Source organism: Levilactobacillus cerevisiae (assembly GCF_003946245.1).
Lineage (GTDB): Bacteria > Bacillota > Bacilli > Lactobacillales > Lactobacillaceae > Levilactobacillus > Levilactobacillus cerevisiae.
On the sequence record NZ_RHNN01000012.1, the window covers coordinates 1 to 57,671 of the forward strand.

At 48.0% G+C, this 57,671-nt stretch carries 61 protein-coding genes, 8 tRNA genes and 1 riboswitch (1 of these 70 running past the window's edge); of the genes, 64 read left to right on the forward strand and 5 right to left on the reverse strand.

Features of this window, described 5'->3' with window-relative positions; genetic code table 11:
* Positions 1–81: 81 nt before the first annotated feature.
* Complete coding sequence (locus EKM99_RS07200) at positions 82–876, reverse strand: alpha/beta hydrolase (RefSeq protein WP_125582342.1); 795 nt, start codon at positions 874–876, stop codon at positions 82–84.
* A gap of 679 nt (positions 877–1,555) precedes the next feature.
* On the opposite strand from EKM99_RS07200, the gene EKM99_RS07205 reads away from it, so the two are divergent.
* From EKM99_RS07205 to rpoC, 17 genes are all read left to right on the forward strand, one after another.
* Positions 1,556–2,101: a GNAT family N-acetyltransferase gene (locus tag EKM99_RS07205; RefSeq protein WP_125582344.1), complete on the forward strand. Its 546-nt coding sequence runs from the start codon at positions 1,556–1,558 to the stop codon at positions 2,099–2,101.
* A gap of 59 nt (positions 2,102–2,160) precedes the next feature.
* Positions 2,161–2,343: riboswitch (Lysine riboswitch) on the forward strand.
* Between the two features lie 120 nt (positions 2,344–2,463).
* Positions 2,464–3,975, forward strand: coding sequence for an amino acid permease (locus EKM99_RS07210; RefSeq protein ID WP_191983306.1), 1,512 nt, complete (start codon positions 2,464–2,466; stop codon positions 3,973–3,975).
* A gap of 214 nt (positions 3,976–4,189) precedes the next feature.
* Positions 4,190–4,822 carry a deoxynucleoside kinase gene (locus EKM99_RS07215; protein WP_125582346.1) on the forward strand — a complete coding sequence of 211 codons (633 nt, stop codon included), beginning with the start codon at positions 4,190–4,192 and terminating at the stop codon, positions 4,820–4,822.
* Positions 4,823–5,738: 916 nt separating this feature from the next.
* Positions 5,739–7,010 carry a serine--tRNA ligase gene (gene serS, locus EKM99_RS07220; RefSeq protein WP_125582348.1) on the forward strand — a complete coding sequence of 424 codons (1,272 nt, stop codon included), beginning with the start codon at positions 5,739–5,741 and terminating at the stop codon, positions 7,008–7,010.
* Between the two features lie 547 nt (positions 7,011–7,557).
* Positions 7,558–7,630: transfer RNA gene (locus EKM99_RS07225), tRNA-Val, on the forward strand.
* A gap of 38 nt (positions 7,631–7,668) precedes the next feature.
* Positions 7,669–7,750: transfer RNA gene (locus tag EKM99_RS07230), tRNA-Leu, on the forward strand.
* Positions 7,751–7,787: 37 nt separating this feature from the next.
* Positions 7,788–7,860, forward strand: a tRNA-Thr gene (locus EKM99_RS07235).
* 27 nt (positions 7,861–7,887) lie between these two features.
* Positions 7,888–7,959: transfer RNA gene (locus EKM99_RS07240), tRNA-Gly, on the forward strand.
* Between the two features lie 11 nt (positions 7,960–7,970).
* A tRNA-Leu gene (locus tag EKM99_RS07245) sits at positions 7,971–8,056 on the forward strand.
* Between the two features lie 23 nt (positions 8,057–8,079).
* Positions 8,080–8,153: transfer RNA gene (locus tag EKM99_RS07250), tRNA-Arg, on the forward strand.
* Between the two features lie 36 nt (positions 8,154–8,189).
* Positions 8,190–8,263 (forward strand) — tRNA-Pro (locus EKM99_RS07255).
* A 31-nt stretch (positions 8,264–8,294) separates the two neighbouring features.
* Positions 8,295–8,368: transfer RNA gene (locus tag EKM99_RS07260), tRNA-Pro, on the forward strand.
* 199 nt (positions 8,369–8,567) lie between these two features.
* Positions 8,568–9,035, forward strand: coding sequence for a CtsR family transcriptional regulator (locus tag EKM99_RS07265; RefSeq protein WP_125582350.1), 468 nt, complete (start codon positions 8,568–8,570; stop codon positions 9,033–9,035).
* Positions 9,036–9,052: 17 nt separating this feature from the next.
* On the forward strand, positions 9,053–11,563 hold the full coding sequence (locus tag EKM99_RS07270; protein WP_125582352.1) for an ATP-dependent Clp protease ATP-binding subunit: 2,511 nt from the start codon (positions 9,053–9,055) through the stop codon (positions 11,561–11,563).
* Positions 11,564–11,908: 345 nt separating this feature from the next.
* Positions 11,909–12,511, forward strand: a complete 603-nt coding sequence (locus EKM99_RS07275) for a TetR/AcrR family transcriptional regulator (RefSeq protein WP_125582354.1) — start codon at positions 11,909–11,911, stop codon at positions 12,509–12,511.
* Between the two features lie 241 nt (positions 12,512–12,752).
* Positions 12,753–16,364: a DNA-directed RNA polymerase subunit beta gene (rpoB, locus tag EKM99_RS07280; protein ID WP_125582356.1), complete on the forward strand. Its 3,612-nt coding sequence runs from the start codon at positions 12,753–12,755 to the stop codon at positions 16,362–16,364.
* 21 nt (positions 16,365–16,385) lie between these two features.
* On the forward strand, positions 16,386–20,033 hold the full coding sequence (gene rpoC, locus EKM99_RS07285; protein WP_125582358.1) for a DNA-directed RNA polymerase subunit beta': 3,648 nt from the start codon (positions 16,386–16,388) through the stop codon (positions 20,031–20,033).
* A 310-nt stretch (positions 20,034–20,343) separates the two neighbouring features.
* Here the strand turns inward: rpoC and EKM99_RS07290 are convergent, their stop codons facing one another.
* Positions 20,344–20,526 carry a hypothetical protein gene (locus tag EKM99_RS07290; protein ID WP_125582360.1) on the reverse strand — a complete coding sequence of 61 codons (183 nt, stop codon included), beginning with the start codon at positions 20,524–20,526 and terminating at the stop codon, positions 20,344–20,346.
* 150 nt (positions 20,527–20,676) lie between these two features.
* Positions 20,677–21,321 carry a prepilin peptidase gene (locus tag EKM99_RS07295; RefSeq protein WP_125582362.1) on the reverse strand — a complete coding sequence of 215 codons (645 nt, stop codon included), beginning with the start codon at positions 21,319–21,321 and terminating at the stop codon, positions 20,677–20,679.
* Between the two features lie 283 nt (positions 21,322–21,604).
* Here EKM99_RS07295 and rpsL point away from each other — a divergent pair, with 283 nt between their 5' ends.
* The 41 genes from rpsL (at position 21,605) to EKM99_RS07500 (ending at position 47,575) form a co-directional block, all read left to right on the forward strand.
* Positions 21,605–22,018, forward strand: coding sequence for a 30S ribosomal protein S12 (gene rpsL, locus EKM99_RS07300; protein WP_125582364.1), 414 nt, complete (start codon positions 21,605–21,607; stop codon positions 22,016–22,018).
* Between the two features lie 81 nt (positions 22,019–22,099).
* The gene (gene rpsG / locus EKM99_RS07305) at positions 22,100–22,570 is read left to right on the forward strand and encodes a 30S ribosomal protein S7 (protein WP_020090150.1); all 471 of its coding nucleotides are present in this window, start codon (positions 22,100–22,102) and stop codon (positions 22,568–22,570) included.
* 189 nt (positions 22,571–22,759) lie between these two features.
* On the forward strand, positions 22,760–24,859 hold the full coding sequence (gene fusA, locus EKM99_RS07310; protein ID WP_125582366.1) for an elongation factor G: 2,100 nt from the start codon (positions 22,760–22,762) through the stop codon (positions 24,857–24,859).
* Between the two features lie 178 nt (positions 24,860–25,037).
* On the forward strand, positions 25,038–26,366 hold the full coding sequence (locus tag EKM99_RS07315; RefSeq protein WP_125582368.1) for an MATE family efflux transporter: 1,329 nt from the start codon (positions 25,038–25,040) through the stop codon (positions 26,364–26,366).
* A 295-nt stretch (positions 26,367–26,661) separates the two neighbouring features.
* On the forward strand, positions 26,662–26,970 hold the full coding sequence (gene rpsJ / locus EKM99_RS07320) for a 30S ribosomal protein S10 (RefSeq protein WP_011668500.1): 309 nt from the start codon (positions 26,662–26,664) through the stop codon (positions 26,968–26,970).
* A 46-nt stretch (positions 26,971–27,016) separates the two neighbouring features.
* A complete protein-coding gene (rplC, locus tag EKM99_RS07325; RefSeq protein WP_125582370.1) occupies positions 27,017–27,667 on the forward strand; it encodes a 50S ribosomal protein L3 in 651 nt (216 codons plus the stop codon).
* A gap of 21 nt (positions 27,668–27,688) precedes the next feature.
* A complete protein-coding gene (gene rplD, locus EKM99_RS07330; protein WP_125582372.1) occupies positions 27,689–28,312 on the forward strand; it encodes a 50S ribosomal protein L4 in 624 nt (207 codons plus the stop codon).
* Positions 28,312–28,599, forward strand: a complete 288-nt coding sequence (gene rplW, locus EKM99_RS07335) for a 50S ribosomal protein L23 (protein WP_125574885.1) — start codon at positions 28,312–28,314, stop codon at positions 28,597–28,599. The genes rplD and rplW overlap by 1 nt, the downstream gene beginning before the upstream one ends.
* Positions 28,600–28,625: 26 nt before the next feature.
* Positions 28,626–29,474 (forward strand): 50S ribosomal protein L2, encoded by an 849-nt coding sequence (gene rplB, locus EKM99_RS07340; protein WP_125582374.1) that lies wholly within the window; start codon positions 28,626–28,628, stop codon positions 29,472–29,474.
* A gap of 78 nt (positions 29,475–29,552) precedes the next feature.
* Positions 29,553–29,828 (forward strand): 30S ribosomal protein S19, encoded by a 276-nt coding sequence (gene rpsS / locus EKM99_RS07345; protein WP_048735499.1) that lies wholly within the window; start codon positions 29,553–29,555, stop codon positions 29,826–29,828.
* 16 nt (positions 29,829–29,844) lie between these two features.
* Positions 29,845–30,201 carry a 50S ribosomal protein L22 gene (rplV, locus tag EKM99_RS07350; RefSeq protein WP_125582376.1) on the forward strand — a complete coding sequence of 119 codons (357 nt, stop codon included), beginning with the start codon at positions 29,845–29,847 and terminating at the stop codon, positions 30,199–30,201.
* A 3-nt stretch (positions 30,202–30,204) separates the two neighbouring features.
* On the forward strand, positions 30,205–30,864 hold the full coding sequence (gene rpsC, locus EKM99_RS07355) for a 30S ribosomal protein S3 (RefSeq protein WP_125582378.1): 660 nt from the start codon (positions 30,205–30,207) through the stop codon (positions 30,862–30,864).
* Positions 30,865–30,866: 2 nt separating this feature from the next.
* Positions 30,867–31,301 (forward strand): 50S ribosomal protein L16, encoded by a 435-nt coding sequence (gene rplP, locus EKM99_RS07360; RefSeq protein WP_125582380.1) that lies wholly within the window; start codon positions 30,867–30,869, stop codon positions 31,299–31,301.
* On the forward strand, positions 31,291–31,485 hold the full coding sequence (rpmC, locus tag EKM99_RS07365) for a 50S ribosomal protein L29 (protein ID WP_125582382.1): 195 nt from the start codon (positions 31,291–31,293) through the stop codon (positions 31,483–31,485). The genes rplP and rpmC overlap by 11 nt, the downstream gene beginning before the upstream one ends.
* A gap of 28 nt (positions 31,486–31,513) precedes the next feature.
* A complete protein-coding gene (gene rpsQ, locus EKM99_RS07370; protein WP_048735510.1) occupies positions 31,514–31,780 on the forward strand; it encodes a 30S ribosomal protein S17 in 267 nt (88 codons plus the stop codon).
* Between the two features lie 50 nt (positions 31,781–31,830).
* The gene (gene rplN / locus EKM99_RS07375; protein WP_048735513.1) at positions 31,831–32,199 is read left to right on the forward strand and encodes a 50S ribosomal protein L14; all 369 of its coding nucleotides are present in this window, start codon (positions 31,831–31,833) and stop codon (positions 32,197–32,199) included.
* Positions 32,200–32,233: 34 nt separating this feature from the next.
* Positions 32,234–32,545 (forward strand): 50S ribosomal protein L24, encoded by a 312-nt coding sequence (gene rplX, locus EKM99_RS07380; protein ID WP_125582384.1) that lies wholly within the window; start codon positions 32,234–32,236, stop codon positions 32,543–32,545.
* Positions 32,546–32,570: 25 nt separating this feature from the next.
* Entirely contained in the window at positions 32,571–33,113 is a 543-nt protein-coding gene (gene rplE / locus EKM99_RS07385; RefSeq protein ID WP_125582386.1) for a 50S ribosomal protein L5, read from the forward strand.
* A gap of 20 nt (positions 33,114–33,133) precedes the next feature.
* A complete protein-coding gene (locus EKM99_RS07390) occupies positions 33,134–33,319 on the forward strand; it encodes a type Z 30S ribosomal protein S14 (protein WP_082153261.1) in 186 nt (61 codons plus the stop codon).
* 34 nt (positions 33,320–33,353) lie between these two features.
* Positions 33,354–33,752, forward strand: coding sequence for a 30S ribosomal protein S8 (gene rpsH, locus EKM99_RS07395; RefSeq protein WP_125582388.1), 399 nt, complete (start codon positions 33,354–33,356; stop codon positions 33,750–33,752).
* Positions 33,753–33,782: 30 nt separating this feature from the next.
* Positions 33,783–34,319 carry a 50S ribosomal protein L6 gene (gene rplF / locus EKM99_RS07400; protein ID WP_125582390.1) on the forward strand — a complete coding sequence of 179 codons (537 nt, stop codon included), beginning with the start codon at positions 33,783–33,785 and terminating at the stop codon, positions 34,317–34,319.
* Between the two features lie 37 nt (positions 34,320–34,356).
* Positions 34,357–34,722 (forward strand): 50S ribosomal protein L18, encoded by a 366-nt coding sequence (gene rplR, locus EKM99_RS07405; RefSeq protein ID WP_275404329.1) that lies wholly within the window; start codon positions 34,357–34,359, stop codon positions 34,720–34,722.
* Positions 34,723–34,744: 22 nt separating this feature from the next.
* The gene (rpsE, locus tag EKM99_RS07410) at positions 34,745–35,248 is read left to right on the forward strand and encodes a 30S ribosomal protein S5 (RefSeq protein ID WP_125582394.1); all 504 of its coding nucleotides are present in this window, start codon (positions 34,745–34,747) and stop codon (positions 35,246–35,248) included.
* Between the two features lie 14 nt (positions 35,249–35,262).
* A complete protein-coding gene (gene rpmD / locus EKM99_RS07415) occupies positions 35,263–35,445 on the forward strand; it encodes a 50S ribosomal protein L30 (RefSeq protein ID WP_125582396.1) in 183 nt (60 codons plus the stop codon).
* A 35-nt stretch (positions 35,446–35,480) separates the two neighbouring features.
* Positions 35,481–35,915 carry a 50S ribosomal protein L15 gene (rplO, locus tag EKM99_RS07420; protein WP_125582398.1) on the forward strand — a complete coding sequence of 145 codons (435 nt, stop codon included), beginning with the start codon at positions 35,481–35,483 and terminating at the stop codon, positions 35,913–35,915.
* Positions 35,915–37,225 carry a preprotein translocase subunit SecY gene (gene secY / locus EKM99_RS07425; RefSeq protein WP_125582400.1) on the forward strand — a complete coding sequence of 437 codons (1,311 nt, stop codon included), beginning with the start codon at positions 35,915–35,917 and terminating at the stop codon, positions 37,223–37,225. Before rplO ends, secY begins: the two co-directional genes overlap by 1 nt.
* A gap of 89 nt (positions 37,226–37,314) precedes the next feature.
* Positions 37,315–37,965 carry an adenylate kinase gene (locus tag EKM99_RS07430; RefSeq protein ID WP_318531060.1) on the forward strand — a complete coding sequence of 217 codons (651 nt, stop codon included), beginning with the start codon at positions 37,315–37,317 and terminating at the stop codon, positions 37,963–37,965.
* A 163-nt stretch (positions 37,966–38,128) separates the two neighbouring features.
* Complete coding sequence (gene infA / locus EKM99_RS07435; protein ID WP_011668477.1) at positions 38,129–38,347, forward strand: translation initiation factor IF-1; 219 nt, start codon at positions 38,129–38,131, stop codon at positions 38,345–38,347.
* Between the two features lie 29 nt (positions 38,348–38,376).
* Positions 38,377–38,496: a 50S ribosomal protein L36 gene (gene rpmJ, locus EKM99_RS07440; protein ID WP_011668476.1), complete on the forward strand. Its 120-nt coding sequence runs from the start codon at positions 38,377–38,379 to the stop codon at positions 38,494–38,496.
* Between the two features lie 26 nt (positions 38,497–38,522).
* A complete protein-coding gene (gene rpsM / locus EKM99_RS07445; protein WP_125582404.1) occupies positions 38,523–38,888 on the forward strand; it encodes a 30S ribosomal protein S13 in 366 nt (121 codons plus the stop codon).
* A gap of 17 nt (positions 38,889–38,905) precedes the next feature.
* Positions 38,906–39,295 carry a 30S ribosomal protein S11 gene (rpsK, locus tag EKM99_RS07450; RefSeq protein ID WP_125582405.1) on the forward strand — a complete coding sequence of 130 codons (390 nt, stop codon included), beginning with the start codon at positions 38,906–38,908 and terminating at the stop codon, positions 39,293–39,295.
* Positions 39,296–39,380: 85 nt separating this feature from the next.
* Positions 39,381–40,331, forward strand: a complete 951-nt coding sequence (locus EKM99_RS07455) for a DNA-directed RNA polymerase subunit alpha (protein WP_125582406.1) — start codon at positions 39,381–39,383, stop codon at positions 40,329–40,331.
* Between the two features lie 30 nt (positions 40,332–40,361).
* Positions 40,362–40,745 (forward strand): 50S ribosomal protein L17, encoded by a 384-nt coding sequence (rplQ, locus tag EKM99_RS07460; protein ID WP_125582407.1) that lies wholly within the window; start codon positions 40,362–40,364, stop codon positions 40,743–40,745.
* Positions 40,746–41,034: 289 nt separating this feature from the next.
* On the forward strand, positions 41,035–41,871 hold the full coding sequence (locus EKM99_RS07465; RefSeq protein WP_125582408.1) for an energy-coupling factor ABC transporter ATP-binding protein: 837 nt from the start codon (positions 41,035–41,037) through the stop codon (positions 41,869–41,871).
* Positions 41,847–42,719: an energy-coupling factor ABC transporter ATP-binding protein gene (locus EKM99_RS07470; protein ID WP_125582409.1), complete on the forward strand. Its 873-nt coding sequence runs from the start codon at positions 41,847–41,849 to the stop codon at positions 42,717–42,719. Before EKM99_RS07465 ends, EKM99_RS07470 begins: the two co-directional genes overlap by 25 nt.
* Positions 42,712–43,515, forward strand: a complete 804-nt coding sequence (locus tag EKM99_RS07475) for an energy-coupling factor transporter transmembrane component T family protein (protein WP_125582410.1) — start codon at positions 42,712–42,714, stop codon at positions 43,513–43,515. Before EKM99_RS07470 ends, EKM99_RS07475 begins: the two co-directional genes overlap by 8 nt.
* A 9-nt stretch (positions 43,516–43,524) precedes the next feature.
* Positions 43,525–44,322 (forward strand): tRNA pseudouridine(38-40) synthase TruA, encoded by a 798-nt coding sequence (gene truA / locus EKM99_RS07480; RefSeq protein WP_125582411.1) that lies wholly within the window; start codon positions 43,525–43,527, stop codon positions 44,320–44,322.
* A gap of 139 nt (positions 44,323–44,461) precedes the next feature.
* The gene (rplM, locus tag EKM99_RS07485; protein WP_125582412.1) at positions 44,462–44,905 is read left to right on the forward strand and encodes a 50S ribosomal protein L13; all 444 of its coding nucleotides are present in this window, start codon (positions 44,462–44,464) and stop codon (positions 44,903–44,905) included.
* A 14-nt stretch (positions 44,906–44,919) separates the two neighbouring features.
* Positions 44,920–45,312, forward strand: a complete 393-nt coding sequence (gene rpsI / locus EKM99_RS07490; RefSeq protein WP_048735562.1) for a 30S ribosomal protein S9 — start codon at positions 44,920–44,922, stop codon at positions 45,310–45,312.
* Positions 45,313–45,544: 232 nt separating this feature from the next.
* Positions 45,545–46,897, forward strand: coding sequence for a TrkH family potassium uptake protein (locus EKM99_RS07495; RefSeq protein ID WP_125582494.1), 1,353 nt, complete (start codon positions 45,545–45,547; stop codon positions 46,895–46,897).
* A gap of 12 nt (positions 46,898–46,909) precedes the next feature.
* On the forward strand, positions 46,910–47,575 hold the full coding sequence (locus tag EKM99_RS07500; protein ID WP_125582413.1) for a potassium channel family protein: 666 nt from the start codon (positions 46,910–46,912) through the stop codon (positions 47,573–47,575).
* Positions 47,576–47,908: 333 nt separating this feature from the next.
* On the opposite strand, the gene asnA is transcribed toward EKM99_RS07500, so the two are convergent.
* Entirely contained in the window at positions 47,909–48,916 is a 1,008-nt protein-coding gene (gene asnA / locus EKM99_RS07505; RefSeq protein ID WP_125582415.1) for an aspartate--ammonia ligase, read from the reverse strand.
* Positions 48,917–49,638: 722 nt separating this feature from the next.
* On the opposite strand from asnA, the gene EKM99_RS07510 reads away from it, so the two are divergent.
* The 5 genes from EKM99_RS07510 (at position 49,639) to rfbB (ending at position 55,094) form a co-directional block, all read left to right on the forward strand.
* Entirely contained in the window at positions 49,639–50,112 is a 474-nt protein-coding gene (locus tag EKM99_RS07510; protein ID WP_125582417.1) for a hypothetical protein, read from the forward strand.
* A gap of 153 nt (positions 50,113–50,265) precedes the next feature.
* The gene (locus tag EKM99_RS07515; protein WP_125582419.1) at positions 50,266–51,681 is read left to right on the forward strand and encodes an APC family permease; all 1,416 of its coding nucleotides are present in this window, start codon (positions 50,266–50,268) and stop codon (positions 51,679–51,681) included.
* Between the two features lie 54 nt (positions 51,682–51,735).
* The gene (locus tag EKM99_RS07520) at positions 51,736–52,755 is read left to right on the forward strand and encodes a lipoate--protein ligase (RefSeq protein ID WP_125582421.1); all 1,020 of its coding nucleotides are present in this window, start codon (positions 51,736–51,738) and stop codon (positions 52,753–52,755) included.
* Positions 52,756–52,935: 180 nt separating this feature from the next.
* Positions 52,936–54,000 (forward strand): LCP family protein, encoded by a 1,065-nt coding sequence (locus EKM99_RS07525; protein ID WP_125582423.1) that lies wholly within the window; start codon positions 52,936–52,938, stop codon positions 53,998–54,000.
* 80 nt (positions 54,001–54,080) lie between these two features.
* Positions 54,081–55,094, forward strand: a complete 1,014-nt coding sequence (rfbB, locus tag EKM99_RS07530) for a dTDP-glucose 4,6-dehydratase (RefSeq protein WP_125582425.1) — start codon at positions 54,081–54,083, stop codon at positions 55,092–55,094.
* Positions 55,095–55,385: 291 nt separating this feature from the next.
* Here rfbB and EKM99_RS07535 read toward each other — a convergent pair whose 3' ends face one another.
* Positions 55,386–56,330, reverse strand: coding sequence for an NAD(P)-dependent oxidoreductase (locus EKM99_RS07535; RefSeq protein WP_125582427.1), 945 nt, complete (start codon positions 56,328–56,330; stop codon positions 55,386–55,388).
* A 284-nt stretch (positions 56,331–56,614) separates the two neighbouring features.
* Here EKM99_RS07535 and EKM99_RS07540 point away from each other — a divergent pair, with 284 nt between their 5' ends.
* Positions 56,615–57,671, forward strand: partial view of a cytochrome ubiquinol oxidase subunit I gene (locus tag EKM99_RS07540; protein ID WP_125582429.1) — the 5' portion only. 395 nt of this gene lie beyond the right edge of the window; the window shows 1,057 of its 1,452 coding nt (coding positions 1–1,057); it begins with the start codon at positions 56,615–56,617; its stop codon lies beyond the right edge, outside the window.

A 57,671-nucleotide genomic window follows, 5' to 3' on the forward strand; every position in this document is an offset into this window, starting at 1 on the left:
CTCAAAAAAAATTGCCTAATCTCAAAGGATTAGACAATTTTATAAATGGAATTACCAACAACAGTTGACATAGAACCGTTATTAGTCCAGTTCGTGGAGCCATTCTTCGGCGAGATTGAGCCAGTGAGCCACGTGTGGTAGCGCCGTTCCCGGTTTCCAGGCCGTTACCTGGTTGGCAAGCGCCAATCCGTGAGGGCCTTGATGGAAGATATGGAGCTCCGTGTCGACGTGGTTGGCAATAGATGCTTGCGCGTAGTCCAAGGCGTTTTGAACGGGCACCAGGGGATCTTCAGCCGTTGCCCAAATAAAGGTCGCCACGTTGCGGCTGTTGACTAATTTGTCGGCCGCAATCTTAGCAGGGTCATCCGTCCAACTGGCAAGTATAGCCGCATCCGTGGGATAGCCATCTGCGGGCGTGATAACGGGGTAACTGAGGATGACGGCCCGTGGCTTAATTTCGTAAGGTGTGGTCCCAGCTAATTTATTGAAGGTTTCGTCGTGCCAGAGATCGTTGAATAGCGCCGTGATGTGACCGCCCACGGAAAAACCGGCGACGAAGATGTGCTCCGTGTCGATTTGCCAGTTGTCCGCATTGCGCCGGAGTAGGGCAACCCCCTTGGCGAGTTCAACGACAGGTGCGGGTAACAGGGGCGTCTGCTCGTCAACGAAGCTGTAACGAAGGAAGAAGGCCTGGTAGCCGCGGGCAGACCAGGCGAGTGCTAAGTCCTCGGCCTGCTGTTCGGGGATGTGGGTGTAGTTGCCACCGGGCACGATAATGATGGCGGGATAGGTACCGGTGTCCTCAGCGGGATCGCGAAGATAGCCCTGTAGGTAAGCCTTTGAGTCGGGTGCGAGTGGCAAAGTGATTGTTTTCAATTGCGTAACCTCCCAAAATAAGTCATGATAAGGATTAAAGTAGACGACATCGTGATGATGTCTGGCTGAATACTGATGCGTCACTTTAAAGTATACCGCATTCAGTACGGATGGCGGTAGTGACGTTGCAGTTCAGAAGTTAACTAAAGGTTGAAAGCTAGCGTGTCGGGATAGCCCGTTACTAAGCGGATAGCATTAGAAAATTGGCAACACGGAAGCGGAGCCGACTGCCATATGACAGTTGTTTTGGCAATGTAAAGTCGAAGAACTAAATTCCACAGTTGAGCCTGAATTGGACTCACTCACGCCTACTTAGACTGTGCCAATTGAGGGAGACAAACGTTGTCAGTCCAGTGATTTTAGCGGCAATGTCCTGTTAAAAACCAATCATAACCGGAGGAGGACAGAGATGGAGGCAGTTGTGGCGACGGTGTAAGCTGGGAACCAGCTTACACCGTGGGACGTGTTTGGAGACTGTCGTTTTTTTAACAGGCTTCAAACCGAGCCGGAGGACCGACCCTCAGGCCGCAGGCGCTCCCCATAGCAGCCGGAATCTCTGGCAGCCGCAGGTGGCAATTAACCACTAACTTTGTGGATTGAATCCCTGTTTGCTGGACTGTTTCAACCTTTAGAAATTAACCAGCAATTGCTGGCAGTGTCAGGAAAGAGTGGGTAAACGATGGAAAAAATCATAGAAACAGCGCGAGTGCGGTTACGGCCGCTGACGGAAAGCGATTTTGTGGGGTATCAACGGTTACTGACCTTACCGGCCGTGGCGGTGGCTAATGGGTCGCCGACCAACCCAACTCCAGCACAAGTCAAACGGTGGCTGGCAGCTGACCGTCGTAGTCCCTTTGCGTTTACAGTCGAGGATAAGAGCACCCGGCGGTTTATGGGCACCATTTTGTATTACCAACACACTACGGAGACGGGAGAGCCCAGTGAAACGGACTATGATCTAGGGTATTTCTTGGATCCCGTGGACTGGGGTCAGGGGATTATGCCGGAAGCCATTGTGGGGAGTCTTGCACTGGTCCAGCAGGCAAAACAACAGGAACAAAGCGTTTGGGCAACCTGCTACCTCAACAATCAGCGATCGTATCATGTGCTAGTAAAGCTGGGTTTTCAACTCATGTTGGACAGCTTTGTGGGTCCCACGGTTGGTGGCAAACCCGCGGCACCACAGGCGCTATTCCGGCTGATCTTACCGGCAACTGAAAAATAAAGCACTCTAATCAAAATTTCATCTTGCAATGTGAACCAAGGATGGTATACTACAAAGTATCGAATAGAAGAGGTGCGACCAACAAGAGTCGCTTTCCCGAGATGGGTCTACATCACGGACGGAAAGCAAAAGGGGCGGTCGCCGAAACCTGCGCGTGAGGGCATAGCGTGTAGGTTGGGTCCTGGTTGAATAAATCAGGGACTGTCGCAGCCGAATAGGGGTTGCGGGGCGCTTTCAACGATATTGACTTGGAATTATGAACTTTCCAATCTCTTTCGCGGGCTTTTATTGCGAAGGAGATTTTTTCGTTCACTGGGTCGTTTCGAGGAAGTCCTTCTAAAATCAGAAGGAGGAAACATGTTATGGAACAAAGTATGACCAATGCAACAACTAGTGGGTCGTCCGATCAAGTGAAGCGGGGGCTCAAGACACGTCACGTCTCAATGATTGCGTTGGGTGGCTGTATCGGAACGGGGTTATTCGTTGCGAGTGGCTCCGCAATCTCAACCGCCGGCCCTGGTGGCGCTTTAGCCGCTTACGTGGCGATGGGGTTGATGGTTTACTTCCTAATGACCAGTTTAGGAGAAATGGCAACGAACATGCCGATTTCAGGCTCATTCGCTGCGTATTCTGCGAAGTACGTTGACCCAGCCTTGGGATTTGCCATGGGCTGGAACTACTGGTTCAACTGGGCAATTACCGTTGCGGTTGATATTTCCACCGCTGCGCTGGTCATGAAGTTCTGGTTGCCAGGTGTGCCGAGTTGGATTTGGAGTGCCATCGCCTTAGCCATTGTGTTCATGATTAACGCTCTGGCCGTTCAGGCGTTTGGTGAAACCGAATTTTGGATGTCATTAATCAAGGTCGTCACCATCTTCGTCTTCTTGGCCGTTGGATTGATGACCATTGTCGGAATCATGGGTGGTCACGCGACCGGCCTGGAAAACTTTACTTACAAAAAGGCCCCATTCGTTGGTGGCTTTCCCGCAATCCTGAGTGTCTTCGTGGTTGCCGGGTTCTCGTTTCAGGGAACTGAATTGGTCGGGATTACCGCTGGTGAATCTGAAGATCCAGCGCACAGTGTTCCCAAGGCCATCAATTCTGTCTTCTGGCGGATCATCTTATTCTATATCTTAGCCATCTTTGTGATTGCCGCCGTCTTACCTTACACCAGTAAGGATCTGTTAGGTTCATCCGCTACCGACATTGCTATCAGTCCTTTCACGTTGGTCTTCCAACGGGCTGGACTGGCTGCCGCTGCGAGTGTCATGAACGCGGTTATCTTGACCTCTGTGATTTCTGCGGCTAACTCGGGGATGTACGCTTCCACACGGATGTTGTACTCTCTCTCCAAGGAAGGCTACGCACCACAATTGTTTGAACGGACCGGGAAGAACGGGATTCCTTATCCTGCCCTGTTTGCTACCACGATTGTTGCGGCCTTAACCTTTATCAGTAGTATCGCTGGACCACAGATTTACATGTGGCTGGTGGCTGCCAGTGGGTTGACTGGATTCATCGCTTGGTTTGGGATTGCGCTGTCACATTACCGGTTCCGGCGGGCATTCATCAAGCAAGGCCACAAGTTGGCTGAACTGAGTTATCATGCTAAGTGGTTCCCAATTGGGCCAATCCTGGCGCTGATTCTCTGTGTGGCTGTGATTGTTGGGCAAGACCCACAATCCTTCTTCTCAGGCAATTGGGAGCAGGTACTGGTCACTTACATTAGCGTGCCACTGGTCTTAGTGCTGTACTTTGGCTACAAGATCAAGAAGCACACCAAGTTGATTCCGTTGAGCGAAGTCGACGTTGCCCCGGTTCATAAGGAAGGCACGTTGAAGGCTGCGCAAACGAATGCTACGTCAAATGATTAAACTAGAAATTAGTGTGGGCACACGAATTTTTAAATAAATTGAAACGGCGGCTAGTCGGGGTATCTCCGGGCTAGACGCCGTTTTTAACTGTTACTGGTCTGAGAAAATGGCCACGACATATTGTCTTTTGCCGGTGAGGTTGGTACAATATGTGGTGTTGAAATTTTGGCCGGTGAGAAAATCCCGGCGCGTCGTTATTTAAAGGAGAGATTGCATGCTTGTATTATCGGGAACTATCGGAGCCGGCAAAACGAGTTTAACCACTTTGTTAGCCGAACACTTAAACAAACCAGCTTTTTACGAATCGGTGGATGACAACAAGATTTTGCCACTGTTCTACCAGAACCCCCAGAAGTATGCTTTCTTGCTGCAAATTTATTTCTTAAACAAGCGGTTAGACAACATCAAGGCTGCTAACGCGGATGATGAGAGTGTCTTGGATCGCTCAATTTTTGAGGATTCCCTGCTCTTTCATTTGAACGCTGACTTGGGCCGGGCCACCAGTACGGAAGTCGACATCTACGACTCCCTGTTGGCCAACATGATGCAGGAATTGCCAGATGCATCACAAAAGAAGAACCCAGACTTATTGATTCACATCAACATCTCCTTTGAAACGATGCTGGAACGGATCAAGAAGCGGGGCCGGTCATACGAACAGATTGACCACGACCCTAGCTTGTACAAGTACTACCAGGAGCTTGATCAACGGTACGTGGATTGGTACGACGCCTATGACAAGTCGCCAAAGATGCAAATCGACGGTGACAAGCTAGACTTCGTGGAAGATCCAGCTGCCCGCAAACAAGTTCTCCAACTCATTGATGACAAAGTGGCATCACTCTAAATTGACGTGATGTGTTCGAAGGTTACTCGCAGCTTGCGGGTAGCCTTTTTTCTTTGGCGGACTGAGATTGAAAGATGAAATGTTGGCATAACCTCTACACTACAAGGAGAGGGCCCTGGGTATTGGCAACGTTGTCTAAACCTGCCGCCTTGCCGTTCGCCAAATTTAGGCCGGAACGCTGTGGGTAGGGCGCAGGCAGCCTGGAAGGCGGTCTGTCAGCTCGCTTTGAACCGTCTGACCCGCGTTTCAAAGTCGCCATTTTCCAAGAAGAGCACATGGAAAATCCCACGGCTGAGCCTACGCAGACAGTGGCCAATTATTCTGGACAAATATCGTCAGTCCAGCGATTGTCACACGAATGCCACGTTGAAGAACAATCGTAACCGGAGGAGGCCAGAGGTGGAGGCAGCTGTGTCGACGGTGTTAGCTGGGAACCAGCTTACAGCGTGGGACGCGTTTGGAGACTGTCGTTTTTAGACAGGCTTCAAACCGAGCCGGAGGACCGCCCCTCAGGCCGCAGGCGGTCCCCATAGCAGTCGGAATCTCTGGCAGCCGCAGGTGGCAATCCTCAACTAATTTTGTGGATTGAACCTTTGTCAGCTAACTACCTCTGATATACGCGTTGTATTTTCCAATTGTCATTGTTGGGCAAATGCGGTATGATAAATGTATTCAAAAACACGAGGTGCCTTTCAAGTAGACGGCCAGAGAAGCGGGGGAAGCTGCAAACCGCGACGTCGAACATTCCAGCACTAACTAAAGTGGGCGGGTAATGCCGCACGGTGCAGACCGTTATCATGTTCAAGGGTGTAGCTGGCTGATTAGTTACGAACTTGGGTGGTACCGCGAAGGTCTTCGTCCCATGTGACGGAGGCTTTTTTTGTATCATCCGTGAAAAAGAGAGGAGCACAACACAATGTTAGATTTGAAATTAATTCGTCAAGAGCCAGATTTTATTAAAGAGAAATTAGCCACGCGGGGCGTTGACCCAGCCGATATTGACAGTCTGTTAGCCTTGGACGCCAAGCGTCGGGAACTGATCGTCAAGAGTGAAACTATGAAGGCCCAACGTAACACGGTGTCCGATGAGATTTCCCAATTAAAACGCAATAAAGAAGACGCGAACGATAAGATTACCGAAATGCGCCAGGTGAGCGCTGATATCAAGGATATTGATGCACAATTGGACACGCTCAAGGAGCAGGTTCACGATGCGGCTGCACATTTACCAAATATTCCGAATGACAACGTGCCCGTTGGCTTAACGGAAGATGGTAGCGTTGAGATTCGCCAATGGGGTGAGAAGCCTAACTTGGACTTCACGCCAAAGGCCCATTATGAATTGGGTGAAGACTTAGGCATTTTAGACTTTGAAGCCGGCGCTAAGGTTTCTGGTAGTCGTTATCTCTACTACTTGGGCTTGGGTGCGCGGTTGGAACGGGCCGTTTACAACTTCTTCTTGGACGAGAACACCAAAGCTGGCTTCAAGGAAGTTCTACCACCTTACATCGTGAACGACGATTCCATGTATGGGACTGGGCAATTTCCTAAGTTTAAGCAAGATGTTTACCAGTTACGTGATGAAGAAATGACGTTGATTCCAACGGCCGAGGTGCCACTGGTCAACTACTATCGCGATGAAGTGATTCCAGAAGAGGACTTGCCAGTTTGGTTCACAGCACTGACACCCGCTTTCCGGTCTGAAGCAGGGAGTGCTGGCCGCGATACCCGGGGCCTGATCCGGCTCCACCAATTTAACAAGGTTGAAATGGTGAAGTTCTGTAAGCCAGAAAACTCATGGGATGAACTGGAGGCCCTGACTAAGCACGCTGAGAGCCTCTTACAGAAGTTAGGCTTGGCTTACCATGTGATTACCCTGACGACCAGCGATATGAGCTTCACGGCCGCGATGACGCATGATTTGGAAGTCTGGTTTCCAGAACAGAACACCTATCGTGAAATCTCCAGCTGTTCCAACACGACCGACTTCCAAGCACGCCGGGCGCACATTCAATATCGTGACGACAACGGTAAGCTCCAATACGTTCACGCGTTGAATGGCTCTGGACTGGCTGTTGGCCGGGCCGTTGCCGCTATTTTGGAAAACTACCAAAATGCCGATGGTTCCGTGACCGTGCCAGATGTGTTGGTTCCTTACATGGGTGGCGTTACCAAGATTACCAAATAAAACATGAAGTTAATGAGGAATGCTCAGACTGGATTAGTCTGCAGTGTTCCTTTTATTTGTAACGAAAGGCTGAAAGGTAGTAACCTTCTATAAGGGCAGGCGGTCCCCATAGTAACCGGAATCCCTGGCAGCCGCAGGTGGCAATTCCAACTAGTCTTACGAATGCCGTCTGTGTTAGCTGGGCAAACAGGAGTGACTGAAAAAACAGTTTTCTGAATATTTTTGAATATATTTGTAAATTCTTATTGACGAGGTATGGCGTTTCGTATAAAATAGTTTTTGTTGGTTATTTAGTCCAATTGACCGAACGTTGATAGGCTAACTGCCAGGGAACAATGTAGCTTAAAGTTCTTAAAGTTTTTCAAGAAAAAGCTAGCTTTTTGTTTCTAAGTGAGCTAGAATGTTACTTGTCGTCAAGCGAGTAGTTATTCAACTAACGAATATTTATTCAAAATATTTCAAAAAAGTTGTTGACATCATTCGCTAGGCATGGTAAATTGTAATAGTTGTTTCGGACAAGGACAGTTGTTCTTGTTGCGGAAAATATGGAGGATTAGCTCAGTTGGGAGAGCGTCTGCCTTACAAGCAGAGGGTCACAGGTTCGAGCCCTGTATCCTCCATCGGAACTTTGGTTCCTGGCGGTTAGTTCGCCAACGTTGCAGGTGTGGCGGAACTGGCAGACGCGCTAGATTTAGGTTCTAGTGTCTTATGACGTGGGGGTTCGAGTCCCTTCACCTGCATTAACTAAATATTGCAAAATATTTTAAAAAATATTTTGCCGACTTAGCTCAGTTGGCAGAGCATCTCACTAGTAATGAGGAGGTCGGAGGTTCGAATCCTCTAGTCGGCATGGTTTCAATAACCAAATAGCCAATTTGCGGAAGTAGTTCAGTGGTAGAACATCACCTTGCCATGGTGGGGGTCGCGGGTTCGAATCCCGTCTTCCGCTTTTGCCCTTTTGCCGGGGTGGCGGAATTGGCAGACGCACAGGACTTAAAATCCTGCGGTCAGTGATGACCGTACCGGTTCGATCCCGGTCCTCGGCATTCAACAATTTAATATACATTTTGCACCCATAGCGCAACTGGATAGAGTGTCTGACTACGAATCAGAAGGTTGTAGGTTCGACTCCTACTGGGTGCATTTTTGTTGCTTATGTTTCCGACATAAGCATTTTTTCGGGAAGTAGCTCAGCTTGGTAGAGCACCTGGTTTGGGACCAGGGGGTCGCAGGTTCGAATCCTGTCTTCCCGATTCAAACTGACGTCAGGTCAGCGGGCTATTTCGGGAAGTAGCTCAGCTTGGTAGAGCACCACGTTCGGGACGTGGGGGTCGCAAGTTCAAATCTTGTCTTCCCGATTTTTTTATCCCGAAAATACATATTGCTTCATGATGGTCGCCATCCTTACTAATCGTTTGGATGTCGGCCATTTTTTTGGTATGCTTGTCTTCCAGAACTTCTTGGCCAAATGCAGTCTAATTCTTTGCATTTTCACGGGAAGTTCGTATAATATTAGTCAGCATTAGTCAGATAGACTGCACTGAAGGGGGGACGATAATGGAGAATCAAAATATTTCGGATATTATTGAGTCTTACCTCAAGCAGATTTTGGCTGAGTCTCAGCAGGTGGAAATCCGGCGTGCGGAAATTGCAGATCAGTTCAATGTGGTACCGTCCCAGATTAATTATGTGATTAAGACCCGTTTTACGATTCAGGACGGCTACGTCGTTCAGAGTAAACGCGGTGGTGGCGGCTACATTCGCATTGAAAAGGTCAAGTTACTCGACAACCTCGATTTTATCGACTCGTTGGTCAGCGCGGTGGGTGATCACATTACTCGTCACGATGGTCTGGCAGTGGTCCGTAGCCTGTTTGAGGCTGGGTCCATCAATCGACAAGAGGCGAACATCATCTTAGCAGCAATCAATAAGGATGCTGTTAACACGGGTGACCGGGCGCTGAACGAACGCGTCCGCGCACAGATTCTGATTTCAATTTTAAATCACCTACGTTACGAGAGTTAAGAAAGTGAGGAGTTGCAATGGATAACCTATTTACACCGAGTGCTAAGAGCGTCCTTGTATTGGCACAGGAACAAGCAAAATATTTCAAGCACCAAGCAGTCGGTACGGAACACTTGCTGTTAGCCCTCACCATTGAAAAGAACGGAATCGCTAACAAGGTCTTACAACAATTTTCCGTTGGCGATGACGATGTTCGCGAAGAAATCGAACGGTTTACGGGCTATGGCACCTTAGCTGATATGGATAAGGATAGCTATCTACCATATTCTCCTAAGGCTAAAGCGATGTTGGCCCTGGCTGGCGACGAAGCCAAGCGGCTGGGCGCAACTAAGATTGGGACGGAACACCTCCTATTAGCCTTGTTAAGTGATGAAACGATTCTGTCTTCACGGATCTTAAAGAATTTAAATGTGGAATTACCTGATGCTCGTAAAGTTGTTTTACGGAAGCTAGGAATTTCTGATACGCCGAAACGCCGCGGTGACAACCGTAACCGTCGGGGTGCCGCACCAACACAGGGTGGAACACCAACTCTGGATTCGTTGGCACGTAACTTAACGGAAGCTGCTAAGGAAGGCCGAATGGATCCGACTGTTGGCCGGAACAAAGAGGTTAAACGGGTCATTCAAATTCTGAGTCGGCGGACCAAGAACAACCCCGTGTTAATTGGGGAACCTGGTGTCGGGAAAACGGCGATTGCGGAAGGCTTAGCCCAACGCATCGTGGCCGGCAACGTGCCAGAAGACATGCAAAACAAGCGGTTGATGATGCTCGACATGGGCTCATTGGTTGCTGGGACCAAGTATCGTGGTGAATTTGAAGATCGCCTGAAGAAGGTTATCGAAGAAATTTACAACGATGGTCAAGTGATCCTGTTTATTGATGAACTGCATACCTTGATTGGTGCCGGTGGCGCTGAAGGGGCAATCGATGCCTCTAACATTTTGAAACCAGCACTGGCTCGGGGTGAACTCCAAACCATTGGGGCAACGACTCTAGACGAGTACCAAAAGTACATCGAGTCCGATGCCGCGCTTGAACGCCGGTTTGCAACGGTTCAGGTCAATGAGCCAACGCCGGCGGAAGCCAAAGAAATTTTGCAAGGGCTGCGGCCACGGTATGAGGATCATCACCACGTCAATATCACTGACGAAGCCATTGATCAGGCTGTGAAGCTGTCGACGCGTTACATTAGCGATCGTTTCCTGCCAGACAAGGCGATTGATTTGATGGATGAAGCTTCCGCTAAGGTCCGAATCGATCAAATGGACAAGCCAACGACTGCCAGCAAGCAGGCGCAAGAGTTGAAGAGCTTGGCTGATGAAAAAGAAGCCGCAATCGAACAACAAGACTTTGAACGCGCTGCTAAGTTACGGACAGAAGAAATGACTTTACGGGAAAAGGTTGATGCCCGGCAAGCCAAGGCTGAAGCCGCTGCAAGCGATGGCGATGAGAGTCGGCATTACTCACTGAACGTGACGGGCGAAGACATTGCCGATGTGGTTGCTGAGTGGACCGGCGTGCCGGTGACGCAGTTGAAGCAGACGGATGCCGACCGATTAGTGAACCTGGAAAAGATTTTGCATAACCGGGTAATTGGTCAAGAAGAAGCTGTATCAGCTGTTTCACGGGCCATCCGCCGAGCACGCTCCGGATTGAAGGATCCGAACCGGCCAATCGGGTCGTTCATGTTCTTAGGACCTACCGGTGTTGGAAAGACTGAATTAGCCAAGGCCTTGGCCGAAGCAATGTTCGGTTCTGAAGACAACATGATTCGGGTCGACATGAGTGAGTATATGGAAAAGTACTCAACGAGTCGGCTGATTGGGTCCGCACCTGGTTACGTGGGCTACGATGAAGGTGGGCAACTGACCGAAAAAGTTCGGCAGAAGCCATACTCCGTCGTCCTATTCGATGAAGTAGAAAAGGCCCACCCTGATGTCTTTAACATTCTGCTACAGGTCTTGGATGACGGGTACCTGACCGACTCTAAGGGACGGAAGGTTGATTTCCGGAACACAATTTTGATCATGACGTCTAACCTGGGGGCGACGAAGCTCCGGGATGAAAAGACCGTTGGGTTTGGTGCAGAAGATGTTGCTAACAATTACAAGGCAATGTCCGATACCATTCGGGCAACCTTGAAGCAGTCCTTCCGACCAGAATTCCTGAACCGAATTGACGAGACCGTTATCTTCCACTCACTGAAGAAGCCGGAACTCCACGAAATCGTGAAGCTGATGGCCAAGCACATTGTGGCACGGGTCGCTGAACAAGATATCAAGCTGAAGATTACGCCAGCTGCCATTGATGCAGTTGCTAAGGCGGGCTTTGATCCAGAGTACGGTGCACGGCCAATTCGGCGGGCATTGCAAACGCAGGTCGAAGATAAGCTGAGTGAATCCATGTTAAATGGTGAAATCAAGACGGGCGATGTCGTCACGATTGGTGCCACGAAGGGTGATGTCACGATTAACGTGAAGTCACCTAGCGAGAAGAAGACCCCTAAACCGGTCGCCAGTCATTAAGATAATCCGTAACACTTAAATTTAGTGATACACGCAGGAAGCGTCTCTGCCAGTTGTCACCGACCTAATCTTAGGCGGGGCACAACTGGTGTGGCGCTTTTTGTCTGCCAGCGGAACGTGGGCAGCGCCGTGATTACCGCAGACTAGTGAACTACGGATATTACGTTTTTCAAATGAAGCTACTTGGTCTAACAAGTGATAAGTGAGGTGTGGTAAACTGAATGTAAATAAGCCCATTACTGTGATGAGGGACTGGCAGGCAAATGTGAACAGATGACGACTGTGATTCAATGATTTGCCAGTCATTTTTTCAAACAACGTGGGAGTTACGAGAGGACGGAAGCCATGAAGAGAGAAGAGCAGCTGAATCATACACACGCGGCGATTTTACAAGCAGCCCGGGAACAGTTCTTGGCCCAGGGGTACCAAGCAACGTCGACACGGGAGATTGCTAAAGAGGTTGGCATCACGCAGCCGGCACTCTACCATCATTTCAGTGATAAGGAAGTCATCTTCCTGGAAGTGATCAAAAGCGTTGGTGAGGAGGTACAAGCGGGCATTCTGGCCGTCAACGATCGCCTGGCAACCGCGGATAAGCCGGATCCTGTGGAGGCTTTAGCTGAGGTGACGGAGGTCTTAACTGCTGTGCATCCCCGCGATGTCTTCACAGTGATTCACAGCAGTTTTCGTTTCCTGAAGCCAGAGAACAAGCGGCAACTGGGGATGGTCTTCATGCAGGATTATCTCGGGCCACTGCAAAAGTTCTTCGAGCTAGGCGTTGTCACCTTACAACCGAATTTGAGTGCGCAAGACGCTGCGTCGTTCTACCTGACGAGCCTGAGCCCACTGTTCAACACGTTCCATCACGTGGGACCGGCCGACGTGTCGCAACATGATCAAACGTTGACGTTAATCCGGCTGATTTTATTTGGCATTGCCGTCAAATAATGAGCGTTCTTTATTGACATTTAGCGTCAGATTTAGTAGTATATCATTTGTATGCAACTGTGAACTGAAATTGAACGCGCCGATCTATTGTCCGGTAGCGTCCATTATAAGAAACCAAAAGCAAGCAACCGTGTTTGTTTTTGGATTTTTTTTGCCCAAAATCCGGAGAAAAAGGCATTTGTAATCAAAATGTAATATTCCGGTTTGGCCAGTCACAGAATAAATAGGAGAGGTGAACAACTTGGCAGGACACTTAGTTAAATACGGGAAACACCGTACGCGCCGTAGCTATTCGCGAATCAAGGAAGTCCTTGATTTACCTAACTTGATTGAAATTCAAACCAATTCCTACAACTGGTTCCTCGACGAAGGCTTGCGCGATATGTTCGACGACATCATGCCAATCGAAGATTTTCAAGGAAACCTTTCGTTAGAGTTTGTTGATTATCAATTACTAGAACCCAAATATACCGTGGATGAAGCGCGGGAACACGATGCCAACTTCTCGGCACCACTTCACGTGACTTTACGATTAACCAACCACGAAACTGGCGAAATCAAATCACAAGATGTTTTCTTTGGCGACTTCCCATTAATGACAGCCCAAGGGACCTTCATTATCAACGGGGCAGAACGGGTTATTGTTTCTCAATTGGTCCGCTCACCAGGAGTTTACTTCAATGAAGACACCGACAAAAATGGCCGGACCGTCTTTGGTGCCACAGTCATTCCTAACCGGGGTGCCTGGCTAGAATTTGAAACCGACGCTAAAAACGTTTCTTACGTCCGGATTGACCGGACACGGAAGATCCCAATGACCGAATTAGTTCGGGCTTTAGGATTCGGTTCCGACGATGAAATCCTTGATATCTTAGGGGATAACGAAAGTCTTTCCCAAACCTTGGAAAAGGATATTCACAAAAATACCGACGATTCTCGTGTCGAAGAGTCCTTAAAGGACATCTACGAACGACTACGGCCAGGTGAACCTAAGACGGCTGACTCTTCACGGAGCTTGCTGACTGCCCGGTTCTTTGACCCGAAGCGTTACGACATGGCTCCCGTTGGTCGTTACAAGACCAACAAGAAGCTGAGCCTGAAGACCCGTTTATTGGGCCTGACCTTAGCTGAGACGCTGGCCGATCCAGATACTGGTGAAGTTATTGCGCAAAAGGGAACGGTCGTTGACAAGGACGTTATGAAGACGTTGGCCCCATACTTGGATCAAGAAGATTTCAAGATGGTGACCTTTCAACCTTCAGACGAAGCCGTTGTTACTGAACCACTTAAATTACAAATTATCAAGGTGCAATCACCTGACGATCCAGAACAAGAAGTGCCCGTTATCGGGAATGGCAACATTGACATCAAGCTGAAGCACATTCGCCCAGCCGATATCATTGCTTCCATGAACTACTTCTTTGACCTGCAAATTGGGATTGGCAACACCGATGACATTGACCACTTGGGTAACCGGCGGATTCGTTCCGTGGGTGAACTCCTGCAAAACCAATTCCGGATCGGGTTATCTCGGATGGAACGGGTTGTGCGTGAACGGATGTCCATTCAGGACGCTGCGACGGTAACGCCACAACAACTGATCAACATTCGCCCAGTAGTTGCGTCAATTAAAGAATTCTTTGGTTCTTCACAACTGTCTCAATTCATGGACCAAACCAACCCACTGGGTGAATTAACCCATAAGCGGCGTTTGTCCGCCCTTGGACCTGGTGGTTTGACCCGTGACCGTGCCGGTTATGAAGTCCGGGATGTGCACTATACCCACTACGGTCGGATGTGCCCAATTGAAACGCCTGAAGGCCCTAACATTGGTTTGATCAACAGTCTTTCCAGTTATGCGCGGGTTAACAAGTATGGGTTCATCGAAACGCCATACCGTCGTGTTTCATGGGATACGCATAAGGTTACCGACAAGATCGATTACCTGACCGCTGATGAAGAAGATAACTACGTCGTTGCCCAAGCCAACACGCCGTTGAACGATGATGGCTCATTCGACACGGAAACCATTATGGCCCGTGACGAAGATAACAACATCGAAACCAGTGCTGACCGGATTGACTACATGGACGTTTCGCCTAAGCAAGTTGTTGCCGTGGCCACTGCATGTATTCCTTTCTTGGAAAACGATGACTCCAACCGGGCCTTGATGGGTGCCAACATGCAACGGCAAGCTGTGCCATTGCTGGACCCTCATGCACCATTAGTTGGGACTGGTATTGAATACAAAGCTGCCCATGACTCCGGTGTTGCTTTAATTAGTCAACATGACGGAACCGTTGAATACGTTGATGCACGCGAAATTCGTGTTCGGCGTGAAGACGGTGCCTTGGACACTTACAAGCTGATGAAGTTCCGCCGGTCAAACGGTGGGAAGAACTACAACCAACGGCCAATCGTTAAAGTTGGCGATCACGTCGACAACGACGAAATCTTGGCTGATGGTCCTTCTATGGAAAATGGGGAATTGGCTTTAGGTCAAAACCCATTAGTTGCCTTCATGACTTGGCAAGGGTACAACTTCGAAGATGCCATCGGGATCAACGAACGTTTGGTTCGCGATGACGTTTACACGTCGATTCATATTGAAGAATACGAATCAGAAGCACGTGACACGAAGCTTGGACCTGAAGAAATGACACGTGAAATCCCTAACGTTGGGGAAGATGCCCTCAAGAACTTGGACGAAGACGGGATTATCCGGATTGGTGCCGAAGTTCAAGATGGTGATATCTTAGTTGGTAAGGTAACGCCTAAGGGTGTGACTGAATTATCAGCTGAAGAACGTTTACTCCATGCTATCTTTGGTGAAAAGGCCCGTGAAGTTCGGGATACTTCTCTGAAGGTGCCGCATGGTGGTGGCGGGATCATCCAGGACGTGAAGATCTTCACCCGTGAAAATGGGGATGAGCTTTCTCCTGGTGTCAACATGATGGTGCGGGTCTACATCGCGCAAAAGCGGAAGATCCAGGTTGGTGACAAGATGTCTGGTCGTCACGGTAACAAGGGGACGGTTTCCGTCGTTATCCCTGAAGAAGATATGCCGTACATGCCAGATGGTACCCCAATCGACATCATGCTGAGTCCCATGGGTGTGCCTTCCCGGATGAACATCGGGCAAGTGCTCGAATTGCATTTAGGAATGGCTGCTCGTAAATTAGGTATTCACGTTGCAACACCTGTTTTCGATGGTGCGCAGGATACTGATATTGCTGACGCTATCAAGGAAGCTGGGATGGCATCCGATGCCAAGACCGTCTTATACGATGGTCGTACCGGTGAACCATTTGACAAGCGGGTTGCCGTTGGTGTCATGAACTACCTGAAGTTGGCCCACATGGTCGACGACAAGATGCACGCCCGTTCTATCGGACCTTACTCCCTGGTTACGCAACAACCCCTTGGTGGGAAAGCGCAATTTGGTGGCCAACGGTTTGGTGAAATGGAAGTTTGGGCTTTGGAAGCTTACGGTGCCGCTTATACGTTGCAAGAAATCTTGACGTACAAGTCTGATGACGTGGTTGGTCGGGTTAAGACCTACGAAGCCATCGTCAAGGGCGATCCGATTCCTAAGCCTGGTGTGCCTGAATCATTCCGTGTTCTGGTCAAGGAATTACAATCCTTAGGGCTGGACATGAAGGTCTTAGATGGTAACGACGAGGAAATCGAACTCCGTGATATGGATGACGATGATGATGACGTTGTGAACGTTGATGCATTGAGTAAGTATGCCCAACAGCAAGAAGAACAACGTAAAGCCGCTACACAGACCGATGATAGCAAGGCAGCAACACCTACGAAAAATGAAAGTCAACCGAACACGCAAGACTAATTAATAAGGGAGGTCGCTTCTTTGGTCGATGTCAATAAGTTCGAAAGCATGCAAATCGGGCTGGCTTCACCTGATAAGATCCGTAGCTGGTCTTACGGGGAAGTTAAGAAACCCGAAACCATCAACTACCGGACATTAAAGCCTGAAAAAGACGGGCTATTCGACGAGCGGATTTTTGGCCCTACTAAGGACTGGGAATGTGCCTGTGGAAAATACAAGCGGATCCGTTACAAGGGTGTCGTTTGTGACCGTTGTGGGGTTGAAGTTACCCGTTCTAAGGTTCGTCGTGAACGGATGGGCCATATCGAATTGGCTGCTCCAGTAACCCATATCTGGTACTTCAAGGGTATTCCAAGTCGAATGGGCTTGGTCCTTGACATGAGCCCCCGTGCTCTGGAAGAAATCATCTACTTTGCTTCCTACGTTGTCTTAGATCCTGGTAACACGCCATTGGAAAAGAAGCAATTACTTTCTGAACGTGATTACCGTGACAAGCTCGTAGAATACGGTAGTGATGCCTTCAAGGCTGAAATGGGTGCCGAAGCCATCAAGAAGTTATTGATGGCCGTGGATCTCGAAAAAGAAGTTACAGAACTAAAAGAAGAATTGAAGGAAGCCACTGGCCAAAAGCGGACGCGTGCCGTTCGTCGTTTGGACATTTTGGAAGCCTTCGTCACTTCAGGCAACCGTCCGGAGTGGATGGTCATGGATGCTATTCCGGTAATCCCGCCTGATCTTCGTCCAATGGTACAACTTGAAGGTGGCCGTTTCGCAACGTCTGACCTGAACGATTTGTACCGGCGGGTTATCAACCGGAACAGCCGGTTGAAGCGTCTGTTAGACCTGAATGCCCCTGGAATTATCGTTCAAAACGAAAAGCGGATGCTTCAAGAAGCCGTTGACGCCTTGATCGATAACGGTCGTCGTGGCCGTCCAGTGGCTGGTCCTGGTAACCGTCCATTGAAGTCTCTTTCACACATGTTGAAAGGGAAGCAAGGTCGGTTCCGTCAAAACTTGTTAGGGAAGCGGGTTGACTACTCTGGTCGTTCCGTTATTGACGTTGGTCCTTCCCTCAAGTTCAACCAAATGGGTCTGCCAGTTCCGATGGCTTTGGAATTATTCCGGCCATTCATCATGAAGGAATTGGTTGCCCGTGGGTTGGCTTCTAACATTAAGAACGCTAAGCGCCAAATTGACCGTGAAGATGACGATGTCTTTAACGTTTTGGAAGACGTCATCAAGGAACACCCTGTTCTGTTGAATCGGGCCCCTACGCTTCACCGTTTGGGGATTCAAGCGTTCGAACCAGTTCTGGTTAGTGGTAAGGCAATGCGGCTTCACCCATTGGCTTGTGAAGCTTACAACGCCGATTTCGATGGGGACCAAATGGCCATTCACGTGCCGTTATCTGACGAAGCACAAGCTGAAGCACGTTTGCTGATGTTAGCCGCTCACCATATCCTGGCACCTGCCAGTGGTAAGCCAGTGGTTGCGCCTTCTCAAGATATGGTTATCGGGAACTACTACCTGACCATGGAAGAAGATAATCGTGAAGGGGAAGGTATGATCTTTACCGACCTCAACGAAGCTGTTCTGGCTTACCGGAACGGTTTGGTTCATTGGCACAGTCGTGTCGGTGTTCAGGTTTCATCCATGCCAGACAAGCCATTTACTGACGAACAACGCAGCAAGATTATGGTAACGACCGTTGGGAAGTTGATCTTTAACAACATCCTACCAAAGTCATTCCCATACTTGAACGAACCAACTAGCACTAACTTGAATGGTGCCGTTCCGGACAAGTACTTCCTGGAACCCGGCGAAGACATTCATGATTACCTGCAAAATGCAGAAATCATTGGACCATTCAAGAAGGGCTTCTTGTCCGATATCATTGCTGCTGTTTACCAACAATACAAAGTGACCGCAACTTCCAAGTTGCTTGACCGGATCAAAGACTTAGGTTACGACGAATCAACTAAGTCTGGTCTGACCGTTGGGATGGTCGATGTCACCGACTTGAAAGAAAAGCCAGAAATCATCGACGCTGCCCACAAGCAGGTTGCGACGGTTACCAAGCAATTCCGGCGTGGGTTGATTACTGATCATGAACGTTACGAACGAGTTATTGGTATCTGGAACGATGCCAAGGACGAAATTCAAAACGCCTTGATTCACAGTTTCGACCAACAGAACCCTATCTTTATGATGAGTGATTCTGGTGCCCGGGGGAACATTTCTAACTTTACGCAGCTTGCCGGTATGCGTGGCTTGATGGCCGCACCTAGTGGTGACATCATGGAGCTGCCGATCACGTCTAACTTCCGTGAAGGCCTGTCTGTGATGGAAATGTTCATTTCGACCCATGGGGCCCGTAAAGGGATGACCGATACGGCCCTCAAGACTGCCAACTCAGGTTACCTGACTCGGCGGATGGTCGATGTTGCGCAAGATGTTATCATTCGGGAAAAGGATTGTGGGACTGACCGTGGTTTGAAGATTCGTGCCATCACTGATGGAAACGAAATGATCGAACCATTGTATGACCGGATCTTAGGGCGTTACACCCAAAAGACCGTCTACGATCCAAAGACTGGGGACGTTATTGTTCCTAAGAACCAAATGATTGTCGAAGATACTGCACAACAAATTATTGATGCTGGTATTGAAGAAGTTACCATTCGTTCCGCCTTTACTTGCAACACTGAACATGGTGTCTGCGAGCATTGTTACGGTCGGAACATGGCTACTGGTGATGAAGTTGAAGTTGGTGAAGCTGTCGGGACCGTTGCCGCGCAATCTATCGGTGAACCTGGGACCCAGCTGACCATGCGGAACTTCCATACCGGTGGTGTTGCCGGGAACGAAGATATCACCCAAGGGCTTCCTCGTGTTCAAGAATTATTTGAATCTCGGAACCCTAAAGGTAAAGCTGAGATCACCGAAGTTACTGGGACGGTTGAAGCTATCGAAGAAAATCCAGCAGAACGGACCAAGGAAATCACCATCAAGGGTGAGGCTGACACGCGGACTTACACGTTGCCAATCACTGCCCGGATGCGGGTTACTGAAGGTGACTTCATTCACCGTGGGTCTGCATTGAACTATGGGTCTGTTGATCCTAAGGAAATGCTGCGGGTTCGCGATGTCTTGTCTACTGAAACTTACATCTTAGGTGAAGTGCAACGTGTTTACCGGATGCAAGGTGTTGCTATCAGTGATAAGCACGTGGAAATCATGGTTCGGCAGATGTTACGGAAGGTCCGGATCATGGACCCAGGTGACACTGACGTCTTACCTGGTACTTTGATGGATATCCAAGACTTCCGTCGCGCTAACTACCAGACGTTGATCGATGGTGGCATTGCTGCTACCGCACGTCCAGTTATCTTGGGGATTACCAAGGCTGCCCTGGAAACGAACAGTTTCTTATCAGCCGCATCCTTCCAGGAAACGACGCGTGTCTTGACCGATGCAGCTATCCGGGGCAAGAACGATCCACTGGTTGGTTTGAAGGAAAACGTTATTATTGGGAAGATTATTCCTGCCGGGACTGGGATGCCAGATTACCGTCAGATCAAGCCCAAAGAAGTTGGCGGCACGTCAACCGAAGGCGTTTATTCGATCAGCGACTTAGAAAAACAAATGCAAGAAGACTCACAAGCTTAGCGACAGCTAGGTAGAGAGTTGGGGACTCGTCAGAGATGGCGGGTCCCTTTTTTGTAGAGTGCGGAGAGAGCCGGTTAGACTCTGAGCATTAACATCGGTTCAGTGATGCCCCTGGGCTTGGGGGATTGCTGAACCGGGGTTAAGCGCAGGAGTCTGGCTCTCGTAGCACGTTTCAGAGGTCACTGAAAGTAGCAAGAAAAGATATGAGCTCTTTGTGGCAGTACGTTCTGTCCCTAGAAGGTCTATCAAGCGCCACGGAAAAAAGTCCCCACAACCAATTCAGAGTTGTGGGACTTTTCAAGTTATCTGATTAATGTTTGGTAGGTGGCAAGTTAAACAGGCGGTCAGCTTCAGCTTCCTTAGCCTTAAGCCATTTCTTATAGGCAGGGGTACTTTCACGGGCCAGCATCCGTCGACGTTCTTCAGATGTTAGCGGTCTGGCCTCGGGTTCATCAATTAGCAAACCAAACTCATTATCATCAGTAGTTTTCAAGGGAAACAGCTCCTTTCGTAAACCTGATCGGTGGTTTTTAGAATGGCTTCTTGTCCGGTCGCACCACATTCTTTGCCCGGAGTATACCAGAAATTGAATAGCTTATCTATGGAATTGACCTGTTTCGTCGTTAAAAGCTGGAGCGAACTGTCATCGCCACAACCACCATCCAACGGCACTGAGTACCAGAAATGGCAGAAAGGGTAGCCGCTCACGTTTGCCAGGATAAAGCAGAGCTAGTCCGCTGGCTACCAACAGCCACTGCGCGCTGGCGGTCACGCCCCAAAGAACGCCATAACTGAGTAGCATATCTAAATCACCGTCGCCAATCAAAGGGTGCGACCAGCGTGGCCAGAGTAGTCGAATACAAGCGAATAACAGCCCGCCCAGTACGATGATAGTGACCGGTTGGTGCCAGAGAGCCAGCCCCATGGCCAAATAGCTCACCCATGCTGGAAACGTCTGGGCTCTGGCATCACACAGGGCGGCGAACGTCCACAGTCCCAGCAACAGAAATGGCAGAACTGTGGTATACTGAATGCTCGTCAGAACGATGCCGGTGGCCACTTCTAATAGGAAAGTCGTTGCTGGAATGGACGCTTGGCAGTAGTGGCAACGTCCCCGCAGAGTCAGATAGCTGAAGACGGGGACGAGTTGCCAGTAAGCTAACGGCGTGTGACAGGTCGCGCAGTGGGATGCGGGATAGACGTAGGAAGCTCCGGTGGCATACCTGTCGGCCATTGCTGTGAGCCAGGAACCGATGCAGGCGCCGTAGATAAACAGAATAATTGTCATGAAAGTTTCACCTCTATAGGTTAACTCCGTAAAAAAAAGGCGAAATGTTTCTGCAAAATTGTGGCGGCGCTAGTTGACATGTAATTTCTGGCATGGTATTCTATTCAAGGTGCTTTTCGCAGACAGGTCTCGGGTATTCACTACCGGACATGCTGACTGACGGCGGGGAGGACACTTCAATTAAATCTCCACTTGGGTCGTCTTTTTTCTTTACAGGAAAATGAACCACCTGGATGTGTGGACTTAAAACTCTAGAAAGAATACGGAAAGGAGGACTATTTAGATGCCTACTATCAACCAATTGGTGCGTAAAGGTCGTAAATCTAAAAGTTCTAAATCAGATGCCCCAGCTTTAAACTACGGGTATAACAGTTTCAAAAAAGCTCAAGTTAAGAATCCAGCTCCACAAAAGCGTGGGGTTGCTACTCGTGTCGGTACCATGACACCAAAGAAGCCTAACTCTGCTTTACGTAAATATGCACGTGTACGGTTGTCAAACTTAATTGAAGTGACTGCTTACATTCCTGGTATTGGCCACAACCTTCAAGAACATAGTGTTGTGCTTATCCGGGGCGGCCGGGTTAAGGATTTACCTGGGGTTCGTTACCACATTATCCGTGGTGCCCTCGATACTGCCGGTGTTACCGACCGTCGTCAAAGCCGTTCCAAGTATGGGACTAAGAAGCCTAAGGAATAATCGACTGAGGCTTTCAAATAGGGTCGGGTGCACGGTTGCCGTCAACCGACCTGTAACAGCATTTCAAGGAGGATATTAACAATGCCTAGAAAAGGAAACGTACAAAAGCGTGAAGTCCTTCCTGATCCAATTTACAATTCAAAGTTGGTCACTCGTCTGATCAACCATACGATGATGGATGGGAAACGTGGAACTTCAACTAAGATCATTTATGGTGCCTTCGACATCATTAAGAACGAAACTGGTAACGATCCAGTGGAAGTCTTCGAAGAAGCAATGAAGAATGTTATGCCAGTCTTGGAAGTTAAGGCTCGGCGTGTTGGTGGGTCAAACTACCAAGTTCCTATCGAAGTTCGGCCAGATCGTCGGACGACTTTGGGTCTTCGTTGGATGGTTCAGTACTCTCGTTTACGTGGCGAACACACGATGGTTGAACGACTTGCTCGTGAAATCATGGACGCTGCTAACAACACTGGTGCTGCAGTCAAGAAGCGTGAAGACACTCACCGGATGGCAGATGCCAACCGTGCCTTCGCTCACTACCGCTGGTAAGAGCAGCTATCGCACTGCTTTACTAGTAGTGTGATAAAATGTTAGAGCAACGGGTTCTCGTGACCATTTGCTTCTAACTTAAGGGAGCAATCCTTTAATCCAGAGGTGGCTACTAAAATCAATTGCGATGTTAGTAGTCACTTTTTGGCACAATCTACGATCAATTTTGAGAGGAGTTACACATTAATCATGGCTAATACACGTGAATTTCCGCTTGAGAAGACTCGTAACATCGGTATCATGGCTCATATTGATGCCGGGAAGACGACGACTACTGAGCGTATCCTGTATTATACTGGTAAAATCCATAAGATTGGTGAAACCCATGATGGGGCTTCACAAATGGACTGGATGGAACAAGAACAAGAACGGGGTATTACGATCACTTCTGCCGCTACTACTGCGGAATGGAAGGGTCACCGGATTAACATCATTGACACCCCAGGACACGTTGACTTCACTGTTGAAGTTGAACGTTCCCTGCGTGTGCTTGATGGTGCCGTAGCCGTCTTAGACGGTCAAGCCGGTGTTGAACCTCAAACCGAAACTGTTTGGCGTCAAGCCTCAGATTTCGATGTTCCCCGTATCGTGTTCGTTAACAAGATGGATAAGCTGGGTGCCGATTTCGACTTCTCAGTTAACTCCATTCACGAACGCTTACAAGCGAACGCCTTAGCCTTACAAATGGCTATTGGTGCTGAAGATGACTTTGCCGGTGTCGTTGACTTGATCGAAATGAAAGCCTACGTTTACGACAAAGATACTTTAGGTGCTGACTGGGATACAGTTGACATTCCTGCAGATATGAAGGAAGAAGCCGAAAAGCGTCATGAAGCTATGATCGAAAGCATCGCTGATGTCGATGACGAAATCATGGAAAAGTACCTTGAAGGTGAAGAAATCTCCAAGGAAGAATTGAAGGCCGCTATCCGTCGGGCAACCTTGAAGCTGGAATTATTCCCAGTCTTCGCTGGTTCTGCCTTCAAGGATAAGGGTGTTCAGATGTTGATGGATGCCGTTGTGGACTACTTACCATCCCCATTGGATGTTAAGCCATACAACGCCACTGTTCCTGATACTGAAGAAGCCGTTCAATTACGTGCCGATGACGATGCGCCATTCGCTGCCTTAGCATTTAAGGTTGCAACTGACCCATTCGTTGGTCGTTTGACTTACATCCGGGTTTACTCCGGTACTCTGGAAGCTGGTTCTTACGTGCTTAACTCCACGAAGGACAAGCGTGAACGTGTTGGTCGTTTGCTGCAAATGCATTCAAATCACCGTCAAGAAATCCCAGAAGTCTTCTCCGGTGATATCGCTGGGGCCATTGGTTTGAAGAACACCACTACTGGTGACTCTTTGACCGACCCAGATCACCCATTACATTTGGAATCTATGGACTTCCCAGATCCAGTTATCCAGGTTGCCGTAGAACCAAAGACGAAGGCTGACCAAGATAAGATGAACACTGCCCTCCAGAAACTTTCTGAAGAAGACCCAACTTTCAAGGCTGAAACTAACCCTGAAACTGGTGAAACTCTGATCGCTGGGATGGGTGAACTTCACTTGGATATCATCATCGATCGGATGAAGCGTGAATTCAAGGTTGAAGCTAACATTGGTGCCCCTCAAGTTGCCTACCGTGAAGCCTTCACGAAGTCAACTAAGGTCCAAGGTAAGTTCGTTCGTCAATCTGGTGGTAAAGGTCAATATGGTGACGTTTGGATCGAATTCACCCCTAACGAACGTGGTAAGGGTTACGAATTCGAAGACGCTATCGTTGGTGGGGTTGTTCCTCGTGAATTTATCCCTTCAGTTGACCAAGGTCTGCAAGAAGCCATGGCAAACGGTGTGTTAGCCGGTTACCCACTGGTTGATGTTAAGGCCAAGTTATACGATGGTAGCTACCATGAAGTCGATTCCAGTGAAGCAGCCTTCAAGGTTGCCGCATCATTGGCTTTACGGAAGGCTGTCCAAAGTGCCGGCCCTGTTATTCTTGAACCAATCATGAAGGTTGATATCTTGGTTCCTGAAGAGTACATGGGTGATATCATGGGCCAAGTTACCGCACGTCGTGGTAAGGTTGATGGTATGGAAGCACGTGGTAACGCACAGATGATTCACTCATTCGTTCCGTTATCCGAAATGTTCGGTTACGCTACGACGTTACGTTCTGCATCTCAAGGTCGTGGTACCTTTACCATGACGTTTGACCACTACGAACCAACGCCTAAGAGTGTTCAAGCTGACATTATCAAGAAGAACGGCGGCACACCAGTCGAAGACTAGTCTGTCAGTTATTCTTCATAAGGAAACGTCTTACCTCCGGGTAGGGCGTTTTTTGTTGCCCTGACATCGGTTTAACGAAACTTGACTGCTTGGGCTATAATAATAAGTGACGTCATAAATGGTGCCAATGGGGCTTTGAACCACAATGGTTAACTAAAGAGCAATTGGAGAGTGAATTATGGAAGAATTGTTTGAACACGCTTCGATTCCTCGGGCTTATTTTAAACTTGCCTTACCGGTAGTGCTATCGATGGTGGCAAGTATGATTTACAATTTGGCGGATACCTTTTTCGTTTCCCAGACACAGAACACCAATCTGGTGGCCGGGGTCGCCCTGTGTACGCCGCTGTTTTCACTGCTGATTGCCCTAGGGGATATCTTTGGACTCGGGGGCAGTTCCTTGATTTCTCGTCTATTGGGAGAGAGGTCCTATGCGACCAGTAGTCGGGTCAGTAGTTTCTGTTTGTACGGGTCGGTGGGCTTGGGATTGGTGACCACAGTTGTGCTCCTAGTATTCATGCGGCCAATTCTCCTACTACTGGGGGCCACTGCCGCGACCTACACGTATGCACGCCAATTTTATTGGATTATGGCTGTGGGTGCCATGCCGATTGTCGTCTCGATTGTCCCGGGTAACCTCATTCGCACGGAAGGCTTTGCAACCCAGTCCATGATTGGTACAATGGTGGGAACCGTCATTACGATTTTCTTAGATCCTATTTTGATTTTTCCACTGGGTTTGGGCGCTGCAGGGGCCGCGTTAGCCACAGTCATCGGCTACACAACCTCAGCCATTCTGTTGGCATATTTAACGCAGCGCTATTGTCAGGTCATCTCGATCGACGTGAAATTGAGACATATTGACCGTAAACTGATTGGCCAGGTCCTGTTCATCGGAATTCCGGGCGCCATCACCAATTTGATGCAGGCTTTCGGTACTACGGTGTTAAATCGGCACCTGGTTGCCTATGGACCTACCCGGGTGGCAGCAATGGGAATCGTGTTGAAAGTCTATATGATTGTGATGCTCGTGATGGTTGGCTTTGCTTTTGGGGCCCAACCACTGATTGGCTATACTTATGGTGCGAAGAAGATGAAACGCTTCAAACAAATACTACATTTCGATCTCATGGTTGAGGTGGGGTACGCGTTGGTATTCGCCGTCATCTTGATGATCTTCGCGCCACAGATCATCGGCTTGTTTCTCCATGACCAAGCGGTGATTACTGCGGGCACGTACATGCTACGAGCATTCTTGTTGACCACGCCGTTCGTGGGGGCCGTCCTGGTATATACGACAGTCTTCCAGAGTACGGGAAAGGCGAGTGGGGCGTTCATCATGTCGATCTCACGGCAAGGGGTTGTTTTCTACCTGGCGATTGTTGCGGGCGCAAGCATGTTTGGCTACCACGGTATCATCTGGGCACAGCCAGTTGCAGACATGATTACCTGCCTAATTGGTTGGATCTTAGCCAAATACCTATTTAATAGTAGAAAGTCGATTTAATTGGCAAAAATTAGGTAGGATGGGTGCCTGACAAACTTGATTGAGGTCAAGCAAGGATGCAGATTCCCAAAAAGATTTGAGAAATTCAACGAAAACCCTTGTCAGCCGGCACTTTATTTAGTATGATAGTCAAGTGCTGTATTTCCCCGGGCATTTTTGTGCCCCGGGGGTTCGGTTCAAAGTTTAAGCGATGATGTGGGAGATTGCGACACACCCGGCTGCTTTGCCATGAGGGTGCGGCGGGAATTTCCACGGAGTTAGTCTTATTTTTAAAATAGACGAAGGAGGGAACACAATGGCAAAACAAAAAATTCGGATTCGGTTGAAGGCATACGAGCATCGTATCCTTGATCAATCAGCGGACAAGATTGTTGAAACAGCAAAGAGAACTGGTGCCGGCATCTCAGGTCCAATTCCATTACCTACTGAACGGACAATCTACACCGTCTTACGTTCACCACATAAGTTTAAGGACTCACGTGAACAATTCGAAATGCGGACGCACAAGCGTTTGATTGATATCGTTAACCCAACGCCAAAGACAGTCGACTCATTAATGAAGCTTGACTTGCCTAGCGGTGTTGACATCGAAATCAAGTTATAATTTCCAGAAACAAGTAAATTACTACAATATAATCGGAGGTGTACTCATGACCACTAAAGGAATCTTAGGGAAAAAGGTCGGGATGACGCAAGTCTTCACTGATGCTGGCGAATTAATCCCCGTTACTGTTGTCGAAGCAACGCCAAACGTTGTGTTACAGGTCAAGACGATGGAAAACGACGGTTACGAAGCCATTCAACTTGGTTACCAAGACAAGCGTGAAGTACTCAGCAACAAGCCCGAACAAGGTCATGTAGCAAAAGCAAACACGACTCCTAAGCGCTTCATTCGTGAATTCAGAGATGTTGAGCTGGGAGATTACAAGGTAGCCGACGAAGTTAAAGTCGATACCTTCCAAACAGGAGACATCGTTGATGTCACTGGTACCACTAAAGGTCATGGATACCAAGGTAACATTCACAAGGACGGTCAAAGCCGTGGCCCTATGGCCCATGGTTCTCGTTACCACCGTCGTCCAGGTTCTCTGGGTGCCATCATTAACCGGGTATTCCCTGGTATGAAGCTTCCAGGTCGGATGGGTAACAAGCAAGTTACTATCCAAAACCTTGTGATCGTTAAAGCCGACGTTGATAACAACGTTCTGTTGATTAAGGGCAATGTGCCTGGTGCCAACAAGTCACTCGTTACTGTTAAGAGTGCTGTTCGCCCACCACGTCCTAAGCAATCTGAAAAATAAATAGGAAGGGAGGATAATTAAATGACAAGCGTAGCATTATACAAACAAGATGGTAGCCAAAACGGTAACGTTGATTTGAACGCTGATATCTTCGGCATCGAACCTAACGAAAACGTCGTCTTTGACACAATTTTGATGCAACGAGCTTCACTGCGCCAAGGAACTCACGCCGTTAAAAACCGGAGTGCCGTTCGTGGTGGTGGTAAGAAGCCATGGCGTCAAAAGGGTACTGGTCGTGCCCGTCAAGGTTCCATCCGTTCCCCACAATGGGTCGGTGGTGGTGTGGTCTTTGGACCAACCCCTCGTTCTTACAGTTACCACCTTCCTAAGAAGGTTGGTCGTTTAGCACTTAAGTCTGTTCTTTCACAAAAGGTTCTCGACGAAAGCTTAGTCGTTCTTGACGCATTAGCATTCGACGCACCAAAGACGAAAGAATTTGCTGCAGTGTTGGCTGGTTTGAATGTCACTACTAAGACGTTGGTTGTCCTTGAAGACGATAACGTAACTGCTGCATTAGCAGCCCGTAACTTAGCAAACGTTAAGGTCATTCCAGCCAAGAGCTTGAATGTCCTTGATATTGCCGGTGCGGACAAGTTAGTGATTACCCAACCAGCTCTTTCTCAAGTAGAGGAGGTGCTCGCATAATGGAATCACGTGACATTATCTTACGCCCAGTTGTTACCGAAGCTACGATGGCAACTATGGACGACAAGCGTTACACCTTTGACGTTGATGTACGAGCAACCAAGACACAAGTCAAGCATGCCGTTGAAGACATCTTTGACGTCAAGGTTGTTAAAGTTAACATCATGAATTTGAAAGGTAAGAAGAAGCGTCAAGGACGTTACGAAGGCTACACTAAGAAGCGTCGTAAGGCCATTGTCAGCTTATCTGCCGACTCAAAAGAAATCAAGTTATTCAACGAAGAATAAAATCTCAGATATAGGAGGGAAATAACGTGGCGATTAAGAAATACAAACCAACAAGCAATGGTCGTCGTAACATGACGAGCTTGGTTTACAAAGACGTCATCACTAAGACGACTCCTGAAAAGTCATTGCTTGATTCACAAAGTCACTCTGCTGGCCGGAACAATGCTGGTAAGATGACTGTCCGTCATCGTGGCGGTGGTAACAAGCGTCAATACCGGATCATTGACTTTAAGCGAATTAAGGATGATGTCCCAGCAACCGTTAAGGCTATCGAATACGATCCTAACCGGACTGCTAACATTGCCTTACTTGTGTACGCTGATGGTGTTAAGTCATACATCATCGCACCTAAGGGCTTAAAGGTCGGCGCTAAGGTCCAATCTGGTCCTGAAGCTGATATCAAGGTCGGTAACACTTTACCATTGAAGAACATTCCTTTTGGAACGGTTATTCACAACATTGAATTGAAGCCTGGTAAGGGTGGCCAATTGGTCCGTTCTGCTGGTACTTCAGCGCAATTGTTAGGTAAAGCTAACGACGAAAAGTACGTATTGGTTCGTTTATCTTCCGGTGAAGTTCGGATGATTCTCAACGTTAACCGTGCGACTATCGGTGCCGTAGGTAACGAAGAACATGAATTAGTTAACGTTGGTAAAGCCGGCCGTAACCGTTGGGCTGGTCAACGTCCTCACGTTCGTGGTTCCGTTATGAACCCTAACGATCACCCACATGGTGGTGGTGAAGGTAAAGCACCTGTTGGTTTACCATCTCCTCTTTCTCCATGGGGTAAGAAGACTGTTGGTAAGAAGACCCGTTCGAAGAAGAACAAGACTGAGAAGTTCATTGTTCGTCATCGTAAAGGTTCCAAGATGTAATTTTCCGGATAACCGGAAGTCAAGAGACCTGGTGATCATCGTATTATACGATGCGCCACAAGTAGAGGAGGTTTCATAATGGGTCGTAGTTTGAAAAAAGGACCTTTCGCCGATGCGCACTTACTGAAGAAGGTTGACGCGCAAAAGGATCAAGACAAAAAGGCTGTCATCAAGACCTGGTCCCGTCGGTCTACTATTTTCCCTAGCTTTGTTGGTTTAACAATTGCCGTATATGATGGACGGAAGCATGTACCAGTTTACGTTCAAGAAGATATGGTAGGCCACAAGCTTGGCGAATTCGTACCAACCCGGACATTCCGTGGTCATGGTGGCGACGACAAGAAAACTCGTTGATAAGGAGGATTAACTAATGGCTGAACAAGTTACATCAGCGCAAGCAACTGCTAAGACAGTTCGGATTGCAGCTCGCAAAATTCGCCTTGTCATCGATCTTATCCGCGGCAAGAGCGTCGCTGAAGCAATTGCAATCTTAAAGTTCACACCGCGTGGAGCTTCACCGGTTGTGGAAAAAGTATTGAACTCTGCTATTGCTAACGCAGAAAACAATTTTGATTTAGATCGTCAAGATCTAGTAGTTAGCGAAGCCTATGTGAACGAAGGACCAACCCTCAAGCGGTTCCGTCCTCGTGCCAAAGGCTCTGCTTCACCAATCAACAAGCGTACGAGTCACATTACGGTTGTTGTATCTGAAAAAGAGGAGGGATAACGCGTGGGTCAAAAAGTAAATCCAACTGGATTACGGGTCGGTATCATTCGCGACTGGGAAGCAAAGTGGTATGCTGAAAAGGATTTCGCTGCTTACCTGAAGGAAGACCTTCAAATCCGTAAATTTATCGAAAAGCGCCTCGTTGACGCTTCTGTATCAACTGTTGAGATTGAACGGGCTGCAAACCGCGTCAACATCTCAATCCACACTGCTAAGCCAGGGATGGTTATTGGTAAGGGTGGTTCTGAAGTCGAAAATCTCCGTAAGGAATTGAACGACTTAACTGGCAAACGTGTCCACATCAACATCGTGGAAATCAAAAAGCCAGATTTAGATGCCAAATTGGTCGGCGAAAACATTGCTCGTCAATTGGAAGGCCGTGTTGCTTTCCGTCGCGCTATGCGTGGGACGATGCAACGTACAATGCGTTCTGGCGCCAAGGGTGTTAAGACGCAAGTTGCTGGTCGGTTGAACGGTGCAGATATGTCCCGTGTCGAAAGCTATGCTGAAGGTACGGTTCCATTGCACACGTTACGTGCTGACATCGATTACGCTTGGGTTGAAGCGCACACTACTTACGGTTCCTTAGGTGTTAAAACCTGGATCTATCGTGGTGAAATTCTTCCCGAAAAGAAACAATCTAACGGACAGGGAGGGAAATAAACATGCTGGTACCTAAGCGAGTAAAGTTCCGTCGTGTCCACCGTGGTAAGCTTCGCGGCGAAGCCAAGGGTGGTAAGAGCGTTGCCTTCGGTGAATACGGTTTGCAAGCGTTGGATTCCAAGTGGATTACCAACCGTCAAATCGAAGCAGCCCGTGTGGCAATTACACGTTACATGAAGCGTGGTGGGAAAGTTTGGATTAAAATTTTCCCTCACAAATCCTACACTGCTAAAGGTGTTGGGGTCCGGATGGGTAATGGTAAAGGTACGCCTGATGGCTGGGTAGCCCCAGTCAAGCGTGGCAAAGTGATGTTTGAAGTCGGTGGCGTTTCAGAAGAAACTGCCCGTGAAGCATTACGCCTTGCTGCTATGAAACTTCCCGTTCGTACGAAAGTTTTAACACGAGAGGAAGTAGGTGGCGAATCAAATGAAAATTAAAGAAATCAACGAATTAACCACTGCTGAAATGCTCGATAAAGAAAAGAGCTACAAGGACGAATTATTCAACCTGCGTTTCCAATTAGCTACTGGTCAATTGGAAAACACTGCACGGTTGAAGCAAGTTCGCAAGAACATTGCGCGGATTAAAACCGCTCTTCGCCAACAAGAACTGAACAAGTAGAATACGATAAGAAGGAGGTCACTAATACATGAGTGATGCACGTAATAACCGCAAGGTTTACCGTGGTCGTGTCGTTTCCGATAAAATGGAAAAGACGATCACTGTCGTTGTAGAAACGACGAAGACTGATGCACGATATGGCAAGCGTGTCAAGTACTCCAAGAAGTACAAGGCACATGATGAAAACAACGAAGCCCACACTGGCGATATTGTTGAAATCATGGAAACTCGTCCTCTGTCTGCTACCAAGCGGTTCCGCTTAGTCGACATTGTTGAAAAAGCAGTAATCATTTAGGTGTCGTTTTTATCGTATTCTGAATTAGAACTGAAGGGAGGACACTTACAGTGATCCAACAAGAAAGTCGCTTAAAGGTAGCTGATAACTCTGGCGCCCGCGAAATTTTGACCATCAAGGTTCTGGGTGGCTCCAAGCGTCGCTACGCCGGAATCGGTGATGTCATTGTCGCTACTATCAAACAAGCAACACCAGGTGGCGTTGTCAAAAAGGGTGACGTTGTGAAGGCCGTTGTCGTTCGTACGAAGTCTCGTGTACGCCGTAACGACGGTTCATACATCAGCTTTGATGAAAATGCCGCAGTGCTGATCAAAGACGATAAGAGCCCACAAGGGACTCGGATCTTCGGACCAGTTGCACGTGAATTACGTGACAACGATTTCATGAAGATTATCTCATTAGCACCCGAAGTACTGTAATCAAGAAACGTTTAACAAGGAGGTGCCCACAGGAATGCTTATTAAAACTGGTGACAAGGTCCGCGTGATCGCTGGCAAAGATAAAGGCAAAGAAGGAACTGTATCTAAGGTCCTGAATGCTAAAAACCGCGTGATCGTTAAAGGTATCAACATGATTAAGAAGCACCAAAAAGCTACTCAATCAAATCCCCAAGGCGGGATCATTGATATTGAAGCGCCAATTCACGCATCCAACGTTATGCTCATCGATCCTTCGAACAACGAACCAACCCGGCTTGGCGTTCGAGTAGAAGATGGTCACAAAGTCCGTTTCGCTAAGAAGTCCGGCGAAACCATCGACAAATAATCTTTGAAAGGAGGAACATAATTTCATGTCAGCTCGTTTAAAAGAAAAGTTCGTAAATGAAATTACACCATCTATGGTGGAAAAGTTCAGTTACAGTTCTGTTATGCAAACGCCGAAGATCGAAAAGATCGTTTTGAACATGGGTGTTGGTGACGCTGTTACCAACGCTAAGAATCTTGACGAAGCCGTTGAAGAGTTGGGCTTGATTTCTGGTCAAAAGCCATTGGTTACTAAAGCCAAGAAATCAATCGCCACCTTCCGTCTTCGTGAAGGCATGTCAATCGGTGCTAAGGTTACCCTTCGGGGGGACCGGATGTACGAATTCCTGGACAAGTTAATCAACGTGTCATTGCCACGTGTTCGTGACTTCCGTGGTGTTAGCAACCGGGCCTTTGATGGTCGCGGGAACTACACTTTGGGTGTTAAGGAACAATTGATTTTCCCAGAAATTAACTTTGATAACGTTAACCGTGTTCGTGGTTTGGACATCGTTATCGTTACGACGGCTAATACTGATGAAGAGTCACGCGAATTATTGACTCAATTCGGTATGCCGTTCGCACACTAATACAAGGAGGTTCACACAAATTGGCTAAGAAATCTCAAATTGCTAAGAACAAGCGTCCTGCGAAGTTCTCTACTCAGAATTATACTCGTTGCGAACGTTGTGGACGTCCACACTCTGTTTATCAAAAGTTCCATCTTTGCCGTATCTGCATGCGCGAATTAGCCCACAAGGGTCAAATTCCTGGCATGAAGAAGGCTAGTTGGTAAAACGGAATTTTAAACAAAGGGAGGGTAAACGTTAATGTCCATGACTGATCCTATTGCAGACTTCTTGACCCGTATTCGTAACGCGAACATGGTTCGTCACGAATCACTCGAAGTACCTGCATCAACAATTAAACGCGACATCGCTGAAATCCTGAAGCGCGAAGGTTTCATCCGCAACGTTGAATACATCGAAGATGACAAGCAAGGTATCATCCGTGTATTCCTCAAGTACGGTAAGGATAACCAACGTGTCATCAGTGGTTTAAAGCGTATTTCAAAGCCCGGCTTACGTTCATACGTTAAGGCCGACGCTGTGCCAAAGGTATTAAACGGTTTGGGTATCGCTATTATCTCCACCTCTGAAGGTGTAATTACTGATAAAGAAGCGCGCGCCAAGAAAATCGGTGGCGAAGTTCTCGCCTACGTTTGGTAAAACTTTTAAGAAGATAGGAGGTGCCTTACATTGAGTCGTATTGGTTATAAAACTGTCAACGTCCCAGCCGGCGTTGAAGTTAAACGCGATGGTGATCAAGTAACTGTTAAGGGTCCTAAGGGTTCCTTAACTCGGACTTTCTCTGACTTCATTACGATGAAGATCAGTGACGGTGCCGTTGATTTTGATCGTCCAGATAACAACAACAAGACGCGGGCCCTTCATGGGACTCAGCGGGCTAACTTGAACAACATGGTTGAAGGTGTTGTCAGTGGCTTTGCTAAGACCTTGAAGTTGGTCGGTGTTGGTTACCGTGTTCAAGCTAAGGGTAAGACCTTGGTATTGAGCGTTGGTTACTCCAACCCAGTTGAAATGGCTATTCCTGAAACCTTGGAAGTTAAGGTTCCAGACAACACCACTATCAACATTTCCGGTATTAGTAAGCAAGAAGTCGGTGACTTCGCTGCTGAAATCCGTGCCGTTCGTTCACCAGAACCTTACAAGGGTAAGGGTATCCGTTACGAAAACGAATACGTTCGTATCCGCGAAGGTAAAACTGGTAAGTAACAGTAACGCAGCTTAAAGCTGATAATTCTACAAAGAGGTGACTATTTTGATTACGAAACCAGATAAGAACAAGACACGTCAAAAGCGTCATATGCGTGTCCGGAACAAAATTTCTGGAACTGCAGAACGCCCACGCTTAAACGTTTTCCGCTCTAACAAAAACATCTACGCTCAAGTCATTGATGACGTAGCGGGTGTCACGCTTGTTAGTGCCTCGACGTTAGATAGTGATGTGAATGGTGACAACAAGACTGACCAAGCTAAGGCTGTCGGTGTTTTAGTTGCTAAGCGTGCTGTCGAAAAGAAGATTAGCAATGTTGTGTTTGATCGTGGCGGGTACTTATACCATGGCCGTGTTCAAGCATTGGCAGAAGCTGCTCGCGAAAACGGGCTGAAATTTTAACAGTAAGGAGGAATAACCACAAATGGCAAAATTTATTGATCCTGACAAGTTAGAGCTTGAAGACAACGTTGTTGCTATCAACCGTATCACTAAGGTTGTAAAAGGTGGCCGTCGTCTCCGGTTCTCTGCACTTGTCATCGTCGGCGATAAGAACGGTCACGTTGGCTTTGGTACTGGTAAAGCTCAAGAAGTTCCAGAAGCTATCCGTAAAGCCGTTGAAGCCGCTCGTAAGAACCTGATCGAAGTACCTATCGTGGGAACTACCATTCCTCACGAAGTTCTCGGTTCATATGGTGGGGGCAAGATTATGTTGAAGCCTGCCGCTGAAGGTTCCGGGGTTACTGCTGGTGGCTCAGTTCGTTCCGTCATGGAATTAGCTGGTGTCGCTGACATTACTTCAAAGCGTTTAGGTTCTAACACGCCAGTCAACGCTGTTCGGGCCACTTTTGCTGGCTTGGCTCAGTTGAAGCGTGCTGAAGAAGTTGCCGCTCTCCGTGGTGTCTCTCTTCAACACTTAGCTGAATAAGGAGGGGTATTAAAATGGCTCAATTAAAAGTTACTTTAATTCATAGTGTTGCTCACCGCCTCCCCAAACAGCGGAAGATTGTGGAAGCTTTAGGTTTACACCGTGTTAACAGCACTGTTGTACAACCAGATAATGAAGCTACCCGCGGTGCACTTTTTCAAGTGGCACATTTAATTAAGGTTGAAGAAGTTAAATAGTTTTCATATCATTAAATAAGGAGGTGCGCAATAGCATGAAGTTGAATGAATTAAAACCTGCTGAAGGCTCACGGAAGGTTCGTAACCGGGTTGGCCGTGGTGATTCATCTGGTAATGGTAAGACCGCTGGTCGTGGCCAAAAGGGTCAAAAGGCTCGTAGCAAGACTCGTTTGGGTTTTGAAGGTGGCCAAATGCCATTGTACCGTCGGATCCCAAAGCGTGGGTTTACCAACATTAACCGCAAGGAATTTGCTGTCGTAAACTTAGCTGCTTTGAACGTCTTTGATGATGGTGCTGAAGTAACTCCAGCTGCCCTGGTTGAAGCCGGTATCGTTAAAAACGAAAAGTCCGGTGTTAAGATCTTGGGTAACGGTGAGTTATCAAAGAAGTTAACGGTTAAAGCCGCTAAGTTCTCCAAATCAGCCGCCCAAGCTATCGAGGCTGCTGGTGGTAAAACTGAGGTGATTTAATGCTATCAAGCTTGAAAAACGCCTTTAAGATTAAAGACATTCGTAAAAAGATTCTCTTTACTCTATTGGTTTTGATTGTCTTTCGGTTGGGTACTTATATTACCGTCCCCGGCATTAACGCAAAGGCACTTCAAAGCGTTGCGTCTTCTGGATTGGTTAGTATTTTAGATACCTTCAGTGGTGGTGGGTTAACAAACTATTCCATCTTCGCGATGGGGGTTTCACCATACATCACTGCACAAATCGTTATTCAATTGTTACAAATGGACATCGTGCCACGCTTTGTTGAATGGAGTAAACAAGGGGATACTGGTCGACGGAAGTTAAATCAAGCGACACGGTACCTGGCGATTGCCTTGGCATTCGTTCAATCCATCGGTATCACTGCTGGTTTTAGTGCTTTAAGTTCACTGAAATTGGTTCAAAATCCTAGCGTTACAACGTACTTATCAATCGGGTTGATCCTGACTGGTGGAACGATGTTGACGACTTGGATGGGTGATATGATTACGGACCGTGGGCTGGGGAACGGGATTTCAATGATCATCTTTGCGGGGATCATTGCTCGGACACCAACTTCTGTCTACAAGCTCTACCAAACTTACTTCGTCGATGCAAGTGCCGGAACCATGTGGAAGAGTGTTATCTTCGTCTTAGCTTTAATCGTCTTGGTATTGATCATTGTGACCTTTACCACCTGGGTTCAGCAAGCCGAACGTCGTGTCCCTATGCAATATACACGACGGGTATCTGGTTCGCCAGATAGTAGTTACCTTCCATTAAAGGTTAACGTTGCTGGGGTTATTCCAGTTATCTTCGCGAGTTCGTTTATTGCGACGCCACAGACTATTCTGATGGCGTTTCAAAACACGCACTCTCAAGATGCCTGGTATCAAACCTTAACCGACGTTTTCAACATGCAAACGGTCGATGGTGCCATTTTGTACACTGTTCTGATCATTGTGTTCACGTTCTTCTATGCGTTCGTGCAAGTTAACCCAGAAAAGTTAGCCGAGAACCTGCAAAAGCAGGGGAGCTACATTCCTGGTGTTTGGCCTGGTCACGAAACACAATCATATGTTTCCAACTTATTGATGCGACTCAGCACTGTTGGGTCACTCTTCCTTGGATTCATTTCCTTGATTCCGTTATTAGCCCAAAACCTTTGGGACTTAGATGAGTCAATTGGTTTAGGTGGTACCAGCCTCTTAATCGTCGTTGGTGTTGCTATCGAAACCATGCGGCAAGTTGACGGGTTGATGATGAAGCGCGAATACGTTGGCTTTATCCAAGATCCAGAACCAGCTTAATGAGTTTCCAGCGGGTGTGTTGATCTATTAGCACACCTGCTTGTGTTTTTCGGGCAAATTTTCGAATAAGGAGAACGAACATGACAGCAATGAATTTGATCCTCATGGGTTTACCAGGTGCCGGCAAGGGTACACAAGCTGAGAAAATCATCAACGAGTTCCATTTACCGCATATTTCTACGGGAGATATCTTCCGGGAAGCGATGAAGAACGAAACTGAGATGGGCTTGGCTGCCAAGAAATTCATCGATCAAGGTGAATTGGTACCGGACGAAGTTACGAACGGGATCGTTCGTGATCGGTTAGCTCAGGATGATACCAAAAACGGGTTCATGTTGGATGGGTTCCCCCGTTCCATTGTTCAAGCCGAAGCGTTAAACACGTTTGGCCCCGAACTGGACCGGACCATCAACGCCGTGATCAATATTCACGTTGAACCAGATGTTTTGGTTGAACGCCTTTCTGGTCGTTATATCTGCCGCAACTGTGGGGCAACATACCATAAGCTGTACAAGCAGCCTAAAGTTGCTGGTACTTGTGATGTCTGTGGTAGTCATGACTTCTATCAACGGGAAGACGACAAGCCTGAAACGGTGAAGAACCGGTTGGCAGTGAATTTGAAAGCAAATACACCGCTGGTTGATTACTACACCAAGAAGAACTTGTTGTTCACCGTTGATGGTGACCGTGACATCGATGACGTGTATGTCGACATCGAAAAGATCCTGAAGAACCTGTAGGAGCGTCTTAGTTCTTGCGTCTTTGTGGGAATTATGGTAAGCTTATTCAGGTTTAGCCTGTAAATGGCGCGCTGCCGCAATTCACAGGTGCTAGGTAGGTGCAACTTGTTGTTCCTACCGCTTTTACGTGTAGTTTACACGCAATTATAAGGGAGGTACTTTCGTGGCGAAAAGCGATGTCATCGAAGTCGAAGGTAAAGTTACCGAAACATTACCTAACGCAATGTTTCGGGTCGAATTAGAAAACGGTCATGAGATTCTCGCTCACGTTTCCGGTAAGATTCGGATGCATTACATCCGGATTCTGCCTGGTGACCGAGTAACTGTTGAAATGTCACCGTATGACTTGTCTAAAGGCCGGATTACTTATCGGTTTAAGTAACCGCCTGGACAGATGTAGGAGGGATATTCATGAAAGTAAGACCATCAGTTAAGCCAATGTGCGAACACTGCAAGGTTATCAAGCGTAAGGGCCGAGTTATGGTTATTTGCTCAGCCAACCCTAAGCATAAACAACGCCAGGGTAAGTAATTTCAATTTATAGGAGGTGCACTTAAATGCCACGTATTGCTGGAGTGGATTTACCACGTGATAAGCGAATCGCTTACGGTTTGACTTACATTTTTGGAATTGGTATCAACACGGCACACAAGATTGTTGCTGATGCTGGTGTCTCAGAAGACGTTCGGGTTCGCGATATGACACCTGATCAAGAAGACAAGATTCGTGCCGAAGTCGACAAGTACAAGGTCGAAGGTGACTTACGTCGTGAAGTTAGCCTGAACATCAAGAACTTGCAAGAAATCGGTTCTTACCGCGGAATGCGTCACCGTCGTGGGCTGCCTGTTCGCGGCCAACACACAAAAAACAATGCCCGCACTCGGAAGGGTAAAGCCGTTTCCGTTGCCGGTAAGAAGAAGTAAAGGAGGGTTATCACTTTATGGCTACTAGAAAAACTAGTCGCAAGCGTCGGGTCAAGAAAAATATTGAAGCCGGTGTTGCACACATCCATGCTACGTTTAACAACACATTAGTTATGATCACTGACGTTCAAGGGAACGCTATTGCCTGGTCATCTGCTGGTGCATTAGGTTTCAAGGGTAGTCGGAAATCAACACCATTTGCTGCTCAAATGGCTGCTGAAGCCGCTGCCAAAGCTTCTCAAGAACATGGTGTTAAGTCTGTTGAAGTTGCTGTTAAGGGTCCTGGTTCAGGACGTGAAGCTGCTATTCGGGCCATCCAAGCTGCTGGTATCGAAGTTACCGCTATTCGCGATGTAACGCCAGTTCCTCATAATGGTACTCGTCCTCCAAAGCGCCGTCGGGTTTAGTGAGCGTTTCATTAATGAGGGCAACCTTCATGATGGGATTGACTTATAGGAGCTCAACGCGGTTTGAAAGGGGTAAACGATAAGAATGATTGAATTTGAAAAGCCTAACATTCATAAAATTGACGAAAGTAGCAATTACGGTAAGTTTGTTGTTGAACCGTTGGAACGTGGATACGGGACAACCTTAGGCAACTCCTTACGACGAATTTTACTTTCTTCATTACCTGGTGCAGCTGTTACCAGCATTCAAATCGACGGGGTTCTGCATGAGTTTTCTACTGTCGAAGGGGTCGTTGAAGACGTCACGCAAATCATCTTAAATGTTAAGAAGATTGCGTTGAAGTTAAACGGTTCTGACGAGCAGGAAGAAACGATGGAAATTAACGTTAAGGGTCCTGCCCAAATCACTGCTGGTGATATCGTGGCCGGTGCTGACGTTGACGTTTTGAACCCAGATCTGTACATTGCTACAGTTGCTGATGGGGCGACGTTCCACATGCGAATGACTGCAGATAAGGGCCGAGGCTATGTCTCTGCCGACGAGAACAAAGTTCGTAACACTGATATGCCAATTGGTGTTTTAGCTGTGGATTCCATTTACACCCCAATCGAACGGGTTAACTACCAAGTAGAGAATGCACGGGTTGGCCAACGGGCTGACTATGATAAATTGACCCTGGATGTTTGGACAAACGGTTCAATCAATCCAAGCGAAGCCATTGCTCTGGCTGCAAAGATCTTGACCGAACATCTGGCTATGTTTGTCGACCTGACTGACGAAGCTAAGAATGCGGAAATCATGGTTGAAAAAGAAGAAACGCACAAGGAAAAGATGCTTGAGATGACCATCGAAGAGCTCGACCTGTCCGTTCGTTCTTACAACTGCTTGAAGCGTGCTGGTATCAACACGGTTCAAGAATTGAACAACAAGACTGAAGCAGACATGATGAAGGTTCGTAACTTGGGTCGCAAGTCCCTTGAAGAAGTTAAGGCTAAGTTAGCTGACTTAGGTTTGTCACTTCGGAAGGAAGACTAATTTTAGACACTCAAAGGAGGGTTTCTAGTTATGAGTTACCGTAAATTACAACGGACAAGTTCTCAACGTCGTGCCTTATTACGCGATTTGACTACTAGTTTAATCTTGAACGGTCGTATCGAAACTACCGAAGCACGCGCTAAGGAAGTTCGGAAGACGGCTGACCAAATGATTACCTTGGGTAAGAAGGGCGACTTGCACGCACGTCGTCAAGCTGCTGCTTTCATCCGTAACGTGGTTGCAGATGTTAAAGAAGATGGCGACGATGTCGTTGTTACCAGCGCTTTGCAAAAGGTATTTAGCGAATTGGCACCTAAGTACGCTGATCGTAACGGTGGTTACACACGTATCTTAAAGACGATGCCTCGTCGCGGAGATGGCGCTGCTATGGCTATCTTGGAATTTGTTGACTAATTTTTGGTTAATGAATCGGGAGTAATCACGTCCTTAAACGGGATCAATTAGTTACAAATTAATCACTAGAACTGTATGGTATAGAGCGCTACGATGATGGGGAATTCTTTCCGAGTCTAGCTTGAATGGGGGCTAACGCCTCAGCGCCGTCAGTTTGTTAGTGATTTTTTTTGTGTACTTTTTTCTGGACAAAACGGTCGTAAAACAAAAACTACCGGAACACTTCGATAATGGCGTAAACTTTGATATAATTAGCGGTGACTTTTTCACTAGGAGACGTAAAATACGGATGGCAAATATCATTGAAGTGAAGCATCTTTCATATAAATATGACGAAAATCAACGGCCGGCTTTAAAGGACGTTAGTTTCGACGTACACGCTGGTGAGTGGTTGGCCATTGTCGGACACAACGGTAGTGGCAAATCGACCTTAGCGAAGTCGTTAGACGGCCTCTTGCCCTTTACTGAAGGCACCGTGACAGTAGATGGGATACAATTGACGCCTGAGACCGTTTGGGACGTCCGTAGTAAGATTGGCATGATCTTTCAGAATCCAGATAACCAATTTGTGGGAGCTACTGTTGAGGATGACGTTGCGTTTGGGTTAGAAAATCGGCAAATTCCCCGTGCGGACATGTTGCCGCGGGTGCAGGCGGCCATGGAAGAGGTTGGGATGTCTGAGTTTGCGCAACGGGAACCTAGTTCGTTGTCTGGTGGCCAGAAGCAGCGGGTCGCGTTGGCCGGTATTGTCGCCATCGCGCCTGACATCTTGATTTTGGACGAGGCGACTAGCATGTTGGATCCCCAGGGGCGAAGTGACATGTTGAAGCTGGTGCGGCAGTTGCGGAGTAGCCAGCAGTTGACGGTTATTTCGATTACCCATGATATTGATGAGGCCGCCGGTGCAGACCGAATCTTGGTGATTGACGACGGCCAACTGATTGAGGAGGCTCAACCGGCGACCATCTTTGCACGGGGAGAACGGCTGGTCGACATGGGATTGGATTTACCCTTTACGGCAAAGCTGAAGATTGCACTGCAAAAACGCGGTGTGACCGTCCCAACGGCATACCAAACGACGGCTGAAATGGAGGAATGGTTGTGGCAATCTCTTTCGAACACGTAACGTATACCTATCAGGCTGGCACACCATTGGCCCAGACGGCCGTTCAAGACGTCTCGTTCACGGTACCTGATCACGGCTATCTGGCCATCATTGGTCACACGGGTAGTGGGAAATCGACCTTGATTCAACAAATCAACGCGTTGTTTAAGCCGACCAGTGGTGAGATTCACGTGGATGACTTTACGGTGACGCCAACCACCACGAATACTGACTTAAAGCCGCTACGGCAGCACGTGGGCATGGTGTTTCAATTTCCAGAAAGCCAATTATTTGAGGAGACCGTACGCAAGGACATTGCTTTCGGTCCGCAAAATTTTGGTATGAGTGAAGACGACGCCAACGCTTTAGCCGACGAAATGTTGACTAGGGTCGGTCTTGACAAAAGTTATGCCGAGCGGTCGCCGTTTGAACTTTCTGGGGGCCAAATGCGGCGGGTCGCCATTGCTGGTGTGCTTGCCATGCAACCCCAAGTGCTGGTATTAGACGAACCAACGGCGGGGCTTGATCCTCAGGGAAGACAGGCGATGATGCAGCTGTTTGAGCGGCTCCACCGGGAGCAGGGGCTGACCATTGTGCTGGTGACTCACCAAATGGAAGACGTGGCCGAATACGCTGAGCAGGTGGCTGTAATGCGTGACGGCAAATTGGTCAAATTTGGCCAACCCCAAGACGTGTTTGCTGATCCACAATGGTTACGAGAAAATCAATTGGACGTGCCACGCGCAGCACAATTTGCCCAAGAACTGGGTAAGCGGGGCGTTCAGTGGAATAAATTGCCGTTGACCGCAGACCAGCTAGCCGATCAATTAGTGGCTCGCTGGCCAGGCGAGGGGGCGGACCATGTCTAATAAGTTTATTTTTGGCCGTTACTTACCGCTGAACTCGGTGGTGCATCGGCTGGACCCCCGGGCAAAATTGCTTTTGAGCTTTTGCTATATTATTTTAGTTTTCTTAGCCAACAACCCGTTAAGTTATGCTGTGCTGATTGTACTAACTATTGGATCAATTTTGGCCTCAAAAATTAGTTTGGGTTTCTTCTTGCGGGGCATTCGACCGCTACTTTGGTTGATTGTCTTTACGGTGATCCTCCAGCTATTGTTTAGTCCGGTCGGTGGTCACACCTATTTTCACTGGGCCTTTATTAATATCACGCAATTTGGCTTGATCAATGCCGGATACATTTTTATCCGGTTCTTGTTAATTATTATGATGTCTACGCTGTTGACGCTATCCACACAGCCATTGGATATCGCCACTGGTCTGGCCTCCTTGATGAAACCCTTGCGGTGGCTGCGGGTGCCTGTTGATACATTGGCAATGATGTTGTCGATTGCACTCCGATTCGTGCCAACGTTAATGGATGAAGCAACTAAAATTATGAACGCCCAGCGTGCACGGGGTGTTGATTTCGGCGAAGGCGGGCTGTTTAAACAGGCCAAGTCGTTGATTCCCCTGATGGTTCCTTTATTCATGAGTGCGTTTAACCGGGCCGAGGATCTTTCCACGGCAATGGAGGCACGGGGATACCAGGACAGTGAACATCGCAGTCAGTATCGCATTTTAACGTGGCAAAAGCGGGATACGATTACCTGGCTGTTATTTTTGATTGGATTTGCGGCGATTCTCGCTTGTCGCCATTGGTAGGAGGATTTCATGCAACGCTATAAAGTAATTTTTATGTATGACGGCACTAACTTCGCCGGTTTTCAACGGCAACCGAATAAGCGGACCGTGGAGAGTGCCTTGACGAAAGTTGTCAATAAAATGGCGAAGGATCCGGAGCCAGCAATCGTCATTTATGGCTCCGGCCGAACCGACGCAGGCGTCCATGCTTTGGCCCAGGTGGCCCACTTTGACTTTCCCTTCTACATTCCCGCCGAGAGCATGCGCAAGGGCTTAAACAGCATGCTACCCATGGATATGGAGATCCTCAGCGTGGCAGAGGTTGCACCTGACTTCCATGCGCGGTATGACGTGTCTGGAAAGCGGTATTTGTACCGGATGGATCTCGGCGAATTTCGCAATCCCTTTAAGCGCAACTACACGGGCCACTGGAAGTTTCCGGTCGATATCGCGAAAATTAATGCGGCTTTGCAGGATTTAGTCGGGGAACACGACTTTACCAGTTTTGTGGCTTCCGGCGCGCAAACGCGGACCTTTGTCCGGACGATTTATGAAGCCACCTGTCACATTGATCAAGCCAATCATGAATTAGTTTTTGAATTTTATGGTAACGGGTTTATGTACAATCAGGTCCGAATCATGGTGGGCGTCTTGGTCGAAATTGGGGCCGGCACCCGACCCGTGCATGACATTCCCCGGCTGTACGCGGTCAAGGATCGCAAGCAGGCCCGCCGAACGGTTCCGGCCGCCGGCTTGTACTTAAAACACGTTTATTATCAGGGTGAAGATCCGGCTCACCCGACAAAATTACCTGAACGTCAACGGTAAAATTTTGTTAGTGCGGCAAACAATCATTGACTTTATGGTGAAAACTTTGTATTATGGTTGTTGGTATTGTTTGCCCCACGATAAGCCCCGGAAAGTTTACTTGGTGTCAGACAAACACAGATTTATGGAGGAATTTAACGTGCGTACAACTTATATTGCAAAACCTAGCGACATTGATCGCAAATGGTACATTGTCGACGCAACCGACGTTAGTTTAGGCCGGCTTGCTTCAGTCGTTGCTACTGTATTACGTGGTAAGAACAAGCCAACGTTCACCCCTAACGTGGACACTGGTGATAACGTAATCGTCATCAACGCTAGCAAGATCGCTTTGACTGGCCGTAAGGCTACTGACAAGATTTACTATCACCACACTGGTTTTCCTGGTGGCTTAAAGTCACGGACTGCCGGTAACTTCCGGGAAGAAAACCCAGAAAAGTTGATCGAAACTTCTGTACAAGGTATGCTCCCTAAGAACTCCTTAGGTCACCAAATGGCATTGAAGCTTCACGTGTATGCTGGTGAAGACCACAAGCACGAAGCACAAAAGCCAGAAGTATTAGACATTACTAACCTTATCTAAGGAGGAAAACCAAATTGGCACAAGTTCAATATCGCGGCACTGGCCGTCGTAAAAACTCCTCTGCTCGTGTACGTTTAGTACCCGGCTCAGGCAAAATTGTTATGAACAAAAAGGCAATCGAAGATTACATCCCATTCGCAAGTATTCGTGAAGTTGTTTTACAACCATTCAACGTTACGGAAACCCTTGGTAACTATGATGCATTAGTTACTGTGCATGGTGGCGGTTTCTCCGGTCAAGCCGGCGCAACTCGTCATGGGATCGCTCGGGCATTGCTCGAAGTTGACCCAGATTTCCGTGGACCATTAAAGCGTGCGGGTCTCTTGACTCGTGATGCTCGTATGAAAGAACGGAAGAAGCCAGGTCTCAAGAAGGCCCGTAAAGCTTCACAATTCTCCAAGCGTTAATATTTCGATATTGGCAATTGGAAAATCCTCACCATTCAGTTGGTGGGGATTTTTTGTTTAGCTGACATTTATGTCAAAAACGGCATCGTCGCCAGCGACGAGATTCGTCAGTTGCCTATATCGTGGCCGTCAATAACGGTTGGCTAGGTCAGTGATCTTACTTGAAATGGGTATTGTTTTCCCAGACGGATTGTCTTAAGCTGGAGAGAATAGCTAATAGGAATGAGATATGATGGAAAAAATTACGCATTCGAGATTATTTGATACTTTGTCCAAAAAGATGGTGTGGGGCTTCATCTTCCTGATTACGATTGGGACGGTATTGTTGAGCTTGCCCGTTGCCACGAACGAGGCGCAGGGGTCGACACTCATTAACACCTTGTTTACAGCAACTTCGGCTACCTGTATTACGGGGCTAACGGTCGTCAATACGGCTGAGCACTGGTCCTTTTTTGGTCAGGTAGTGATTTTGGGTCTCTCTGAGATTGGTGCGTTGGGATACATGACGTTTGCCGTGTTGCTGTTCAACATTATTCGGCGCAACCTCGACCTGTCAACGCAATTGATGGTGAAAGAGTCGTTAAACTTAGAAAACTTGAGTGATACCAAGAGCGTCATGAAATACGTTGTCGGCCTCTCTGCGCTCTTTCAGGCTGGCGGGGCATTCCTCCTGGTATTTGATTTTATTCCGCGTTACGGTTGGAAACGGGGCTTATACGCGTCCGTTTACCACGCCGTGATGTCGTTTTGTAATGCGGGGTTCGATATTTTCGGTAACAGTCTGATGGGCTTTCGCGATGATTCCTACTTGTTAACGGTCACGATTATCCTCATCATCGGTGGGGGACTCGGCTTCTTGGTATGGCGGGATCTCTTGTTGTACCATGAACGGAAACGCTTGAGTCTGAACTCGAAACTCACCCTGGTCACGACGGGCGCGTTGTTTGTCACTGGATTTTTGCTCTTATTATTGACCGAACGTGACCTGTCACTCTTACCGAAAGATACGTCTTGGTTCAACCGGACAATCAACACGTTGTTTCTCAGCGTCACGCCCCGGACGGCCGGATTAATTACCTTACCGACAAATGATCTGCAGTCGGGGAGTATTTTTATTATTATGATTCTAATGTTCGTTGGTGGGACGCCAGGCTCAACAGCTGGGGGGATCAAGACGACCACGTTTGGTGTTCTGATGTTACAAAGCATTGCCCAGTTGCGTGGCAAGAAGGACGTTGAATTCAGTCGGCGCCGTTTCAGTCAAACGAACATCAGTCGTGCGCTCCTGTTGCTATTCTTGGCCAGCGTGGTGATTGTGATTGCGACGCTCATTCTGACGCAGACCGAAAAGATTCCCAAGGGTTTTGGCCTCGAGTATATCGTGTTCGAAGTTCTGTCAGCATTTGGAACGGTGGGGCTGAGTCTGGGGTTAACACCGCACCTTACCGTCATCGGCAAATTGGTCATTATGATGCTGATGTTTGTCGGTCGGGTCGGAATCTTTACCTCCCTATACTCGCTGTCTAAGCGCCAAACGAAGGTCAACCAGATTCGGTATCCGGAAGAAAACATTTTAATTGGTTAGGAAGTTATGACAATGACGAAGAAAAGTTTTGCGGTGCTCGGTCTGGGACGTTTCGGTCAGAGTGTTGTGCAGACGCTGGTCGAGGCCCATCAGGATGTGCTAGCGGTCGATGTGAAAGAGGAGCCCGTCAATGCGATGATGGACATTGCGACGCAGACCCTGATTGCGGATACGCGGGACGAGGACGTTCTCCGCGGACTGAACATTGATACCTTCGACTACGTGATTGTCGGTATCGGCAATAACATGGAAGCCAGCATTCTAACGACCATGTTGACCAAGGAGCTGGGGGCTAAAAAGGTGATTGCCAAGGCCGAAACCAGCGATCATGGTCGCGTCTTGAAGCGGGTCGGGGCGGACCAAGTCATCTTCCCCGAACGGGACATGGGCCACAGTATCGTCCGGAAATTGTTGTCCAATCATATTCTGAATTTTATTGACCTCAGTGATGAATACACGCTAGCCGAGGTGGTTATTACCGATCCCACCTTCGTGAATCAGGACTTGGTCAAACTGAATTTGCGCCAGCGCTTCGACTTAACCATCATTGCCATTCAGCACGGGCACAAGATTAATATCTCGCCGCAACCGACAGATATTGTCCAGTTACATGACGTGTTGACGGTTGTTGGGCCAATTGCCAACGTGGAAAAATTGGATGAAACTTTAAAAAAATAGCCTAAAAATGCCACTGCCCGGGATCGGATGATCACCAGGTAGTGGCATTAGTTTTGTCTTTTATTAGGGCTGAAATCTGAAGTGTGGGTGCGACCGTCTATCATAGTGAGAATTGAACACTAGCGCATTGGCACCATCAGTTAAATCTACCGTCTGACACAACACGTTTCGGCAATGTAAAATCGGGAATCATGTGTCATGGCAGGCTTCAAACCGAGCCGGAGGACCGATCCTCAGGCGGCAGGAGGTCCCCACAGCAGCCGGAATCTCTGGCAGCCGTAGGTGGCAATTTCCCACTATTTTATGAACTAAATCCCTGTTAGCTGGGCCGGTTTACAGCAGATGAATCCCGTGAGCTTCACATTGGTCGTGCATTTCTTGTGGCCAGAGGGCAGCTTGGACTTCACCGACGTGGGCTTTACCCAAGAGCAACATGCACAGTCGGGATTGGCCGATACCGCCACCAATGGTGTAAGGCACCTCTTCGTTCAGAACCATTTGGTGATAGGGCAGGTTCGTCCGGTCCTCAGCGTGCGCAAGCTTTAATTGACGCTTCATTGCGGCAGCGTCAACCCGAATACCCATGCTGGAGATCTCAATGGCTTGTTGTAACGGTTCGTACCAGAACATGATGTCCCCGTTTAACTGCCAGTCATCGTAGTCGGGTGCGCGGCCGTCATGACGTTTGCCACTCTTCAGGGCATCCCCAATTTTCATAAGGAAGACACAGCCCAATTTCTTACTGATGGCGTTTTCGCGTTCGCGGGGCGTCATGGTTGGGTACATATCTTCAAGTTCTTGCGTGGTGATGAAGTGAATTTCGTCAGGCAAGTGGTGAACGGCTTTGGGAAATTTGTACCAAACTTCGTGTTCCATGTGCTTGATGACCTTAAAAATAGTGCGAACGGTTTGTTTCAGTGTTTCCTCGGTCCGTTCGTCCTTGGCAATCACCTTTTCCCAGTCCCACTGGTCCACGTAAGCGGAATGGAAGTTGTCGAGGTCTTCATCTTTACGAATGGCATTCATGTTAGTGTATAGGCCTTCATGCATCTTAAAACCGTAGCGCTTCAAAGCCACGCGTTTCCATTTAGCCAGTGAGTGGACAATTTCGATGGTTTCATCCCCCATGTCGGCCATGGTGAAGGAGACGGGCTTCTCGATACCGTTCAAGTTATCGTTCAGTCCGGTAGACTTTTCAACGAACATGGGTGCGGAAAGGCGAGACAAGTTGAGCTGCTCCCCAAATTCTTCTTGGAAGGTTTCGCGAATGTACCGGATGGCAGATTGTGTTTCCCGAACGGATAATTTTGGATCGTATGATTTTGGAATGATTAAATGCATAAGCTATTTCTCCTTCTATGGGCCAAATTTAAGATAAAACAAAAAGGTTTTCCATCCCTTGTATAGACAAGGGACGAAAAACCTTTTCGCGGTACCACCCAAGTTGTCGATCCCAATGATCGGCCAGCTCAATTAGAGTACAAACATACTCTACCGATGGTAACGTACCGGTTAACGGCTTACCCTAGCGTGACTGAGTCATTTCAGGAAGCAACTAAGAAAGTGTTTTTCGGTTAAATCAAACGCTGATTGGGTTCGCACTAACTCCCAACTCACTGACAGGCTGATCAAACGTACTCCTCTTTCCTACGTTTTTTATCTTGTGGCATTAATACTAGCACCAATTTCAAAATTGTAAATGCCTAAATTAAAATTCAACGAGATTTTCTCTGGTTGATAACTCATTGAATGTTGCGACTCAAGTAGTAGAAACGTTACCGAAAATGCGGTGAAAAAATTTTGTTATATTTTGAAATTAGTCTCGTAATGGCGGCTTTTGATAAATATATTTATCAGAGTTTAAGATTCTCTGTAGCTCGGAAAGTAGGTCTAGACCGGTGGCTAGTAGCACGGTATGCTGGGGGTAATTTTAAGGGAGTAGGGGATGACCAGCATGCATTTTGAGGAGCTATTTACTATGAGCGGCCACTTGAATGGTTCAGCCAAGGCACTAGAGTTCGGGACGACCATCAGTGAGCGCGTGCGGCCTCAGGGAGGCAATCATGAATCTGGACGATGAGGCTTTGAAAAAGTTGATTCGCACGTTGATTTTGCAGTTGCGCGACGCGGGCATTCACGTTGAAGTCACCAGTCATCGGACCCCGAGCCTGTATTTACACTTAGATCACGACATTTTAAAGGAAATTCGGATCAGCGACCATCACATTGGCAAGAAATCCCGACACCGCGTAGGTTACGACATTCAAATCAATCGGGAGCGCCATCGGCAATACTGCGCTGAGACCCGCTGTTTTCAGTATGGTCGCAACAATGCGTTAGCGGCGGCGACGAAGGCCATTTTTGACCGCGATTCAAAGGTGGCAGCAATGGGCGGCCGTAACTATCGACAGTTAGTGGAGTTGGCCCAGGAACATCCGCAGTTACCGCATAAGGCCGCTGCGTTTGAAAATAAACTCAGTGCCTTCTTAGATTCAGCACCACTTGGTGGTGGACGCCGGGAACGGCCGCGCTATTAAAACTAGAAACACTAACTTAGCAAAAACGGAGGTTAGTCCCCGTTGTTATCCGTTTTCATCCGATTTTCTATTGACAATCCAGCCAAATAAAATTAGACTATGATAATTGGTTTAATCGAATTCTCATTAATCATTTGGAAGGAGGGGTCGCTTTTGAGCCGACCACATCAACTCTTTATTAAGAAACAGGTGCAGACGGATCTCTACAAGAAAACGGGGCTGGAAAAAACCTTAACCGCATTCAGCCTAACGACGATGGGTATCGGTGCCATTGTGGGCTCCGGAATTTTTATCACGCCGGGACTGATTGCTGCCAACTATACCGGACCAAGCGTCATGCTATCGTACCTGATTGCGGTGATTGTTTGTGCCATGGCGGCGTTATGTTATTCTGAATTTTCGTCCACAATTCCCTTAGCGGGGAGTGCTTATACTTACGTTTACGCCGTTTTTGGTGAATTTGCCGCGTGGATTCTTGGCTGGGCGCTGATTTCCGAATACCTCTTTGCGGTTTCTTCAGTAGCCGTGAGCTGGTCATCGTACTTTCAGAATCTCCTAGCCGGCTTCGGTATGAAGCTACCGCCGGTGTTGCAAGCGGCTGCCGGAACTGCTGGCGTTAAGGGGGGCGGCATCGACATCATTGCCCTCGTCATCACTATGCTGGTTGCATGGTTATTATCAAAAGGGATTCGCGAATCCGCTAAAATTAATAATATTATGGTTATCGTCAAGATCTTGGTTATTTTACTGTTTATCGGTATTGCTATTTTTTACGTTAAGCCAGCTAATTACAATCCCTTTCTACCATTTGGGACTAGTGGGATTTTCAAAGGAGCTGCGGTTACCTTCTATGCATACATCGGTTTTGATGCCGTCTCCACCGCTAGTGAAGAAGTTAAAAATCCCAAGCGGAACATGCCCATTGGGATTATCAGTTCTCTGTTGGTCGCAGCCGTCCTGTACGTGAGTTTGTCTGCGGTACTCGTGGGTGTGGTTCATTATTCGAAATTGAATGTAGCCGATCCGGTGGCCTTAGCGTTGACGTTGATTCACCAGGACTGGGCATCCGGTGTCATTTCCTTTGGGGCAATTGTTGGGATGACGACCGTCTTAATCGTCATGTCATATGGTGGCACGCGGCTACTCTTTGCGATCAGCCGGGATGGTTTATTGCCAGCATCTCTAAAGAAACTCAATCCCAAGACGCACGTGCCGGTGGCCAACACCTGGATCTTTGGCGCGATTGCCAGCATTTTTGCGGCGGTCATTCCCATTGATAAGATTGCGGAGTTGGTTAACATCGGGACGCTTTCAGCATTTGCCATGGTTTCTTTAGGAATTGTCTTTCTCCGTCACGATGAACGGTTTAAAAACCTCGACACGTCCTTTAAGGTGCCGTGGTATCCTTACTTGCCAATTATCTCTTTCCTAGCATGTGTGTACCTGATGACCCAACTCCAACCGTTTACCTGGGAAGCTTTTGGTGTCTGGGTAATCCTAGGGCTGATTGTGTACATCACGTATGGTTACCGCCACAGTCAGGTCCGTCAGATTAAAGACGCTGGATAACGCTTTCATTTTTCGTGGTAGAATGGTCGTAGACTAATCGAGAGGGATGACTTGATGCGTTACTTAGCAAGCTCAAGTTTAGATATTCGCCAAAATTTGGCAATTGAAACGTACCTGATGGAACATGCCGACTTAACGGAACCCATCTTGTATTTTTACGTGAACGCTCCCTGCATCATCGTGGGGCGGTATCAAAACGTTTTGGCAGAAATCAATCAACAGTACGTGAAGGATCATCAGATTATTTTGACGCGGCGGACCTCGGGTGGGGGCGCTGTGTATGACGATCTTGGAAATGTCAGTTTTAGCTTTATCACTAAGGACGATGGGGATGCGGTTGGTAACTTTAAACGCTTTACCGATCCCGTGATTAAGGCCCTTCATCAAATGGGAGCGACCGGAGCAGCCATGACGGGTCGCAATGACTTAACGATTGACGGCAAGAAATTTTCTGGCAACGCCATGCACGTGGAAAATGGCCGCATGTTTTCCCACGGCACCTTGATGTACGACGTTGACCAGACGCAGATTGCTAAAGCCTTGCAGGTGCCAGCCGATAAGCTAGCTACCAAGGGAATCAAGTCCGTTCGGAGCCGCGTGACTAATCTGAAACCATACTGTGCGCCTGAATACCAGAATTTAACGATTGAAGAATTTCGTGACACGTTAGCCAAAGAGATTCTTGGCGTCAGTGATTTGCGGCAGGCACACCAGTATGAACTGACGGACGCGGATCAAGCGGGCGTTAAGGTCCTGGCAGATAAATACTTTAATAATTGGGATTGGATCTACGGCAATGATCCGGCTTATTCCTTAACACGACGGCAACACTTTGCCGCGGGAACGGTGGAGTTTGATTTAGACGTGGACCAAGGAAAAATCAAAGCCATCCAGATTCACGGCGACTTCTTTGGCCAGTTACCAATTGAAGACGTTACGCAGCAACTGACAGGGGTGACTTACTCGTTATCCGCCATTCAGGCCGTCTTTGAACAGCTGGACGTCCCGAGTTACTTTGGCAAGATTCCAACGGCGGACTTGGTGAACCTGCTGGCAAAACAACCAACTGCTTAATCAAATTCATGCGAAATAGAGCGTGACTGCGAAGACGGTGACGCTTTGTTTTTTTCTTAAGCTTCCAGAGAACTTAGGTCACGTTAAGACTTAACCCCTATAATGGTCAAGTCGATTATAAATGGAAAAATCCACCAGTTGGTTACGTGCCGACTGGATTGAAAGGGTGGGTACCAAACCATGGAAATGGAAAAGCGGCAACGACCGCGTCGAAAAAGACATCCAATTCGGAATCTCTTTATTATCTTGATCATCGCCTTAATCGGGGGCGGCGCTGCTTATGGGATGCACAAGTATCAGAGCATTAAAGACAGTGTTGACAAGACCTATAAGTCATCTGGCGTCAAGAAGTTACGAAACGTCAACGAAGTTCTCAAGAAAAAACAACCGGTCTCGATTCTCTTAATGGGGACGGATACCGGGGCACTCGGTCGGACGTTTGCGGGTCGAACGGATAGTATGATGGTCGTGACCATCAATCCAACGACAAACAAAACTACGATTACTAGTCTGCCGCGAGATACCGCAGTAACCATTCCTGGCTTCGAAGATTACGGCATCTCGAAGATTAATGCTGCATACGCCTACGGCAAGTCTAAGACGGCTATCACCACGGTTCAGGATATGCTGAATATTCCGATTGATTTCTACGCCATCATCAACATGGGTGGCATGGAGAAAATCATCGATGAAGTTGGTGGGGTTGACTTGAAACCAACTTTAACGTTTAGCTACGGTGGTTATTCATTTAAGAAGGGCGTTAAGACCCACATGAACGGGAAAAAGGCCTTGGCTTATTCTCGGATGCGTGATGATGATCCGCTCGGCGATTATGGGCGGCAAACGCGGCAACGGAAGGTTATCATGGCCTTGCTCAACAAGTCCAATTCGGTGACCTCATTGTTAAATGAAACGTTCATCAGTTCATTGTCGAAACAGACGCAAACTGACCTGACGTTCGATGACCTGACGGCTTTAGCGGCGAACTACCGGAAGGCAACGTCAAGCATCAAGACGACTCATTTGCAAGGGACCAGTGAGACTATTAATAGTCAAAGCATGGAAGTGGCATCAAAGACCGAACTGCAACGTGTGACGAATTACATTCGCAATGCGCTAGGATTAGCACATAAAACAACCGGAACCATTGCCCAGGTGGACAGTACGACCGGTACGACGACAACTACCAGTGACACTGGTGGATCCAGTGATTCCGGTAACGGTGGACCTGGCGGCGGCTACTAGTCCGCTCTTAAAGACACGAAAATTCTGTGATTAGAATTTCGTGTTTTTTGTTATGATGAGGTGTGCAGGAGGTGCTTAACGTGAAAAATTTGTTAGTTACCGGTGGGGCCGGGTTCGTTGGGGTCAACTTTGTCCGTTATGTGGTGGCGAATCAGCCGGGGGTTCACGTGACCGTCTTGGATAAGCTGACGTACGCTGGTAATCGCATCAACTTAGCAGGACTGCCAGCCGACCGTGTGAAATTAGTGGTTGGCGACATTGCTGATCCGGTGGTGGTGAATCGATTAGTTGCAGAAACGGATGCGGTCATCAATTACGCCGCCGAAAGCCATAATGACCGGTCGTTGCGTAATCCGGCCCCCTTTATGCAAACGAACATCGGCGGCACCTACACGTTGTTAGAAGCCTGTCGGAAATTTGATGTCCGGTACCATCAAATTTCAACGGATGAGGTTTATGGCGATCTGCCAATCTCTAGCGCACAACAGCCAGAAGAAAAGTTCACCACCCAATCCCGGTACCAACCCAGCAGTCCGTATTCTGCCACCAAAGCCAGTGCGGATCTGCTGGTTGGCGCATGGGTCCGGTCGTTTGGGGTCCGGGCGACCATCTCCAACTGTTCGAATAATTATGGTCCGTACCAGTACAGTGAAAAATTTATTCCCCGGCAGATTACCAACATCTTGAGCGGTCGGCGTCCTAAACTTTACGGTGCGGGTGCCAACATCCGTGACTGGATTCACGTCGATGATCATTCACGCGCCGTTTGGGAAATCCTAACCCGGGGTAAGATTGGCGAGACGTATCTGATTGGGGCCAACGGCGAGCACAGTAATCGAGAAGTGTTAGCTTTGATTCTGAAACTAATGGGCCAACCAGCTGATGCCTTTGATTTCGTGAAGGATCGTCCAGGACACGACGCTCGTTACGCGATTGATGCCAGCAAGCTCCAGCAAACGCTAGGCTGGCAACCGCAAGTGACGGATTTTGAAGCCGGGCTGGAACGGACCATTCGCTGGTATCAGGACCATGAGGTTTGGTGGCGCGATAGCAAAGCAACGGTTGAAGCTGGGTACCGTGAGAACGGGCAATAGCTGACCTACATGTAGCCTAAAAAATACCCCCACCTATGTATCCGGAGAGGGCATTTTTTAAGTTGATGTTTATTTCAAAATTTGACATCTGCGTTCTTCGATGTAGCCGAGCTAGTGACTCTAAGTGCTGGTAATACTAGCAAAGACTGTTGGAGCACTCACGCCTGCTGGGTCTGTAACCAATGACTCAGATAAACGTTGCCAGTCCAGCGATGATCATAGCAATGTCAGATTGAAGTACTAATCATAACCGGAATCTCTGGCAGCCGCAGGTGACTGGCTTGGACTAATTTAGTAGCCGCGGTTGACATCAACCACGTTGACCGTCAACTTGCCATCGGTTTCCCAGCTTTGCAGATTATCACTGAGGTAGCCGAAGAGGGCACGAATGTTATCAACGTCAAAGCCACTTTGGTGCGGTGTAATCAGAACATTCGGGTAATCCCACAACTTAGACTCACGGGGCAGGGGTTCATTTTCAAAGACATCTAAAGCAGCGTTCAGGACGTTTTGGTACAGCAGCGCGTGCATCAAGGCCGCTTCGTCTACCGACTTGCCGCGCCCGACGTTGACGAAGATACGGACGCCGTTCAGCTGGTTGAAGTAAGTCTCGTTGAAGTAGTGGATGGTTGTTGGCGTAGCGGGCATGGCATTGATCACCACGTCGGCGTCCTTAACCAGGTCCGCATCGTCTTCCATGCTGACGGTGCCCTGAAAGCCATTAACGCCATGGCCGGAACGATTGACGCCAAAGGGATAACTGCCAAAACCATTGAGCAGTTCGGCAATGTGCTGGCCAATACTGCCAGTGCCATAAATGACAATCTTTTGGTTGGCCAAGGTTGCCAGTTCCGTCCGGGCTGGGACTTGCCAGAAGTGACCCGCTTGGTTCTTTACCGCGTCGTTAAAGTCACGAAGAAAGTAAAGTAAATAACCAATCGTCGATTCGGCAATTGCTGCGGAATAAGCGCCACTAGCATTGGTGACTTGCACATCGTGGGCCCGGATCCAGTCGAGTGGGAGGTAATCTACGCCGGCACTAACGGTTTGAATCCAGCGGACGTGATTTTGCGGATTCTGTAAAACGGCGGCACCGTGCTGGCTCCAACCGAAGATAATATCGATATCCGTGGCCGTTTCCCAGTCGGTAGCGGGGACCACATCGATTCCTTGCGCCTTTAAGGCGTCGGTTTGTGTTTGATTGAGAGTTGGAAAGGTTAATAATCGTTCTGTCATTTAAAAAACCTCCTTCGACGGTTTGCGTCTCCTATATTTTAGCACGAGTAGGGGTCATTCGCCTAGAAATCCCATCAAAACAAGGAAAACGCTTACAGAAACAACACACATATTTAAATGTGTTACGAGGATTGACAACTAAATTGCACACAAATTTCGAATATAATCCATTAACTTTGAGGAGATTGGCGCCCAACCATTGCTTATTGACTTATCACTCGATATAATGGACTCAAGACAGCAATTATTTATTTACACTAATAACGTTTGGGGAGGTTAGAAAAATGTTAAATCTTGGTCTGGATATCCTAGGCCTAGCGCGATTCCAATTTGGAATGACCACTGTCTTTCATTTCTTCTTCGTTCCATTTTCAATCGGCTTAGCCTTCGTCGTCGCCGTCATGGAAACCATGTATGCGATTAAAGGCGATAAGGATTACAAGAAGATGGCGCAGTTCTGGGGCAAAATGTTCCTCTATAGCTTCGCTGTCGGTGTTGTTACTGGTATTATTCAAGAATTCCAATTCGGAATGAACTGGTCCGAATACTCTCGGTTCATGGGAGACATCTTCGGCGCGCCACTGGCGATTGAAGCCTTGGCTGCCTTCTTCCTGGAATCCACGTTCATCGGGATGTGGATGTTCACCTGGGACCGCTTTAACAAGTGGGTCCACACTTTATTCATTTGGTTAGTTATGTTCGGGTCTTCACTTTCTGCACTATGGATTTTGGCTGCCAACAGTTTCATGCAAAACCCATTGGGCTACATCATCAATCAGCAAACGGGTCACGTTCAAATGGTCAGTTTCGGTGCTGTCCTGAGTAACCCCCAACTGTGGAGTGAATTTCCGCACGTTATCTTCGGCGCTTTTGTTACCGCTTCCTTCGTCATTGCCGGCTGTGCCGCATGGCGTTTGCTGAAGAAGGACCACGTGACGTTCTACCGCAAGTCTTTGAACGTTGCCTTGGTCATTGGCTTAATCTTCTCCGTTGGCTCCATTGCCAGTGGGGATATGCAAAGTCGTTACTTAATCAACAACCAACCCATGAAATTTGCCGCAATGGAAGGGCTCTACAAGAACTCAACCAACAAAGGTGAATGGGCGGCCGTTTCTGGCTTCGATACCAAGAATCACAAGACGACTTGGTCGGTTGATGTGCCATACGTCTTGAACCTGTTGAGCTACCACAAGACAACTGGGACTGTTAAAGGCATGAACACCATCAACACGGAATTACATGCCAAGTATGATAAGAAATTTGGGAGTGACATCAATTACTACGTCCCAACCAAGACGTTGTTCTGGAGCTTCCGGATTATGTCTGGGGCAGGTGCCTTGT

Bases quoted from the DNA above. Each gene is read 5' to 3' on its own strand.
- EKM99_RS07265 (WP_125582350.1), top strand. From the start codon at position 8,568: ATGGAGAATCAAAATATTTCGGATATTATTGAGTCTTACCTCAAGCAG.
- rpmC (WP_125582382.1), top strand. From the start codon at position 31,291: ATGAAAATTAAAGAAATCAACGAATTAACCACTGCTGAAATGCTCGAT.
- rpsG (WP_020090150.1), top strand. From the start codon at position 22,100: ATGCCTAGAAAAGGAAACGTACAAAAGCGTGAAGTCCTTCCTGATCCA.
- rpsJ (WP_011668500.1), top strand. From the start codon at position 26,662: ATGGCAAAACAAAAAATTCGGATTCGGTTGAAGGCATACGAGCATCGT.
- EKM99_RS07295 (WP_125582362.1), bottom strand. From the start codon at position 21,321: ATGACAATTATTCTGTTTATCTACGGCGCCTGCATCGGTTCCTGGCTC.
- EKM99_RS07510 (WP_125582417.1), top strand. From the start codon at position 49,639: ATGAATCTGGACGATGAGGCTTTGAAAAAGTTGATTCGCACGTTGATT.
- rpmJ (WP_011668476.1), top strand. From the start codon at position 38,377: ATGAAAGTAAGACCATCAGTTAAGCCAATGTGCGAACACTGCAAGGTT.
- rplV (WP_125582376.1), top strand. From the start codon at position 29,845: ATGGCTGAACAAGTTACATCAGCGCAAGCAACTGCTAAGACAGTTCGG.
- EKM99_RS07520 (WP_125582421.1), top strand. From the start codon at position 51,736: ATGCGTTACTTAGCAAGCTCAAGTTTAGATATTCGCCAAAATTTGGCA.
- rpsH (WP_125582388.1), top strand. From the start codon at position 33,354: ATGTCCATGACTGATCCTATTGCAGACTTCTTGACCCGTATTCGTAAC.
- EKM99_RS07455 (WP_125582406.1), top strand. From the start codon at position 39,381: ATGATTGAATTTGAAAAGCCTAACATTCATAAAATTGACGAAAGTAGC.
- rpsE (WP_125582394.1), top strand. From the start codon at position 34,745: ATGGCAAAATTTATTGATCCTGACAAGTTAGAGCTTGAAGACAACGTT.
- asnA (WP_125582415.1), bottom strand. From the start codon at position 48,916: ATGCATTTAATCATTCCAAAATCATACGATCCAAAATTATCCGTTCGG.
- EKM99_RS07525 (WP_125582423.1), top strand. From the start codon at position 52,936: ATGGAAATGGAAAAGCGGCAACGACCGCGTCGAAAAAGACATCCAATT.
- rpsQ (WP_048735510.1), top strand. From the start codon at position 31,514: ATGAGTGATGCACGTAATAACCGCAAGGTTTACCGTGGTCGTGTCGTT.
- rplC (WP_125582370.1), top strand. From the start codon at position 27,017: ATGACCACTAAAGGAATCTTAGGGAAAAAGGTCGGGATGACGCAAGTC.
- EKM99_RS07535 (WP_125582427.1), bottom strand. From the start codon at position 56,330: ATGACAGAACGATTATTAACCTTTCCAACTCTCAATCAAACACAAACC.
- rplO (WP_125582398.1), top strand. From the start codon at position 35,481: ATGAAGTTGAATGAATTAAAACCTGCTGAAGGCTCACGGAAGGTTCGT.
- rplX (WP_125582384.1), top strand. From the start codon at position 32,234: ATGCTTATTAAAACTGGTGACAAGGTCCGCGTGATCGCTGGCAAAGAT.
- rpsK (WP_125582405.1), top strand. From the start codon at position 38,906: ATGGCTACTAGAAAAACTAGTCGCAAGCGTCGGGTCAAGAAAAATATT.
- rpmD (WP_125582396.1), top strand. From the start codon at position 35,263: ATGGCTCAATTAAAAGTTACTTTAATTCATAGTGTTGCTCACCGCCTC.
- fusA (WP_125582366.1), top strand. From the start codon at position 22,760: ATGGCTAATACACGTGAATTTCCGCTTGAGAAGACTCGTAACATCGGT.
- rplP (WP_125582380.1), top strand. From the start codon at position 30,867: ATGCTGGTACCTAAGCGAGTAAAGTTCCGTCGTGTCCACCGTGGTAAG.
- rplD (WP_125582372.1), top strand. From the start codon at position 27,689: ATGACAAGCGTAGCATTATACAAACAAGATGGTAGCCAAAACGGTAAC.
- serS (WP_125582348.1), top strand. From the start codon at position 5,739: ATGTTAGATTTGAAATTAATTCGTCAAGAGCCAGATTTTATTAAAGAG.
- EKM99_RS07275 (WP_125582354.1), top strand. From the start codon at position 11,909: ATGAAGAGAGAAGAGCAGCTGAATCATACACACGCGGCGATTTTACAA.
- EKM99_RS07465 (WP_125582408.1), top strand. From the start codon at position 41,035: ATGGCAAATATCATTGAAGTGAAGCATCTTTCATATAAATATGACGAA.
- rplE (WP_125582386.1), top strand. From the start codon at position 32,571: ATGTCAGCTCGTTTAAAAGAAAAGTTCGTAAATGAAATTACACCATCT.
- EKM99_RS07495 (WP_125582494.1), top strand. From the start codon at position 45,545: ATGGAAAAAATTACGCATTCGAGATTATTTGATACTTTGTCCAAAAAG.
- rplW (WP_125574885.1), top strand. From the start codon at position 28,312: ATGGAATCACGTGACATTATCTTACGCCCAGTTGTTACCGAAGCTACG.
- EKM99_RS07430 (WP_318531060.1), top strand. From the start codon at position 37,315: ATGAATTTGATCCTCATGGGTTTACCAGGTGCCGGCAAGGGTACACAA.
- EKM99_RS07215 (WP_125582346.1), top strand. From the start codon at position 4,190: ATGCTTGTATTATCGGGAACTATCGGAGCCGGCAAAACGAGTTTAACC.
- rpsL (WP_125582364.1), top strand. From the start codon at position 21,605: ATGCCTACTATCAACCAATTGGTGCGTAAAGGTCGTAAATCTAAAAGT.
- rpsS (WP_048735499.1), top strand. From the start codon at position 29,553: ATGGGTCGTAGTTTGAAAAAAGGACCTTTCGCCGATGCGCACTTACTG.
- truA (WP_125582411.1), top strand. From the start codon at position 43,525: ATGCAACGCTATAAAGTAATTTTTATGTATGACGGCACTAACTTCGCC.
- rpsM (WP_125582404.1), top strand. From the start codon at position 38,523: ATGCCACGTATTGCTGGAGTGGATTTACCACGTGATAAGCGAATCGCT.
- EKM99_RS07475 (WP_125582410.1), top strand. From the start codon at position 42,712: ATGTCTAATAAGTTTATTTTTGGCCGTTACTTACCGCTGAACTCGGTG.
- secY (WP_125582400.1), top strand. From the start codon at position 35,915: ATGCTATCAAGCTTGAAAAACGCCTTTAAGATTAAAGACATTCGTAAA.
- EKM99_RS07500 (WP_125582413.1), top strand. From the start codon at position 46,910: ATGACGAAGAAAAGTTTTGCGGTGCTCGGTCTGGGACGTTTCGGTCAG.
- EKM99_RS07270 (WP_125582352.1), top strand. From the start codon at position 9,053: ATGGATAACCTATTTACACCGAGTGCTAAGAGCGTCCTTGTATTGGCA.
- EKM99_RS07210 (WP_191983306.1), top strand. From the start codon at position 2,464: ATGGAACAAAGTATGACCAATGCAACAACTAGTGGGTCGTCCGATCAA.
- rplQ (WP_125582407.1), top strand. From the start codon at position 40,362: ATGAGTTACCGTAAATTACAACGGACAAGTTCTCAACGTCGTGCCTTA.
- EKM99_RS07315 (WP_125582368.1), top strand. From the start codon at position 25,038: ATGGAAGAATTGTTTGAACACGCTTCGATTCCTCGGGCTTATTTTAAA.
- EKM99_RS07205 (WP_125582344.1), top strand. From the start codon at position 1,556: ATGGAAAAAATCATAGAAACAGCGCGAGTGCGGTTACGGCCGCTGACG.